Source organism: Paenibacillus sp. FSL K6-1122, assembly GCF_037977015.1.
GTDB lineage: Bacteria > Bacillota > Bacilli > Paenibacillales > Paenibacillaceae > Paenibacillus > Paenibacillus amylolyticus.
In genome coordinates, this window is sequence record NZ_CP150272.1 from 3,220,966 (window position 1) to 3,278,636 (window position 57,671).

The 57,671-nt window shown below is 45.1% G+C and carries 41 protein-coding genes and 1 other annotated feature (1 of these 42 running past the window's edge); of the genes, 32 read left to right on the plus strand and 9 right to left on the minus strand.

Annotated elements, in window-relative coordinates; genetic code table 11:
* The 9 genes from NSQ20_RS14830 to NSQ20_RS14870 form a co-directional block, all read left to right on the plus strand.
* Positions 1-2,286, plus strand: partial view of a DUF5107 domain-containing protein gene (locus NSQ20_RS14830; protein ID WP_340032858.1) — the 3' portion only. 1,053 nt of this gene lie to the left of the window's left edge; only the last 2,286 of its 3,339 coding nucleotides appear in the window; its start codon lies off the left edge, out of view; the stop codon is at positions 2,284-2,286.
* 51 nt (positions 2,287-2,337) lie between these two features.
* Entirely contained in the window at positions 2,338-4,677 is a 2,340-nt protein-coding gene (locus tag NSQ20_RS14835; RefSeq protein ID WP_340032859.1) for a beta-galactosidase, read from the plus strand.
* Positions 4,678-5,038: 361 nt separating this feature from the next.
* Positions 5,039-6,019, plus strand: a complete 981-nt coding sequence (locus tag NSQ20_RS14840) for a glycoside hydrolase family 5 protein (RefSeq protein ID WP_340032860.1) — start codon at positions 5,039-5,041, stop codon at positions 6,017-6,019.
* Positions 6,020-6,199: 180 nt separating this feature from the next.
* The gene (locus tag NSQ20_RS14845) at positions 6,200-8,269 is read left to right on the plus strand and encodes a bifunctional aldolase/short-chain dehydrogenase (protein ID WP_340032861.1); all 2,070 of its coding nucleotides are present in this window, start codon (positions 6,200-6,202) and stop codon (positions 8,267-8,269) included.
* Between the two features lie 19 nt (positions 8,270-8,288).
* Positions 8,289-9,560, plus strand: coding sequence for an L-rhamnose isomerase (gene rhaA, locus NSQ20_RS14850; RefSeq protein ID WP_340032862.1), 1,272 nt, complete (start codon positions 8,289-8,291; stop codon positions 9,558-9,560).
* Positions 9,561-9,717: 157 nt separating this feature from the next.
* Entirely contained in the window at positions 9,718-11,391 is a 1,674-nt protein-coding gene (locus NSQ20_RS14855; RefSeq protein WP_036608472.1) for a ribonuclease J, read from the plus strand.
* A gap of 245 nt (positions 11,392-11,636) precedes the next feature.
* Positions 11,637-12,620 (plus strand): LacI family DNA-binding transcriptional regulator, encoded by a 984-nt coding sequence (locus NSQ20_RS14860; protein WP_036608469.1) that lies wholly within the window; start codon positions 11,637-11,639, stop codon positions 12,618-12,620.
* Positions 12,621-12,965: 345 nt separating this feature from the next.
* Positions 12,966-14,441 (plus strand): sucrose-6-phosphate hydrolase, encoded by a 1,476-nt coding sequence (locus NSQ20_RS14865; protein ID WP_036608466.1) that lies wholly within the window; start codon positions 12,966-12,968, stop codon positions 14,439-14,441.
* Positions 14,442-14,467: 26 nt separating this feature from the next.
* Positions 14,468-16,450 carry a sucrose-specific PTS transporter subunit IIBC gene (locus tag NSQ20_RS14870; protein ID WP_340032863.1) on the plus strand — a complete coding sequence of 661 codons (1,983 nt, stop codon included), beginning with the start codon at positions 14,468-14,470 and terminating at the stop codon, positions 16,448-16,450.
* Positions 16,451-16,635: 185 nt separating this feature from the next.
* Here the strand turns inward: NSQ20_RS14870 and NSQ20_RS14875 are convergent, their stop codons facing one another.
* Both NSQ20_RS14875 and NSQ20_RS14880 read right to left on the minus strand, forming a co-directional pair.
* A complete protein-coding gene (locus NSQ20_RS14875; protein ID WP_339187735.1) occupies positions 16,636-17,535 on the minus strand; it encodes a manganese catalase family protein in 900 nt (299 codons plus the stop codon).
* Between the two features lie 131 nt (positions 17,536-17,666).
* Positions 17,667-19,394, minus strand: coding sequence for a cellulase family glycosylhydrolase (locus NSQ20_RS14880; RefSeq protein ID WP_340032864.1), 1,728 nt, complete (start codon positions 19,392-19,394; stop codon positions 17,667-17,669).
* A 322-nt stretch (positions 19,395-19,716) separates the two neighbouring features.
* On the opposite strand from NSQ20_RS14880, the gene NSQ20_RS14885 reads away from it, so the two are divergent.
* From NSQ20_RS14885 to abc-f, 5 genes are all read left to right on the plus strand, one after another.
* On the plus strand, positions 19,717-20,547 hold the full coding sequence (locus NSQ20_RS14885; protein WP_340032865.1) for an amidohydrolase family protein: 831 nt from the start codon (positions 19,717-19,719) through the stop codon (positions 20,545-20,547).
* Between the two features lie 240 nt (positions 20,548-20,787).
* Positions 20,788-22,230, plus strand: coding sequence for a 6-phospho-beta-glucosidase (locus tag NSQ20_RS14890; protein ID WP_340033030.1), 1,443 nt, complete (start codon positions 20,788-20,790; stop codon positions 22,228-22,230).
* Between the two features lie 424 nt (positions 22,231-22,654).
* Entirely contained in the window at positions 22,655-23,485 is an 831-nt protein-coding gene (locus NSQ20_RS14895; protein ID WP_074094875.1) for a PRD domain-containing protein, read from the plus strand.
* A gap of 212 nt (positions 23,486-23,697) precedes the next feature.
* On the plus strand, positions 23,698-25,587 hold the full coding sequence (locus tag NSQ20_RS14900) for a beta-glucoside-specific PTS transporter subunit IIABC (RefSeq protein WP_340032866.1): 1,890 nt from the start codon (positions 23,698-23,700) through the stop codon (positions 25,585-25,587).
* A 488-nt stretch (positions 25,588-26,075) separates the two neighbouring features.
* A complete protein-coding gene (gene abc-f / locus NSQ20_RS14905; protein ID WP_340032867.1) occupies positions 26,076-27,545 on the plus strand; it encodes an ABC-F type ribosomal protection protein in 1,470 nt (489 codons plus the stop codon).
* 142 nt (positions 27,546-27,687) lie between these two features.
* Here the strand turns inward: abc-f and NSQ20_RS14910 are convergent, their stop codons facing one another.
* Positions 27,688-28,278: a biotin transporter BioY gene (locus NSQ20_RS14910; RefSeq protein ID WP_340032868.1), complete on the minus strand. Its 591-nt coding sequence runs from the start codon at positions 28,276-28,278 to the stop codon at positions 27,688-27,690.
* A 112-nt stretch (positions 28,279-28,390) separates the two neighbouring features.
* On the opposite strand from NSQ20_RS14910, the gene NSQ20_RS14915 reads away from it, so the two are divergent.
* The 5 genes from NSQ20_RS14915 (at position 28,391) to NSQ20_RS14935 (ending at position 32,806) form a co-directional block, all read left to right on the plus strand.
* A complete protein-coding gene (locus NSQ20_RS14915) occupies positions 28,391-29,245 on the plus strand; it encodes an ATP-binding cassette domain-containing protein (protein WP_340032869.1) in 855 nt (284 codons plus the stop codon).
* The gene (locus tag NSQ20_RS14920; RefSeq protein ID WP_340032870.1) at positions 29,230-30,993 is read left to right on the plus strand and encodes an ATP-binding cassette domain-containing protein; all 1,764 of its coding nucleotides are present in this window, start codon (positions 29,230-29,232) and stop codon (positions 30,991-30,993) included. The genes NSQ20_RS14915 and NSQ20_RS14920 overlap by 16 nt, the downstream gene beginning before the upstream one ends.
* 146 nt (positions 30,994-31,139) lie before the next feature.
* Positions 31,140-31,439, plus strand: coding sequence for a hypothetical protein (locus NSQ20_RS14925; protein WP_340032871.1), 300 nt, complete (start codon positions 31,140-31,142; stop codon positions 31,437-31,439).
* Positions 31,440-31,604: 165 nt separating this feature from the next.
* Positions 31,605-32,180: a GNAT family protein gene (locus NSQ20_RS14930; RefSeq protein ID WP_340032872.1), complete on the plus strand. Its 576-nt coding sequence runs from the start codon at positions 31,605-31,607 to the stop codon at positions 32,178-32,180.
* A gap of 44 nt (positions 32,181-32,224) precedes the next feature.
* Entirely contained in the window at positions 32,225-32,806 is a 582-nt protein-coding gene (locus tag NSQ20_RS14935; RefSeq protein WP_340032873.1) for a GNAT family N-acetyltransferase, read from the plus strand.
* Between the two features lie 180 nt (positions 32,807-32,986).
* On the opposite strand, the gene NSQ20_RS14940 is transcribed toward NSQ20_RS14935, so the two are convergent.
* A complete protein-coding gene (locus tag NSQ20_RS14940; protein ID WP_091031062.1) occupies positions 32,987-33,346 on the minus strand; it encodes a MerR family transcriptional regulator in 360 nt (119 codons plus the stop codon).
* A gap of 102 nt (positions 33,347-33,448) precedes the next feature.
* Between NSQ20_RS14940 and NSQ20_RS14945 the strand changes: the two genes are divergently transcribed.
* On the plus strand, positions 33,449-34,159 hold the full coding sequence (locus NSQ20_RS14945; RefSeq protein ID WP_340032874.1) for an SDR family NAD(P)-dependent oxidoreductase: 711 nt from the start codon (positions 33,449-33,451) through the stop codon (positions 34,157-34,159).
* Between the two features lie 622 nt (positions 34,160-34,781).
* Here NSQ20_RS14945 and NSQ20_RS14950 read toward each other — a convergent pair.
* Both NSQ20_RS14950 and NSQ20_RS14955 read right to left on the minus strand, forming a co-directional pair.
* On the minus strand, positions 34,782-36,299 hold the full coding sequence (locus tag NSQ20_RS14950; RefSeq protein WP_340032875.1) for an ATP-binding protein: 1,518 nt from the start codon (positions 36,297-36,299) through the stop codon (positions 34,782-34,784).
* Entirely contained in the window at positions 36,299-36,982 is a 684-nt protein-coding gene (locus tag NSQ20_RS14955) for a response regulator transcription factor (RefSeq protein ID WP_340032876.1), read from the minus strand. Before NSQ20_RS14955 ends, NSQ20_RS14950 begins: the two co-directional genes overlap by 1 nt.
* A 204-nt stretch (positions 36,983-37,186) precedes the next feature.
* Here NSQ20_RS14955 and NSQ20_RS14960 point away from each other — a divergent pair, with 204 nt between their 5' ends.
* From NSQ20_RS14960 to asd, 6 genes are all read left to right on the plus strand, one after another.
* Positions 37,187-39,349 carry a glycosyltransferase family 39 protein gene (locus tag NSQ20_RS14960; RefSeq protein WP_340032877.1) on the plus strand — a complete coding sequence of 721 codons (2,163 nt, stop codon included), beginning with the start codon at positions 37,187-37,189 and terminating at the stop codon, positions 39,347-39,349.
* A gap of 54 nt (positions 39,350-39,403) precedes the next feature.
* Positions 39,404-40,390 carry a glycosyltransferase family 2 protein gene (locus NSQ20_RS14965; RefSeq protein ID WP_076327735.1) on the plus strand — a complete coding sequence of 329 codons (987 nt, stop codon included), beginning with the start codon at positions 39,404-39,406 and terminating at the stop codon, positions 40,388-40,390.
* Positions 40,383-40,775 carry a GtrA family protein gene (locus NSQ20_RS14970; RefSeq protein ID WP_315373367.1) on the plus strand — a complete coding sequence of 131 codons (393 nt, stop codon included), beginning with the start codon at positions 40,383-40,385 and terminating at the stop codon, positions 40,773-40,775. The genes NSQ20_RS14965 and NSQ20_RS14970 overlap by 8 nt, the downstream gene beginning before the upstream one ends.
* A gap of 57 nt (positions 40,776-40,832) precedes the next feature.
* Entirely contained in the window at positions 40,833-41,705 is an 873-nt protein-coding gene (gene galU, locus NSQ20_RS14975; protein WP_340032878.1) for a UTP--glucose-1-phosphate uridylyltransferase GalU, read from the plus strand.
* 149 nt (positions 41,706-41,854) lie between these two features.
* The gene (locus NSQ20_RS14980) at positions 41,855-42,700 is read left to right on the plus strand and encodes a class I SAM-dependent methyltransferase (RefSeq protein ID WP_340032879.1); all 846 of its coding nucleotides are present in this window, start codon (positions 41,855-41,857) and stop codon (positions 42,698-42,700) included.
* A 191-nt stretch (positions 42,701-42,891) separates the two neighbouring features.
* Positions 42,892-43,169 (plus strand) — a binding site (T-box leader).
* Between the two features lie 169 nt (positions 43,170-43,338).
* Positions 43,339-44,424, plus strand: coding sequence for an aspartate-semialdehyde dehydrogenase (asd, locus tag NSQ20_RS14985; RefSeq protein ID WP_340020250.1), 1,086 nt, complete (start codon positions 43,339-43,341; stop codon positions 44,422-44,424).
* 259 nt (positions 44,425-44,683) lie between these two features.
* On the opposite strand, the gene NSQ20_RS14990 is transcribed toward asd, so the two are convergent.
* A complete protein-coding gene (locus NSQ20_RS14990; protein ID WP_340032880.1) occupies positions 44,684-45,205 on the minus strand; it encodes a MerR family transcriptional regulator in 522 nt (173 codons plus the stop codon).
* 172 nt (positions 45,206-45,377) lie between these two features.
* Here NSQ20_RS14990 and NSQ20_RS14995 point away from each other — a divergent pair, with 172 nt between their 5' ends.
* Positions 45,378-46,229, plus strand: a complete 852-nt coding sequence (locus NSQ20_RS14995; protein ID WP_340032881.1) for an aldo/keto reductase — start codon at positions 45,378-45,380, stop codon at positions 46,227-46,229.
* Positions 46,230-46,349: 120 nt separating this feature from the next.
* Here the strand turns inward: NSQ20_RS14995 and NSQ20_RS15000 are convergent, their stop codons facing one another.
* Positions 46,350-47,318 (minus strand): bile acid:sodium symporter family protein, encoded by a 969-nt coding sequence (locus NSQ20_RS15000; RefSeq protein ID WP_047842786.1) that lies wholly within the window; start codon positions 47,316-47,318, stop codon positions 46,350-46,352.
* Between the two features lie 141 nt (positions 47,319-47,459).
* On the opposite strand from NSQ20_RS15000, the gene NSQ20_RS15005 reads away from it, so the two are divergent.
* The 5 genes from NSQ20_RS15005 to NSQ20_RS15025 all read left to right on the plus strand — a co-directional run bounded on the left by NSQ20_RS15005 (position 47,460) and on the right by NSQ20_RS15025 (position 55,762).
* Positions 47,460-47,930 (plus strand): DUF6376 family protein, encoded by a 471-nt coding sequence (locus NSQ20_RS15005; RefSeq protein WP_340032882.1) that lies wholly within the window; start codon positions 47,460-47,462, stop codon positions 47,928-47,930.
* 325 nt (positions 47,931-48,255) lie between these two features.
* Positions 48,256-49,011, plus strand: coding sequence for an SDR family NAD(P)-dependent oxidoreductase (locus NSQ20_RS15010; RefSeq protein ID WP_047842788.1), 756 nt, complete (start codon positions 48,256-48,258; stop codon positions 49,009-49,011).
* A gap of 488 nt (positions 49,012-49,499) precedes the next feature.
* Positions 49,500-50,297, plus strand: a complete 798-nt coding sequence (locus NSQ20_RS15015) for a sulfite exporter TauE/SafE family protein (RefSeq protein ID WP_340032883.1) — start codon at positions 49,500-49,502, stop codon at positions 50,295-50,297.
* A 187-nt stretch (positions 50,298-50,484) separates the two neighbouring features.
* Positions 50,485-52,866 carry a polyprenyl synthetase family protein gene (locus NSQ20_RS15020; RefSeq protein WP_340032884.1) on the plus strand — a complete coding sequence of 794 codons (2,382 nt, stop codon included), beginning with the start codon at positions 50,485-50,487 and terminating at the stop codon, positions 52,864-52,866.
* A 268-nt stretch (positions 52,867-53,134) separates the two neighbouring features.
* Positions 53,135-55,762 carry a PAS domain S-box protein gene (locus NSQ20_RS15025; RefSeq protein WP_340032885.1) on the plus strand — a complete coding sequence of 876 codons (2,628 nt, stop codon included), beginning with the start codon at positions 53,135-53,137 and terminating at the stop codon, positions 55,760-55,762.
* Between the two features lie 135 nt (positions 55,763-55,897).
* Here NSQ20_RS15025 and NSQ20_RS15030 read toward each other — a convergent pair whose 3' ends face one another.
* Positions 55,898-57,664, minus strand: a complete 1,767-nt coding sequence (locus NSQ20_RS15030; RefSeq protein ID WP_036608386.1) for an ABC transporter substrate-binding protein — start codon at positions 57,662-57,664, stop codon at positions 55,898-55,900.
* Between the last annotated feature and the right edge of the window lie 7 nt (positions 57,665-57,671).

A 57,671-nucleotide genomic window follows, 5' to 3' on the forward strand; every position in this document is an offset into this window, starting at 1 on the left:
GGAATTGGTATGGTCAAAAATGCAACGATTGATGCAGCGGTTAATCTGGAAATGGACGAAACGACCGGAATGGTAACCGTGATGGTATATGCGACGTCGGTTTTTGAACAAGTGACCGTTGAAGTGATAGGACCAACCATGGTATATCTCCACGAGAGATGTAATATCTCACCTACGGAACTATATAAATCTTCATTCCCGTGGAGCGGACAAGATGAATGGCATCAGGTGAAGTTAAGTGTTCGAACTGTGGAAGGAAAAGAACTTGTGGCCTATCAGCCTGAACGTACTGAGATCCAGGAAGTTCCAGATCCGGCCACACCACTCCCGCTACCATCCGAGATTCGTACGAATGAACAACTATATCTGGCGGGTCTTCATTTGGAACAATATCGGCATGCCACGTATGAACCGGAACCTTATTATCTGGAAGGTTTGAAGCGTGATGCAACGGATATTCGTCTAAACATAGCGTATGGCACATTGCTGCTGCGTAGAGGGTTGTTTCAAGATGCAGAGAAGCATTTCAGACAGGCCGTTCAATCGCTGACATGGAAAAATACGAATCCATATGATAGTGAAGCTTTTTACCAACTCGGTCTAAGTTTGAAATTACAGGGGAAACAGGAAGAAGCCTACGCAGCCCTGTATAAAGCCGTATGGTCTGCACAGTATCAGGATACAGGTTATTACATGCTTGCTCAGATCGATACGGGGCAACATCGGTACATCGAAGCTTTGGATCACATCGAACGTTCGCTGATTCGTAACACCAGAAATTATAAGGCTCGCCATCTGAAGGTGGCTCTGTTACGTAGATTGGGTCAAAATAAACAGGCCATTCAATATGCGCGTGAGACATTGGAACTGGACCCGGTTGAATTTGGAGCTGCACATGAATTAGTCCTGATCTACAGCGGAGCAACTGCACCTTCAGAGAGAGAACAAGCGGGGCAAACACGTGAGCATTTCCATCGTCTGATGCGAGGAGACGTTTATAATTATCTGAATCTAGCCGCAGACTACGCGGATTGTGGATTGTGGGAAGAAGCACTGACGGTACTCTCTTATGTTGAATCCGAAATTGCACAGCCGTATCCTATGGTTGGTTATGTTCAGGCTTACTTGTATCGTCAGCTGGGGGATGTGGAGCAGGCCAGGGAATGTCAAAAGCAGGGGAAAGCCGCTCTAACGGATTATTGTTTTCCTAATACGTTATTTGAATTCATGGTGCTTCAGGATGCATTGGCAGTGGATTCGAATGATGCGCGTGCTCACTATTACCTGGGAAATTGGTTATATGATCATAAACGCTACGAGGAAGCAATTACCCATTGGGAAACTTCACGCGAGGTGGATGCTGCATATTCGACTGTACATCGGAATCTGGGACTGGCTTATTATAACAAGCTGAATCGCCCCGATCTTGCATTGGCATCATTAAAGGAAGCTTTCCGGTTGGATTCACAGGATGCCCGAATCTTCTACGAGTTGGATCAATTGCACAAGAAGATAGGGTATTCCTGCGAGAATCGAGTCAAATTGCTGGAACAACATATGGAGTTGGTTCACCACCGTGATGATCTGTATATCGAGTGGGTGACTTTATTGAATATGCAAGGTAGTCATCAAGAAGCATGGAATGCCCTTCAGACCCGGCGGTTTCATCCATGGGAGGGTGGAGAAGGCAAGGTAACAGGACAATATGTTACGGCACTGACAGAACTGGCAAAGCAAAATCTGGAGAAACAACAACCTGAACTAGCATTGGAGCTGTTGCAGAAGGCATTAGTTTACCCGGAGAACTTAGGTGAAGGTAAATTGGAGGGAGCCGGAGACAATCCAGTTTACTTTTATCTTGGCTGTGCCTACCAGCAACTGAAGAAGAATCAGGTGGCAGAGGAGAATTTCCACAGAGCATCCATCGGTTTGAATGAACCGGCAAGCGCGATGTTTTATAATGATCAACCGCCGGAATCCATCTATTATCAGGGTCTGGCTTGGCAGAAGCTTGGCAATGTGAAGGAAGCAAACCGACGGTTTAACAAACTCATTGACTATGCGGAAAGACATATGCATGATCATATCCGAATGGATTATTTTGCGGTATCTCTGCCCGATTTTCTGGTATTCGACGACGATTTAGATCAGCGAAATGAAGAACATTGCCGGTATATACGGGCATTGGGTCTTCTGGGGTTGGGGCGGATAAGTGAAGCTGAACTTGAGTTGGAGCGGGTACTGGAGAAAAACCCGAATCATCAAGGGGCAATCATACATCGATAATTGATAATCGTTTCAACACATCCCATTTATATCGAAGGAGTTATATAATCCATGAATGATAATATAGCAGGTAGCCATATTCGCTTTATATTGGATGCGGAAGATAAAGAGATTCGTGTGGGTCGCATGACTGGCAGTGGCGGCAAAAGCCCACGAGGGGAATCGTATGATTTTACCAACTATTATATGACTCGTAATGCTAAACCCCATATTCCCGTGGTAGGTGAGTTTCATTTCTCCAGATTCGCTTACTTGCAGTGGGAAGAAGAATTACTGAAGATGAAGGCAGGCGGGGTGAGCATTGTCGCTTCCTATGTTTTCTGGAATTTTCACGAGGAGCAGGAAGGCGAATTCAATTGGTCAGGAAATCTGAATTTACGGCACTTTGTGGATCTGTGTGGCAAACATGAGCTGCCTCTGATCGTGCGAATTGGTCCATTCTGTCATGGGGAAGTGCGTAATGGTGGAATGCCGGATTGGTTATTCAGTTATCCATTTGAAGTGAGATCGAATGATGAAGGGTATTTGTATTATGCCAAGCGATTATATCGTGAGATTGCCCGTCAGCTCAACGGCTGTTTTTATCAGGAGGGTGGCCCTGTTATCGGGGTACAGTTGGAAAATGAGTATATGCACGCTGGCGCACCCATGGATGCCTGGGGGTATACCCGCGAAAAATACGTTACCTCCGGCCGGGATGGACGAGAACATCTGCAGATGCTTCGCCATATTGCCGAAGAAGTCGGTATGAAGCCGATGTTCTATACTGCCACGGCCTGGGGGAATGCTGCGGTGCCTGAAGAAGGAACATTACCGATGCTAGCGGGGTATGCGTACACACCATGGATTCCCAATCAGCCTCCAAGCCGGGAGTATCTGTTCCGGGATCTGCATATGAATCCTGTGGAAGAAGTGGATTATGACAGTCTGGAGTATCCTGCTGCGTATTGCGAGCTTGCTGGTGGCATGCAGGTCAGTTATCACGCTCGTCCGGTTGTTGATGCAGACAGTGTTGAGGCGATGACCATTGTGAAACTTGCGAACGGCAGCAATCTGGTTGGGTATTATATGTATCACGGGGGGACCAATCCAATAGGCAAAAATTCATATATGAACGAGCAGGCATTGCCGAAAATGACGTATGATTACCAATCGCCACTCGGGGAATTTGGGCGTGTTGGTGAATCGTATGACCGCATTCGTACCTTGTCCATGTTCCTGGAAGGATACGGTGAGTTACTTGCACCAATGGGCTGTGTTGTACCGGATGGTCAACATGCGATAACACCGGAGAACACGATGGATATGCGTTGGTCTGTTCGCCAACAAGATGGCTCGGGATTCCTGTTCATGAATAATTATCAGGATCATGTGGCGATGCCTGATCGTGATATACAATTGGAGCTGCATACCAGCAAAGGGACTGTTTTATATCCAAGAGAAGGAACGATGCAACTGAAATCCGGCATGGCAGCCATTCTGCCTTTCCATATGAATCTGAGTGGAATGAAGATCATTAGTGCTACCGTTCAGCCACTGACCCGATTTATGGTAAATCAGGAGCTTACGGCTGTCTTTTATGCCCATGAAGGCATGGCGCCTGAGTATGTTATTGATGCATCATCTGTTACAAATGTGGATATGCCCGAAGGCACTGTTTCAGAGCAGGGGAATGAAGTTGTGATACATCCGATTGCCGGCAAGGACCATCATCTGGGGATTACAACATCGGACGGTATAGCCATACGTATCATTACATTAACCCGTGAAGAGGCATTACATGCCTACCGTTTCCGTGTGGGCGGAGAAGAAAGGCTTGTAATTAGCAGCAGTCATCTGTATGTACAGAATGAGATGCTCCTATGTACATCTGTGGAGCAACCAGAGATGGAGGTATCCTTTTATCCGGCTCCAGAGCATGTTTCAGCTTCGAAATATGCTGTGTCATCCCAGTCGAAGCAGGGAATATTCGGTACGTATACATTCCAAGTTTCGCCTTACGAGCCTGCTGTAGAGGTTGATTATCCGAAAGAGTATGCAGCAACACTGAGATTGGACACAGCGTGGCCGGAACAATTAGATGACGTGTGGATTGAGATTGATTATGAAGGAGACGTTGCAGCAGCACATATTCATCATCAGATGTTAACGGATCATATTCACTATGGACACAGCTGGATGCTTGGTTTGAAGCAATCCCGTCATTTGTTGGCTGATCAGACGCTTCGTCTGTCTATAACCCCAATTCGAAAAGGGACGACTGAGAGTTATGTGAATCAGGCTTATGTGGAGCGGTTTGAGGGCGTGGAGATTGGAAAGTTTAATGAGATTCGTGTGAGACCACAGTATCGGGTTGGGTTGGTACTGACGGGTGTTAGGAAAGATGCTTAGTCAAATCAGGAGTTAAACAACAGATAAACAAGACTTAAACAAGAGTTAACTTTCGTTAATAATACAGAGGGTTCTTTCTCCGAACGATTGTGAGGGGAGGGAGCCTTTTTTGCTGTGTTATGTAAAAACAAATGATTCCTAATCATGGTAAAAATATCTTGACTGGTAAGCGTTTTCAATTTATTATAACTTCATAACCTTAACGATAAAGTTTATTTAAACTAAAAAAGTAACTATAATAAAGTTATTAGTTGTTTATTTTATAACCAAAAAACTTCTATTACCAACGATTTTAGTTAACTTCTTGCCTAGAGCAGGGTTAATTGAAATAAAAAAAACAAATACAGGAGGTTCCAAACGAATGGTTAATCTGAAAAAGTGTACAATCTTCACGGTTATTGCTGCTCTCATGTTCATGGTATTAGGGAGTGCAGCCTCCAAAGCATCTGCTGCTACAGGATTTTATGTAAGCGGTAACAAGCTATACGATTCCACAGGCAAGGCTTTTGTCATGAGAGGTGTTAATCACGGACATTCCTGGTTCAAAAATGATTTGAATACCGCTATCCCTGCAATCGCCAAAACAGGTGCCAATACGGTACGTATTGTTCTTTCGAATGGTAGCCTGTACACCAAAGATGATCTGAACGCTGTTAAAAATATTATTAATGTGGTTAACCAAAATAAAATGATAGCTGTACTTGAAGTACATGACGCCACAGGGAAAGATGACTATAATTCGTTGGATGCGGCAGTAAACTACTGGATTAGCATTAAGGAAGCTTTGATTGGCAAAGAAGATCGGGTCATCGTCAACATCGCCAATGAATGGTATGGAACGTGGAATGGAAGTGCGTGGGCTGATGGTTACAAAAAAGCCATTCCGAAACTTAGAAATGCGGGAATTAAAAATACGCTAATTGTGGATGCAGCCGGATGGGGACAGTTCCCTCAATCCATCGTGGATTATGGACAAAGTGTATTTGCAGCCGATTCTCAAAAAAATACCGTCTTCTCCATTCATATGTATGAGTATGCTGGCAAAGATGCTGCAACGGTCAAAGCCAATATGGAGAATGTGCTGAACAAAGGATTGGCTCTGATCATTGGTGAATTCGGGGGATATCACACAAACGGTGATGTGGACGAGTATGCCATCATGAGATATGGTCAGGAAAAAGGGGTAGGTTGGCTTGCCTGGTCTTGGTACGGAAACAGCTCCGGTCTAAACTATCTGGACATGGCCACAGGTCCGAACGGAAGCTTAACGAGCTTTGGCAACACCGTAGTTAATGATACCTATGGTATTAAAAACACTTCTCAAAAAGCGGGGATTTTCTAATCCGCCGTTGAAACAGGAACACTCTGACGGTTACGTCAGGGTGTTTTTTTTAATAAAATAGTTCAATCTATAATGACTTTTGAATATTTCCGTTTGGTTTTAAAATATTTTGTTTTCAAAATAAAACAAAGATGTTAAACTCGGATTAGGAATAAAACAAACATTATCGGAGGGAAACAAATGGTACAGAGTTTATGGAATGCATCGCAGGCATCTGAGAAAACAACAGGACTTGAGCAGTTGGTTTACCGATCCAATCTGATTGGAACTGATCGCAGTGTATGTAACATCTACGGTGGCAATACGTCTACCAAAACGACAGTGAAGGATTTTCGTGGTCGTGATGTAGAAGTAATGTATGTGAAGGGAAGCGGCTCTGATCTGGGTTCCATGGAAGCGAAACATTTTACCGGACTTGGGCTCGAAGACATTCGACCATTAATTGAACGTGAATCCATGTCGGATGAAGAGATGGTTGAATATCTGGGACATTGCATGATTGATGCCAAGCACCCGCGCGCCTCTATCGAGACTCTGCTGCATGCATTTCTTCCATATAAACATGTGGATCATACGCACCCGGATGCGATTATCAGCCTGTGTTGTGCGCATAACGGCAAGGAATTGGCGAAAGAGATCTACGGTGATCGATTTGTATGGGTGCCTTATGTACGTCCAGGGTTTACGTTATCTAAAATGATTGCTGAAAGCGTATTCTCGAATCCCAATGCGGAACTCGTACTGATGGAAAAACACGGACTTGTCACTTGGGGAGAAACATCCGAGGAATGTTACGCTCAGACTATCAAGATTATCAATGAAGCAGAAGCTTTCATCGAAGCACGAGTGAACGAAGAAAGTTTGTTTGGTGGTGTGAAACACCAGGCACTTGCCGCTGATGTTCGTCGTCAGATCGTATCACGTGTAATGCCAACGATTCGTGGAGCGGTATCGGATAGCAAAAAAATGATTTTGTCCTTTGACGATCAAGAGGACGTACTTGCTTTTATTGGCGGGGCGGATTCTCCGCAATTGTCACAGGTGGGTGCGGCTTGCCCGGATCATCTGGTACATACCAAAGTGGTACCTCTGTTCATTGATTGGGCGCCGGATGCGAATGATATCGAAGGCTTAAAAGCGAAACTGGTGGAAGGCGTGGCAGCCTACAAAGAGCAATATCAGCAGTATTTTGAGAGCAACAAAAACGAAGGTGACGTCATGTTCGAAGCGGCACCACGCGTTATCCTCATTCCAGGTGTGGGCATGATCAACACAGGTAAGAGCTGGGCGCTTTCCCAAGTAAGCGGAGCGTTGTATCACAGAGCCATTGCCGTTATGCGTGGAGCTACTAGCTTGGGCCAATTCGTATCACTCAGTGCAAATGAATCTTACAATGTGGAGTACTGGCCGCTGGAATTGTACAAATTGTCTTTGGCACCGGCAGAAACCGAGTTCTCCCGTAAAGTGGCGTTTATTACAGGCGGCGCAGGCGGGATCGGAAGTGAAACGGCACGCAGATTGGTATCTGAAGGCGCACATGTAGTGCTTGCTGATCTCAACCTGGAGGGCGCACAGAAAGTAGCACAGGAAATCAATGATCAGTACGGTACGAACCGTGCTTATGCGTTGAAAATGGACGTCACCGATGAGGAAGCCGTTCAATCTGCGTATGCTGATGTTGCGGTGCAGTATGGCGGAGTGGATATCATCGTGAACAATGCCGGATTGGCGACATCCAGCCCATTTGACGAAACATCCCTGAAAGAATGGAACCTGAATATGAATGTTCTGGGTACAGGGTATTTCCTCGTGGCTCGTGAAGCGTTCAAGCTGATGAAACAGCAGGGTATTGGTGGAAGCATGGTATTTATCGGGTCCAAGAACTCGGTGTATGCAGGTAAAAGTGCTTCGGCTTACAGCTCAGCGAAAGCGCTGGAAGCACATCTGGCACGTTGTATTGCAGCAGAAGGTGGAGAGTATGGCATCCGTGTCAACACGATTCTTCCTGATGCCATTCTACAGGGTTCAGCGATCTGGAACGGTTCCTGGAGAAACGAACGAGCAGCGGCATATGGAATTGAACCGGATCAATTGGAAGAGTATTATCGCAAACGGACGACATTGCTCGTGAATATCTATCCAAGAGATATTGCGGAAGGAATTGCATTCTTTGCTTCTTCGAAATCCGAAAAAACAACCGGTTGCATGATGACCATTGATGGCGGTGTACCGGCAGCATTTACACGTTAAATTAGGAGGGTTCTTGCGGATGGATAACCAAGTCAAGCAAGCGTATGTAGCGGCCAAGGCATTGTATGCCCAGCACGGAATTGATACGGACGAGGTACTGAACAAACTCGCGGAGATCAAAGTATCCGTACACTGCTGGCAAGGCGACGACGTCAAAGGATTTCTGAATAAAGATGGGGAGTTAACAGGTGGTATTTCCGTCACAGGTCAATATCCGGGCGCTGCGACCACACCAGCAGAACTTCGTAAAGATCTGGAGCAAGCCTTTGCTCTGATTCCCGGCAAACATAAGGTCAATCTGCACGCGATTTACACGGATACAGACGAGCAGGTTGAACTGGATCAGATTGAGCCAAAGCATTATGAGAACTGGGTGAAATGGGCGAAAGAACAAGGACTCGGTCTGGACTTCAACCCAACATGTTTTTCCCATGAAAAATCAAGTGACGGGTTCACGCTCAGTCATCCAGATCCTGAAATTCGCAAGTTCTGGATTGATCACTGCAAGGCATCCCGCCGGATTGGTGCTTATTTCGGGGAACAGCTTGGTCAGACTTGTGTAACCAATGTATGGGTACCGGACGGATTCAAAGATAATCCGGTTGATCGGTTGACACCACGCAAACGTCTCAAAGAATCGCTGGATGAAGTATTCGGCGAACCACTTAACCCGGAGCACAACCTGGACGCGGTAGAGAGTAAGCTGTTTGGTCTGGGTTCGGAAGCATATGTGGTGGGTTCTCATGAATTCTATATGGGTTACGGTTTGCAAAATGATACGTTAATCTGCCTGGATGCGGGTCATTTCCATCCTACAGAGGTTATTTCCAATAAACTGTCGTCATTGTCTTTGTTTACAAGCGGCATCCTGCTTCACGTAAGCCGCCCGATGCGTTGGGATAGTGACCATGTGGTAATCATGGACGATGAGCTGCTGGAAATTGCCCGTGAACTGGTTCGACATGATCTGCTTGCGACCACACATATTGGACTGGATTTCTTTGATGCAAGTATTAACCGTGTAGCTGCATGGGTTGTGGGTACTCGTAACACGATCAAAGCTCTTCTGCGTGCGATGCTCGAACCAGTGGATTCCTTGAAACAAGCCGAGTTGGAAGGGGATTACACGTTGCGCCTTGCCTTAACGGAAGAGTTCAAATCCTATCCGTTTGGCGCGATCTGGGACTACTATTGTGCTCAGCAAGGCGTTCCAGTTCGTGAGAAGTGGATCACCGATATCAAATCCTATGAACAAGACGTATTACTACAGCGTGATAAATCATTGGTGTAACTGTATTTACGTTTCGTCTAAACCACTATGGAATGAAAATTCCATGGTGGTTTTTTGGCATAATCACGCTGAAATGCATAACTGAGGCGATTGCTTCCATACTAGGAATATAGATCCGTATCGTATACGATTGCCACGCAGAGGAGGAATAATAGAGTTGAATCTAGCCCACAACAAACTGTATATCGCTGCACTTGGCGGCGTGAATGAAATAGGAAAGAATATGTATTTCATCCAGTACCATCAGGACATCATCGTGATTGACTGTGGTTCGAAGTTTCCTGATGAGACATTGCCTGGTATTGATCTGATCATTCCGGATGTAACGTATCTGCTGGAGAATCTGGATAAAGTAAGGGGTCTTGTAGTTACCCATGGACATGAAGATCACATCGGTGGCATTCCCTATTTGTTAAAACAAATGAACATTCCGGTGTATGCATCCAGGCTCACTCGTGGGCTGATCGAACTTAAACTGAAAGAGCATGGGTTGCTGCGCAAAGCCGACTTGCATACGATCGATGCTCATTCCAGCATTACGCTGGGAGGGATCGAGGTTTCTTTTTTTGCAACCAGCCATAGTATACCGGATTGTCTTGGTATCTTTTTTCAGACCCCAGCAGGCAATGTTGTGCATACCGGAGATTTCAAATTTGATATGTCGCCTGTACATGGACCCTTCCCAGATCTGCACCGTATGGCCGAGATTGGCAAACAGGGTGTCCATATTTTGCTCTCCGAAAGTACCAATGCAGAAAGACCGGGATTTACACCTTCCGAGCGTGTTGTGGGAGACCACATTCTGGATGCCTTTATCCGTGCAAAACAAAAAGTATTTATCTCTACCTTTGCGTCGAATGTCAGCAGGGTACAGCAGATTGTGAATGCAGCATTCGAGACGGGGCGCAAACTGGCACTGTTGGGCAGAAGTATGGTGAATGTGGTATCGGTGGCCAGTGAATTGGGGTATTTGCAAGTTCCTGATGGATTGTTGATTGAAGCTATCGATTCGGATCAGTTTCCACCAGAACAAGTTGTTGTATTATGCACCGGTAGCCAGGGAGAAGCGATGGCAGCATTGTCACGTTTGGCATCCGGTAAACATCCTCACGTAAGAATTAACGCCGGGGACACGGTCATTATTGCTGCCGGAGCCATTCCGGGCAATGAACGAAATCTTGCACATGTAATTGATAACCTGTATGTTCTCGGAGCACGTGTGATATATGGTTCAAGTGGTGCTGCTGGGATGCATGTGTCCGGACACGGCAGTCAGGAAGAACTCAAATTGATGCTTACCCTGATGAAACCGGATTATCTGATTCCGATCCACGGTGAGTTTCGCATGTTGTATCAACACAGACTGCTTGCTGAATCCGTAGGTATAGAGCGTGATCATGTGTTTATCGTGAATAATGGGGATATGGTCCAGTACAAAGACGGCATTGCTTCGCTGGGTCCCAAAATTGCATCAGGAAATAGTCTCGTAGACGGTCTGATCATGGGGGATGTCGGCAATATTGTACTTCGCGACCGCAGGCAACTGTCCTCCGATGGCATGCTGGTGATTGTGACTACACTGAGCAAAACGGAAAAACAGATGGTCACGTCACCCGAAATTATCTCCCGAGGGTTTGTATTTGTTAAGGATTCGGAAGAATTCATGCATGAGATCCATGAGCTTGTTCTATACCGGATGGGTGAGTTGACCGGGGCTGGGGTGAATCAGTGGAATGTGATCAAAAGAAAGCTGAAAGACGAGATCGGTCACTATATTTACGCTCAAACGAAGCGAAGACCTATGATCTTGCCAATTATTATTGAGGTCTGAGTCAGCAGGGATAGGGATTATCCTTGCCCTAATGGTCTGTGCAAACATGTATATGGAAGCTTAACAGCCTGATGAATGTCGGATCATACTTCGGTATGGACGTCACATTGCCATCGGGCTTTTGTTGTTTATTCGGAGTTGTACAACGTGATGTGTATTAAATGGAGTTGAATCAAATTCGCCATAGGTTCGCGATTCGAAGTATAATAAAAGGTAAACTAGTTAAAGAAACAAGAGGAGTCTTTATGAATAAAACGATTTCTGATATCGCTCAGATGGCAGGTGTGGCAAAAAGCACGGTCTCTCGCTTCCTGAATGGCGGATCGGTTAGTGAGGATACACGCCAGAAGATTGAGCGTATTATCAAACAATACAACTATGTTCCCAATACATTTGCACAGAGTCTGAAGGCTAAGAAGACCAGTATCATCGGTACGGTTGTGCCACGTCTTGATTCGTTTGCAACATCACAGACATTGATCGGAATTGATGAAGAACTGCGGAGTAATCAGTATCAGATGCTTATCGCAAATACGAGTCAGGACATGCAACGGGAGATTGATGCCATCTATGATTTTGCACGACAGAAGGTATCGGGTATTATTCTGCTGGCTGCTGAAGTGACCGAAGCACATCTGAAGGCCGTTGAGGATATACGGATTCCGGTGTTATTGGTAGGGCAGCAGCATGAGCAACTGCACAGTCTGGTTCACAATGATGATCAGGCAGGTTATGAGATGGGCAGATATGTCGTCGAACAGGGTCACCGCAAGATCGTGTATATGGGGGTTAGCGAGAAGGATCGGGCGGTAGGAATCTATCGTAAACAAGGGTTCCAGCGAGCAATCGCCGAGTGTGGTGGATGTGAAGTGAAGTATTATGAGACAAGCTTTAAGATGTCTGAAGCCATCGTTACCGCTGAAGCCATACTGAAAGAGACCACACCAACGATCATCGTGGGGGCCACGGATAATATCGCACTGGGTGTGATGAAGATTGCATTCTCCAATAAAATCCGCATACCGCAAGATTTGTCTGTTACGGGATTTGGCGGATATGATATTACGGAGATGATTCATCCCACGCTGACGACTGTGAAATATCATTATTTGCAGGCGGGCAAAGTAGCGGCGAATCACATTATTCGTCTGGTCAAAGGCGAGTCGGTGGAGGAACGAACAACACTGGACGTAGAACTAATTCCTCGAGAAAGCGTTGACAAATTATAAAAACATCCTTTATGATAATTCCATCGAACCGGTTCCATTGTGAATATCCAATGCGGATATGCGAACACGGGCAGGCACTAATGCCATATGGAATTATTTTTTTGTGTCCTTTGGAACCGGTTCCTATATTTGATTTTCGTATAAGTTAAATAAGAAATAAACATTTACGGAGAGGGCAGAAAAAATCTGAAGAAATGTAGTGTTCGCCTTTAGCACCGGATTTCACCCTTTAGAAAAGGGATCAGGAAATCTGGGGATAACAGCGATCGGAGGATTGTTCTGCCATCGTAGTCCCAGTGTGAAATTTCTTGGTCTAACTTATATAAGCAAGAATGGAGAACAGCTATGAAAATGACTAGAGAGCAACGCTACAGACGAATTGAGCAAGCAGAGCCTGGAGAGATTGCGAAGCTTGAAGCACAGATATCCGTATGTCCTTGGAGACAAAGTTATCACATTCAGCCGATAACAGGTCTACTTAATGATCCTAACGGCTTTGCATATTATCAAGGCTATTATCATCTGTTCTATCAGTGGTTTCCACTTGGGACAGAACATGGCATGAAATACTGGTATCATACCCGCTCGAAGAATCTGGTGAACTGGGAAAATGTCGGGATTGGAATCGAACCGGGTGGCAGGTATGACTCACACGGAGCTTATTCCGGTAGCGCAATTGAAAAAGACGGCAAGCTGCACTTGCTATACACGGGCAATACCAGAGATGAGGATTGGGTCAGACATCCGTATCAATGCCTGGCAGTTATGGATGAAAGCGGTTCAGTAACCAAACTGAATGATCCCGTGATCTCGTCTGTGCCAGCCGGATACACGGAACACTTCAGAGATCCCAAGGTGTGGAAACAAGGAGACACGTATTATTGTGTAATTGGTGCGCAGAGAACAGACGAGACGGGATGTACAGTGCTGTATCGCTCCATTGATCTGAACAACTGGGAGTTCCTTGGTGAAATTCGTACGCAATTAACCTCCTTTGGTTACATGTGGGAGTGCCCGGATTATATGGAGATGGACGGGAAAGGTGTACTTGTCTTTTCCCCGCAAGGCTTAGATGCAGCGGGAGATCATTATCAGAATATTTTTCAATCCGGTTATCTGATCGGTGAGCCGCTCAATCTCCAGACGAGAGAGTTCAATCATGGTGAATTTCAGGAACTGGATCGTGGATTCGACTTCTATGCGCCGCAGACGATGCAGGGCCCGGACGGAAGACGTATTCTGGTTGGATGGATGGGACTTCCCGATCTGGAATATCCGACAGACGGTAGTGGCTGGGCTCATTGCCTGACCATTCCTCGGCAATTGTCACTCCGTGACGGCAAGTTAATTCAACAACCGGTTGCAGAGATGGTCCAATTACGTCAGCAGGAGGAAGGGACACATATTCGCGCAACGATTGATAATGAGAGTCGATCTTTCACTGGTTTTAATGGGATTGCCTATGAGCTGATATGTGAGATAAGCCATGTAGAAGCAGAGGTTGTAGGCATCGAATTCCGGGCAAATGGAACTGAAAAAACGGTTCTTCTGTATGATCGGATTCAGCTGAAAGTTGTCTTGGATCGGACGATGTCTGGTACCGAGCTGGCAGAGCAGAATGGTGTTGTACGAAAGTGCACACTTACTTCGGAAGTGATCAAGTTCCATCTGTTCGTAGATTCGTCTTCCGTCGAGATCTTTGTGAACGATGGGGAAGAGGTCTTTACCAGCCGCATTTTCCCAAGCCGGGACAGCGTGGACATTCATTTCTTTACACACGGAGGCAAAGCTGATTTTGAAGCAACTCAATGGAATTATTAAGTATTACGTGAGAGGAATGAGATAACATGTCGGAGAATCAACGAATTGCCCAGGAAGTCATTCATGCCATCGGGGGCAAAGAGAATATCGCATCATTTGCACATTGTGCAACACGTCTTCGTATCATGGTGAAAGATAAAGAAAAGATTGATCAGAAAACGGTCGAGAATATCGAGAAGGTGAAAGGTGCTTTTTTCAACTCAGGTCAATATCAGATTATCTTTGGTACGGGAACAGTGAATCGAATCTTTGAAGAGGTTGAGAAGCTGGGCATCGAAGGAACGTCCAAGGAAGATGTGAAGAGTCAGGGGAAAAAAGAAGGAAATGCTTTTCAACGGGCTATCCGCACGTTTGGTGACGTATTTGTACCCATCATTCCCGTACTGGTAGCTACAGGACTGTTCATGGGATTGCGCGGATTACTTACCCAGAATGAAATTCTGGCGTTATTCGGTGCAACACCGGATGATATCTCGGCCAATTTCCTGTTGTTCACTCAAATCCTGACGGATACGGCATTTGCATTTCTACCTGCACTTGTAGCGTGGTCCGCATTCCGCGTATTTGGCGGAAGTCCAGTACTTGGTATCGTACTGGGGCTAATGCTGGTCAATCCTGCATTACCCAATGCTTACGCGGTGGCAGATGGATCAGCACAGCCGCTGCATATGTTCGGTTTTATACCTGTCGTGGGTTATCAAGGTTCGGTTCTGCCTGCGTTCTTTGTAGGTTTGATTGGAGCCAAGTTTGAGAAGGTACTAAGAAGACGGGTGCCTGAGGCATTGGACTTAATTCTGACTCCTTTTATTACGTTGACAGTCATGATTACGCTTGGACTTTTCGCCATTGGTCCCGTATTCCATTCCCTAGAAGAGTGGGTGCTGCATGGAACAACTGCCGTATTGGATCTGCCGTTTGGAATCGCTGGTATTATCATTGGATTCTTCCATCAGATTATTGTCGTTACCGGTGTACATCACATCTTTAATTTCCTGGAGATTCAGCTACTGGAGAAAACGGGATTCAATCCGTTCAACGCCATCATTACCTGTGCCATGGCAGCTCAAGGAGCGGCTTGTCTCGCAGTCGGTCTGAAGACCAAAAATATGAAACTCAAAGCACTCGCATTACCTTCTTCCTTGTCCGCATTTCTGGGCATTACGGAGCCAGCGATCTTCGGAGTTAACTTGCGTTATATGAAACCATTTATTATGGGACTTGTTGGTGGTGGTGTGGGTGGTTTCATCGCTTCCTTGTTCCATCTGCAGGGTACAGGCATGGCTGTAACGGTTATTCCCGGTACACTGCTCTATCTGAACAGCCAACTGCCGTTGTATATCTTGTCCAACGTAGTTGCCATGGCGATTGCATTTGCACTTACCTGGTTCTTCGGATATAAGGATCAACCGGTCGCAGAAGAATCGGTGAGCCATGAGAACAGTGGAGTAACATCAACTGAAGTTAAAGCAGAGGACTCTAATCCGCGTATTAATTCAGTTACCGATGCCGTTACAAGCAATCGTCCTAAGGTAGATTTTCTCGAAATCGCTTCGCCAATGAACGGTACCGTCGTTTCTCTGGAGCAGGTTCCTGACCCGGCGTTCTCGGAAAAACACATGGGTGAAGGCATTGCCATTGAGCCATCAGAAGGAAAAGTGTACGCACCGTTTGATGGAGTCATCGCACATGTCATGAACAAGAGTAAACATGCGGTGATTCTGGAGCATGAGACAGGTGTACAGATGTTGGTTCATATCGGAATTAATACGGTTGGACTGAAAGGAAACGGTTTTACCGCACATGTGAATAGCGGAGATCGTGTAACTGCAGGTCAATTGTTGATCGAATTTGACATGGATGTCATTCAGGCTGCGGGTCTACCTTTGATTACACCTGTGTTGATCCCAAGTGGAAACGAAGCGATAGCAACTGTTACAGCAGCCTCAACCGGTCGTGTGCAAGCCAATGGGGAAACGGTGCTGGTAGTGAAATTTACTGAGCCACAATAGAGGCGTGTAAAGTGGGAAGCGGGGAGAGATGTATCTCCCCCGTTTCCCTTTTTTGTGTGCGCCATAAGAAATCAAAGAAACAGATCATCAATAATCTAATTAAACAAAGAGTTCCAGCACACAAGGTAGCACCAGTTTACGGTTATCCAATCGACGCCCATGAAAAACAAACGTTGATCGTGATCCTACAGACCAGCGTGACGTTTCAGTCGCTCGGCAATCTGCATTAGATCTTCCGCGGATATCCCTGGCGCAAATTCTTCCGGCAGATCAGGTAGCTCAGGCACTGGCCCTCCATACCCCGGCAAGCCTGCAAAAGCCTCCAGTTTACCACCATCGGTTGGGTGTGTCCCTTTCCAGATCTGGGCAATGCCCTGATAATCCTTGTCGCTGAACGTGTACAACCTGCGGTGCTCACCCTTCGCTTCCCACTTACGTGTCGTTTCAAAAGCTTTATTATCCAGTCGCGGAATAGGGAACATCTTTGTTACATCAACGCCCGTTGCAATTTCCAGTGCCTTGGCATACGCCAGAACGTGCACACCGCCGCGAACAAGCAGATAACCTGTCATTTCTCGGGCTGTTTTGTTGTCCGTCATTTCGTAGACTCTCATTTTGTGAGTCCTGGCTCCGCATTCAAGAAAGAAATTATGCAGCAGATCAAAGATCAGATTGCCACTGCTCACAACATATGAACCATTCCAGGGTCTTCCCATGGAGTCATACGGGAGCGCTGTCTGGGCCGATTCGATAAAGTGTGACGTCATCCGTGCGTCTTTACCAACACGCAGTGGTGTGGAGTCTGGGTCACCTGGTGATGTTGAACCTTCAAGCATGAGGTTAATCGTATTGGCGACAAGTTCGACATGGCCGAATTCCTCCGCAGTAATACTTGCAACAATGTCATAAAATGGACGCAGCTTGGATCTACCTCTGAAATTAAATGACTGAAACATATAGTTATTTAATGTTGACATTTCCCCGAACTTTCCACCAAGCAACTCCTGAACTGCACTAGCTCCATTAGGGTCCGGATTATTGGATATGGGTAGTTCGATGGCAAGACGGTCTACACGTTTAAACATGACATTTCCCCCTCAATCCTAGTTAGTGTAAAGGTATGAAGGGCCACTTGTACGTTATTCAATCAATTGTGAAACAAAAACAAAACGTTCTGCCAGAGCTTAAAGCTCTGTACAGAACGTTAGATGAGTTCTTATTTGGAAGTTACACCAACAACGCTGGTTCCATTTTTCGTGATTTTGTACGTCAGCACATCTCCGTTCCAGAAATGGAACTTAAGCGTGACTTCGCCATCATTGGTTTCATTGAAGAAGTTAGGTTTCAGCTCAATCACATTACGTTCGTAATCTGGGCTAAATGTGTAGGAGAATTCTTTGAACGAAGTCCAGTTCTGTGGACCGGCGTTTTCTCCGTTTGCATATGTTGCTTCCATCGTTGCCAGTTGGCTCCCGTTAAACGTAGTCGGAATGGCAAATGCACTGGTTGTACCTGTTGCATCGTTCAACTTAGGTGTGTCATATTTAATGATATTGAAGTTCCAGTCAGCACCTTCATTGAATCCAGCCGTGAGTGTGGCATTTACGCCCAAATCACCAGAGGTTGTCAATTTGGTTAACAGATTGGATTTTAACGTAAGCACATCTTTTTTGATCGTATAGTCTTTACCTCTTACAAGAGGGGTAGTGCCATTTTTCAACGAATTGAATTTGTTCCCATTCAGATTGAGTTTTACCTTCTTATCTTGAATGGCTTCATTTTGTTTAAGATATACGAGATCCGTTTCGGCTGTGGATGAGCGACCTGTCCAGCTGGCTTTCATGGTATCAAACAATTCCTGATCAGACCAAGTAAAACTTGTGCGACCGAAGTGTTGTCCGTTATCCCACAACATCGTTGTCATCTGTTTTTGACGCAGATATTGTCCAACAAATTCGAAGAATTTCAGTTTTTCGCCTTGCTCAATGACACCTGTGTGTTGATCAAAACCAAGCAAGCCATACTCACCAACGATAACCGGAATGCCTTTCGCTGTAAAAGCATTGTATACCCGATCAAAAGTGTCGGTAACGTCCTTCTGTACTTCCTCGTTATACTTGGTGTAACCTGCGATGTTCACACTGAATGGCCAGAACCCGTAGTAGTGAACGGTTGCAATAATATTGGTGTCATTCAATTTTTGAATGGTCTTATTCAGTTCATCCAGATCAGGTTGAGCGGAAGAGGTATGCATCGTTGGAAGTACAAGAGGACGTGTCTCGTTGTTTCCACCCGAAGTTCTTACGATTTTGTGAAAAGAAGTATTCAATTCGTCCAGCATGCGATATCCAATCGCTGCATCTGTTGTGCCGCCTTCGGAGAAACGTGGTTCGTTAACACTTTCGAACATGAGTTTATCGGATGCATCTTTGAATTTGTCTGCGATCTGAGTCCAAGCAGCGTTGTAACGTGCAAGCACATTGTCATGGTCTTTCTCCATGTAACTGATCCAGCGCCAGGAATCATGGTGAAGATTGATCATGACGTAGAGATCCGCATCAAGCGCCCAGTCTACTACTTCCTGAACCCGATTCATGTAAGCGGAATCAATTGTGTAGTCGGGTGCGTCACCGATGTGGGCTTCCCAGGTCACAGGGATACGGATACTGTTGTAGCCCTCAGCTGCGATCGATTGAATTAGTTCCTTCGTAATGCGTGGGTTACCCCAGGCTGTTTCATCTTCACCAACGGCGTCTAGAGAGTTACCCAGATTCCAGCCAGGCTCCATGGCGTTTACATAGGTCTGCATTTTGCTTGGAGCGGGTGATGCACTGGCTTGTTCGCTGTTGTCAGTTGCAGCTGAAGCCATAGCCGAGGAGAATAGAGATAGAATCAGGGCAGTCACAAGCGTAAGAGAAAGGACTGATTTGCGGTTTTTTTTCATTAATATAGTCTCCTTCGAATAGAGAATGGTTGAACGTGAATAGCGGTTAAGCAGGGTGAAAATAGAGCTCAACGCAAACCCAAATTCACTTGTTTAATACTGGAATCACCACCGATTTATGCACTGAAAGCGTTTTCGTAATTTACTATATCATGATTTAATATTGGACAATACCTGCACAATTGGAATAAAAATCATGTGAAAATCAGTGATTTTGTCATATGAATAGATTGTGTAGTGAGCGTTTATTTCATTGGAAATGAAAATCATATGGTTGCTTTTTAATGATAATTAGATTTAAATACCCTGGGAGGGATCCAATATGAAGCTGGATGCACATCAACATTTTTGGGAATACAACGTCGCCGAGTACGGATGGATTGGAGAAGAGATGAAAGTCATTCGTCAATCTTTTCTTCCAAAAGATCTTGAACCTTTATTGATCCAATCCGGACTGGAGGGATGTATTGCGGTACAAGCCAGACAATCACTGACAGAAACCGAGTGGCTTCTGCAGTTGGCAGATCGGCATGAATGTATCAAAGGTGTTGTCGGATGGGTGGACCTTTGTTCGGATGAAGTTCGGAATCAGCTTGAACTGTTCGCGTCCAATCCGTATCTGAAGGGCGTACGTCATGTCATACAGGATGAACCTGATCTGAAGTATGTATTGAGAGAAGACTTTCAGCGCGGAATTTCATTGCTAAAAGAGTATGATTTGGCCTATGATCTGTTGGTATCCAAGGAGCAACTGCCTTATGCCGTTGAACTGGTTAAGACGTTTCCTGAACAGCGATTTGTACTTGATCATCTAGCCAAACCCGACATAAAATCAGGTATACTCTCACCGTGGAAAGAAGCGCTTGAGTCATTGGCCGCACAACCTAATGCGTACTGTAAACTTTCAGGGATGGTGACGGAAGCAGACTGGGCAAATTGGACTCCAAAGGATTTTACAGCCTATCTGAATATCGCCATAGAAGCCTTTGGTGCGCAAAGGTTAATGTTCGGGTCCGACTGGCCCGTGAGCAACGTTTCAGCTACGTATTCTGAAGTATATGGTCTTATTAATTCTCACATTAATGCCTTACATATACTAGATCAACAGATGATTCTTGGCGGCACATGTGCTGCGTTCTATCAAATATCGTAGTGGGCAATCCGAAGCTAAACCGGTTTCAAGAAGTTGACAACTGTTCTGATTCTTGCTAAAGTTTTATCCAATCCGCATAATCATGATCTGGGAATGTTACCGATATGGGCATAACCTGAGCTGGCTTGTTTACACGTAATCGTGTACCCAGGCTGGTTCGGGTTTTTTCTATTTTGTCTTTTTAATATTTTTCAGGATTTGAGCGGGTAGCTGAATTACATATTTGGAAGGAGAATGATGATGACGAATTTTAAGTTTCCTAAAGACTTTTTGTGGGGTGGAGCCATTGCTGCCAATCAGGCGGAGGGCGCGTATCTGGAAGATGGCAAAGGGCTGAGTATTGTTGACTTGCTGCCAACAGGAGAGAACCGCAGAAGCATTATGAAAGGCAATGTTCCAGCTTTTACGCCGCTTGCTACCGAGTTCTATCCTTCGCATGAAGCAATCGATTTTTATCACCGATACCCTGAAGACATTGCTTTATTTGCCGAAATGGGATTCAAAGCACTGCGTGTCTCCATTGCTTGGGCACGGATTTTCCCGACAGGAGAAGATTCACAGCCAAATGAAGCCGGATTACAATTTTACGATAACCTATTTGATGAATTGTTGAAAAACGGCATTGAACCTGTGGTTACATTAGCTCACTTCGATGTGCCTGTGCATCTGATCGAGAAGTATGGCAGCTGGAGAAGTCATGAACTGGTAACTCTTTTCGAGACTTACGCTACAACGGTATTCACTCGGTACAAAGACAAGGTGAAATACTGGATGACATTTAATGAGATCAACATGCTGTTACATCTTCCGTTCCTTGGGGCGGGGCTGGCGTTTAATGAAGGGGATAACATCAAGGAAATTCAATATCAGGCTGCTCACCACCAACTGGTTGCAAGTGCACTGGCAGTCAAGGCATGTCATGAGATTATTCCTGGTGCCATGATTGGGTGTATGCTCGCCGCAGGAAGCTTCTATCCGTATACTTGTAATCCGGAAGATGTGTTCCAGGGCATGGAAAAAGATAGAGAGTCCTATTTCTTCATCGATGTGCAGTCACGTGGGGAATATCCGGGTTATGCCAAACGTTTCTTCAAAGATCACGAGTTGAACATTGTTATGCAGCCGGGTGATGCGGAAATCTTGAAGAATCATACCGTAGATTATATCGGATTCAGTTATTATTCAAGTCGTACAACTAGTACCGATCCGGAAGTTATCAAAAATATGACCAGTGGTAATGTATTTGGCTCGGTAGCCAATCCATATCTGGCGAAGTCCGAGTGGGGCTGGACGATTGATCCCAAAGGATTCCGTATTACCGCCAATCAACTACATGATCGTTATCAGAAGCCGCTGTTTGTTGTTGAGAATGGATTTGGTGCCAATGACGAGGTTACACCGGAAGGTGAAGTGGATGATGCGTACCGGATTGACTACTTGAAACGACATGTAGCTGAAATGGGTGAGGCCATTCAGGATGGAGTGAACATCATCGGTTACACCAGCTGGGGACCTATTGATATTGTAAGTGCCTCCTCAGGTGAGATGAGAAAACGTTATGGCTACATTTACGTGGATCGTAATAATGAAGGTCAAGGTGAGCTGACACGACTGAAGAAGAAGAGTTTTGAGTGGTACAAAAATGTGATCGAATCCAACGGAACAAACTTGGGTGACGCGTAATTTATATTTTTCTGAATTAAAATGGTCTTGTACGGCAATAAAACATCGGAAGTTTCATCTATATAAATTGAACTAAACTTCTACACAAAACGGAGAGGACAGAAAAAAGCTGGGGATAACAGCGATCGGAAGGTTGTTCTGTCATCGGAGTAGCTAGTGTAAATATTATCTAATTCAATTTATATAACCATGGGACTTCCGTTTGTCCCCGCATTGAAAGCGTTGACATATAGTCAGGTTCGCGCTATACTTGACGCAATTATATCGTTTCTGGGATTGTTACTACTCGAAGTAGGCAAAACCTAAGCACCAAAAAAAGCAGACCACCATGTCTTGTTTATTTTGTGATGCTTCAGGTTTTTTTTGTATGCCCAAAAGACGATGTATAACTGCCAAGAGAGTGGAACGTGACGGGGGGATTGAATTGAAAATAGCAAAGGTTATCAACAATAACGTCATTAGCATCTATCAGGCGGATGGAGCAGAGCTTGTGGTGATGGGACGTGGGATTGCCTTTAAGAAAAAGCCGGGGGATAAAGTAGACGAGACCCGCATCCAGAAAGTATTTGCATTGAAAAACAAACAAACATCCGATAATTTCAAAATGCTGCTGCGGGAAGTTCCGATGGAACTGATTGAAATTGTGGAAGAGATTATCACGTATGCGCGTGAGAATCTGGGTCGAAAGCTGAATGAGAACATCTATGTATCTCTTACAGACCATATTAACTTCGCCATCGAACGTTATCGGGAAGGCGTGGAGATCAAGAACGCATTAATGTGGGAGATCAAACAGTTGTACAAGTCCGAATTCGAACTGGGCCTGAGGACGCTGGAACAGATCAACACTCGTATGAATATTGAGCTTCCACCCGATGAAGCCGCTTTTATTGCCCTGCATATTGTTAACGCAGAGATGAACGAAGAAGTTATAACAACGATGAATATTACGAAGTTTATCCAGCAGATTATTAATATAGCGAAATATCATTTCAAAATGGAATTTGATGAGGACTCTCTCAGTTATTTTCGCTTTATCACACATCTGAAGTTCTTCTCCCAGCGTGTGCTCAGTGGTACGCATTACGACAACAACTATGATCATTTCTATGACATGATTAAGGAGAAACATCCGGATGCCGCAGCGTGCATGGAGAAAATTGAGTTGTTTGTCAAAAAAGAGTACAACCATGAGCTGACCAATGAAGAAAAGTTGTATCTGACGGTTCATATCGAACGAGTGGTTAATCGATAATATTTAAATGTTGACAAAAATGGTTTAATTATAATAATATGTGATTAACAGGAATTGAATACGATTTAACTGGGATTGTTACTGGTTATGCAGGCAAAACCTAAGTCATGAGAAGGTCAGGACCATTGTGTCCCCTTGCTCAAGGCTTAGGTTTTTTGCGTGCAAAAAAAATCGGTAAGAGGCCTGTTTGAGAAAAAGTGGGGGTGCAGATCATGAGTCAAGAGAAACTGGCCAAAGAGATTGTAGAACTGGTCGGCGGTGAGAAAAATGTGGAATCGCTGGTTCATTGTGCAACACGGTTACGGTTTGTATTGAAGGACGATGCCAAGGCAGACAAAGCCAAACTGGAGAAAACAGAAGGCATCATCGCAGTCAAAGAAAACGGAGGACAGTTTCAGGTGGTTGTTGGTAACAAGGTGCCTGAAGTCTATAGTGCCATTGGACAGATCAGTAACATTCTGGACGATTCGACTGATAAAGAAAAACCTCGCAAAGCAGCCAAAGGGCTCGGGGGGATTATCGATATCATATCCAGCATCTTTGCACCACTTCTGGGTGTTATGGCGGGAGCCGGTATTCTAAAAGGGTTATTGTTGATTGCAAGCAATATTGGATGGCTGGAAACGACAGAAACAACATATACAATCCTGTATGCAGCAGCAGATAGTCTCTTCTATTTCCTGCCTCTGTTGTTAGCGGTTACAACAGCACGTAAATTCCAGGGAAATATGTTTGTAGCGATGACGATTGCAGGAGCACTGATCTATCCGTCCATCGTCGCGTTGAAATCAGAGGGAACACCAACGGATTTCTTCGGTATCCCTGTCATCTTGATGAACTATTCATCTACAGTTATTCCTATCATTTTAGCTGTCATTGTCATGAGCAAGTTGGAAAAGTTCTTTAATAAAACACTTCACGATAGTGTGAAAAACTTTGTTACACCATTATTTTTGCTAGTGATTATGGTACCTCTGACACTGTTGGTATTCGGACCATTTGGTGTCTACGTTGGTAATGGAATTGCAGCTGGACTGGTTGCCGCATTTGGATTCAGTCCATTGCTCGCAGGAGCCGTTATGGGTGCAAGCTGGCAGCTTCTCGTTATCTTCGGAATACACTGGGGGCTGATTCCGGTATTTATCAACAACGTTGCAGTGTATGGACAGGATGGTGTTAAACCAGCTGCCACAGCTTCAATCTTTGCTCAAACGGGCGCTACTTTTGGGGTTATGTTGAAAACCAAGAACAAAAAACTGAAAACGCTGGCGGGATCATCCACGTTGACCGCATTATTCGGTATTACTGAACCGGCCATCTATGGGGTAACATTACCACTGAAACGTCCATTCATTGCAGGCGTAATCGGTGGTGCAGTTGGTGGAGCTATCATTGGTCAAGCGGGCACATTGGCATTTGCATCCGGCGCACCAGGGTTGCTGACCTTACCAATCTTCTACGGACCAGGCGGACAAGGTTTCCCAGGATTGATTCTGGGTATCGTAGTATCGTTTGTTGTTTCGGCTGTACTGACGTACATCATGGGCTTCAAAGATCCGGTTGAAGAAGAAACAAAAACCGAACCTACGACATCCGCTCAGCAATCTGTTCGTGCAACGAATGCTTCGGACGAAAATGTATTTAGCCCAATCGAAGGAACGATTGTTGAATTGTCTGAAGTTCCAGACCCGGCTTTTGCATCGGGAGCAATGGGTAAAGGGATCGCGATTGAGCCAACTGTGGGCAGAGTCGTAGCGCCTTTTGATGGTACAGTTACCGTTGCATTCAAGAAAAAACATGCCTTGGCTGTAGTATCAGACACCGGTGCTGAGATATTAGTTCACGTGGGAGTTGATACCGTTAAATTGGACGGACAGCATTTTGTGTCCCATATCAAGGAAGGCGATCGGGTCCAAGCGGGAGATCTGTTGCTTGAGTTCGATATTGCACAGATTAAGGCTGCTGGTTATCACACGGTAACGCCGATTATCGTAACGAATTCCGCCAACTACGAGGAAGTAATTCCACAGGCTACAGGTCAGGTTCATAGCCAGGAACTTCTATTGAAATTAAGTAGCGGTAATGACCAGGAACAAAAGTAGTTTGATGTACTAATCTGATGGTGTAGTGTTTTCATCGTTCCGTTGACATGGTGGAATTGGAAAATTATAATTAGAATTGTACATCTATACATGATAATGAAAGGTGGATTATTGAATATGACACATGCAATGAGACTGCGCTTCCTTCCTTTGAATCGGTAATTGAATACGTTCAAAGGTTCTGACTATTGGTTCAGAGTAAACGGGATCAGTCTGTCATTTTCAATCATCCTGACCTTAAGATAAGTGTTATACTCGCTTACCCGTTTACGTTGAATCACAGGCCGTGGCCTGTGATTCTTTGTTTTTTCTTCTGATTATCTTAATCAGGTAAATAATTAGGTACAGGCGCTCAATACAGACTACTGGGGGGAACCGCTATGATGACGTTACTGTTCTATTGATACGAGCTGGCACGATAAGCTCGTATCGATAGAAGCGTGCTTCGCTATCGATACGAAATAAATCTTATTTCGGAGGTAGCGAATATGGAAAAGATATGTTTTGAATTAGAACAGGTTGAGATGACCTATATGGATAAAGTAATACTGAACATTGAGCGACTGGCTGTGCATCAACTGGATCGCATTGGTGTAGTGGGTGGTAATGGTCAGGGTAAAAGTACATTGTTGAAACTCATTGCGGGACAGATCCAGCCAACAGCCGGAAAGGTAAAACGTTTTGCAGAGTTTGGTTATTTGGAACAAGTGGAACCGCCCCAGTCTAACGAAAGTATCGAAGTTGACGGGGCTTTACTCAGTAAATTAGCGATACCTCAACACGATCAGCCATGGAGTGGTGGAGAACAGACCCGTCTAAAACTGGCTCAAATGTTCACTCATTATCATGAAGTACTGTTACTGGATGAACCAACGACACACCTGGATCAAGCGGGCATTACATTTTTGCTGGATGAATTGCGTTATTATTATGGGGCGCTTGTGCTGATCAGTCATGATCGTGCGGTTCTGGATGAACTGGTGACCACGATCTGGGAAATCCATCAAGGTGAGGTTCGCGTATATTCCGGCAACTATAGTGATTATCAGGCACAGAAGAGGCTGGAGCGTGAACAACAAAACCAGGCCCATGAGCAGTTTTCCAAGGAGAAAAGACGATTGGAGCTGGCCGCTCGGGAAAAGATGAAGAAAGCCGAGAAAATAACGCAGGCCGGAAGCATGTCCAAAAAAGAATCCAAGGCAAAAACAAACCGTATGGTTGAAACCAAATCCAAAGGCACCAGTCAAAAAGCGGTGCACCGCGCAGCCAAAGCGATTGAACAGCGGATGCAACAACTTCACGAGGTAAAAGCGGTGCAAGAGGATCGGCCTATGATCTTCCGTCAGCCAAAGACACTGGAGCTGCACAATCGATTTCCGATTATGGCAGATCGCCTTACACTTGAGGTGGATGGAAACATATTGTTGGAGGATGTAAGTTTTCAAATTCCATTAAAACAAAAAATAGCGATAACCGGAGCCAATGGCAGTGGGAAAAGCACATTGCTTAACCATGTTTTCCATGTGGGAGATCAGATCACAATGTCTCCAAAAGCAAAGCTCGGTTATTTTCAGCAAATGAGCTATCGTTTCACGACAAAAGAGACCGTATTACAATTCCTGAAAAATCGTTCGGAATATGAGGAATCAGAGCTCAGAAGTGCGTTGCATGCGATGCAGTTTACAGGTAATGACTTGCTGAAGAATGTTGGGACATTAAGCGGAGGAGAAGCGATTCGTCTTCAATTATGTCATTTGTTTCTTGGACAATATAACATTCTATTGTTGGATGAGCCGACGAACTTTCTTGATATGCATGCATTGGAAGCGTTGGAGCGTTTTATTAAGGCGTATGAAGGAACGATTCTGTATGTATCTCATGATCAGAGGTTTATTGAAAATACAGCGGATCAACAATTTCATATTACAGAGCGTCAATTAATTCAGGTGAATATATAAGTTGAACTAAAGAAGATTTACACGTATCACTCCGATGACAGAACAATCTTAGAGGAAGAGAAGTAACGAAAACCGCCAAAGTGATTTTGGCGGTTTCGTCGTTTTCAAAGATAGGCAGATTAGTTACCTTATGTAGCTTCTATTAAGAATCCGCCTTTAAAACCGTGGAATGCATGTTACCTGTGAGACGTTGAGGTGGGAAAACCATGCGCACTGGCGCAATGATGATGGCAGCAAATACAGCTTTGATCAGATCCCCAATAATGTAAGGATAAAACCCTTGAATCATGGCCTCAGGTATGTCCATTTTGTAAGCATAGGCAAGCCAAGGGACCCCCGAGACATACACGAGCAGTGAACCAAATAGTTCAAATACAACAAAAGCGAGTATGAATCCTGTTACACCTTTGATGTTGATTCGTGCAAGCAACAATCCAATCAATAATGCGGAGAACGGCCACATCATCACATATCCTCCGGTAGGTCCAAGAAGTACCGCAAGTCCTCCGGTCCCGTGTAGCAAGGGGAAACCAAGAGCGGTGAGCAGAACAACCATGGTAACGCTCAGAAAACCATATAGTGGACCAAGTAATCCTCCGGCCAGCATGACAGCCAAAGTTTGTAATGTTATCGGTACTGGGGAGAAGCCAATGGGAATGCTTATGTAACCAAAAAGTACTAAAATTGCGGCCATAAGTGCGCTGAATACAATGCCTCGCAAAGATAATTTCATGTTTGAACAATCCTCTCCATTTTGGTAATATGATTGTTAACCGATTATATAAAAGTGGTTAACGATTAGGATCGTACCACATAACAATAGAAAGGGAAAGGACTAATTTACGATGCAAGGCAACCTGCCTATAATTACATTAGAAGATGTTCGAGTGCATTATTCTTCCGAAGGTAGTCAGGTGAGGAAAGCACTGGATGGGGTCTCACTTACGCTACACCAAGGAGAATGGATTAGTATTGTAGGAGCGAATGGCAGTGGGAAAAGCACACTTGCTGGACTACTGATTGGATTCATTCCACTATCTGGAGGGGTACGGGATATCTCGGATGAACTTACCGTTCGGGGTGTATTGCAGCAACCGGATGCACAGGTACTTGGCGATACGATTGAAGAGGAGTTTCATTTTGCGCTGTCACCATTGATGGATTCTGTAGGAGAGCAATTGGAGCGCCGGCAGGATGCATTACATACCGTAGGACTTCAATATCCCCCGGAGAAGGCTGTCTCACAATTATCCGGTGGACAGAAACAACTGCTTAATATTGCTGTAGCGCTCGCTGCCAAACCGGATATATTGATTCTGGATGAGCCAACAGCCATGCTTGATCCGGGAGCAAGAGACCGTATCGAGGCCATCGTTCAGAAGATTACCCAGCGGGGGACAACGGTGATCTGGATTACACACCATCTGGAGGAAGCAACCCTGTGTGATCGAATCATTGCTATGGAGAGGGGACGTTGTGTTTACAACGGGGCGCCGGAGTCCTTTTTCTATGAAACAGAGTTGAATGAGAAGGCTACTTGGGAAAATGTACAGCTATCTCCCTGTGAACGGTTAGGGTTGGACCCTCCTTTTACTGTAAAAACTGCGTTATTGCTCAAGCAAAAAGGTATGATGCCAGAAGCCATGCCACTGCGACCTGAGCAACTGGCCAAGGAGGTCGCACGTTGGAGATCAAGCTAACCAATATACGTATAGAAGCATCGGAATCGGGCAAACGTGCACTGCTTGAAGATGTGAGTGTACAGTTGAACAGTGGGGAAATCACCTTGCTGCTGGGCTGCACCGGTTCAGGAAAAACGACTTTATTACAGACGTTGGCTGGTCTGAGACCGCCCGATGCAGGAAGTATCACATTGGATGGCACACCTTTCTGGAAAGAAGGAAAAGTGCCGCAGTCGATTTTATTGCAAATGGGACTATTGTTTCAATTTCCGGAACAACAACTGTTTGCCCGAAGTATTCAGCGTGAATTCTCATATTCTCTGCGTCCCTATCGACTTTCAGAGAAACAGCAACAAGAGCAGATCACAAAAGCACTGAACCAATGGGACCCGCTAGTGTCCTCGGAGTTGGACCGACGTTTTCATCTGGACAGGTCGCCATTTGCTCTAAGTGGGGGAGAGAAGCGCAGGTTAGGTCTTGCTCTCGGAAGTGTGACCAATCCACACTGGCTTCTGCTGGATGAGCCAAGCGCCGGGTTGGAAGCGCAAAGTGTCGGGCTTTTGCTGGATGTATTGGAGCAACATCGTCTGGCAGGTGGTGGGGGCGTGGTAGCAACCCATGATCTGGATACATTCTTGCCTTGTGCGGATCGAGTATTGTTGTTGCAGGAAGGCCGTCTAATCGCTGATCTTACGCCGAGAGAACTTCACAAAAGGCCTGAACTGCTGGAGCAGACAGGGATTGGACTGCCACCATCGATGAGACTGGTACAGCAGTTTAGAGCAGCGGGTCTTGAGCTGCCTTTGACCGGGATGACGCCAGAGGAGATGGCTGAAAGTATTGTTCATTCCACGTCTGTTAAGGTGGGGATTCAGAACGAATTGAAAGAAGCATCAGCGACGGTAACGATGGAAGTCAAGAGCGATGTAATGAAATATGAAAAAGAAGCACTGATGCTATCGTCCATTAAAACGGAAGATGATCCAAAGCTTCTTCCGAACACCTTGACTCATTCAGGCGGATTATATGGCGTTATGGACCCGCGTCTGAAATGGATTTTGTATATTTTGCTGGTCACCGCAGCTATGCTTCAACAGCGATGGCTGGGATTGACGTTAACACTGGTGCCGGTAGTAGCAGCACTTGCCGTGCTCCCGCGTCAGACTTTGGCTGGATGTATGAAGTTAATGAAGCCATTATTATTCTTTTTCATCATATCATCGGCGTTATCTGGGACAACTCTTTCAACAGAGGGAGGAGGTCTGCACTTTGGCTTTTCCCTGATGCAGGCGGAGGGCACTTTGCTGAACGTGTATCGTTTGTTTATCGTTACATTGGCAAGCCTTTGGTTTTCGTTGACGACGCCTTATGGGCGAATGGTAGAAGGGCTTAACTGGGTACTCGGTATCGGTAAAAAGATCAGGTTGCCCGTAGCTTCGTTTGCTCTTGCTGTATCGTTAATCTTTCGGTTTATCCCGATGATCTGGAGTGAGTGGCAGCGATTCTCACTGATCGTGCGGGCACGTGGAAAGGCAGCTTTAAGACCAAATACCGTTCGAATTCGTGACCTGGGTCCGATGGTGATTCCCTTGTTGATGGCACTGTTCCAACGTGCAGAGGATATGACCATTGCGATGGAAATGCGTAAAGTTAGAGAGCACTCTACGCTCGGAGGACGTTCATCGTTATTGGTATGGTCCAAACGCGATACCTGGATTAGCATGGCTGGCCTCATTGCTTTTGTACTTTTAATATGGATTCGCTAACTGTGATGGCGATAATGATCGTGATGGATCCGGTAATGGATCAAAACCTAAACGCAGTGTTTTCCAAAGGTCATGCATAAATGCGTTTGTCCTCGCTCACAATAAGTGGACGTTGGTCATCTGAAGTGGATCAGGAGGGATAAACGATGAAAGATAAGTTTTTGCGTGAAGATCGGCAAGAATATACCGATGTGTCTACGGTGGAGTCGCAGCGAAACGATATCACACTCGAAGAATTCCCGGAGGGTCCTTACGGTTCATCTCTGTTATCCGAGTCTCTTGGGAAAAGTTCTCCGTGGCGGGTGGACCAGCGGTCTGCACATCGTTTTGATTATGAAAATCATGAGCTTCACGAGGGAGACGTACGGGATTATCCAGGTCAGGATGTTTTTGACGAAACGGTTCCGGACAACTTATCCAAGCCTCAATATACGGAAGAAACGTAATGAGATTTTGATATAAAATAGAGCGTAGCCTCCAACAGGTTTTTCCTGTTCGGGGGTTATTTTCGTTGTGTTTAATGAAAACAAATCTCCTCCAATTCCACAATATGGGTTATTATATTTGTAACTCGAAGTAAAAATTTGGTTGAATATGCGGGGGGACTTGGAATGAGAGAGATCGATTATAGTCAGTATTTCTGGCAGGATGATAAGATCAGACTACGTGCTTTGCGTGAAGAAGATTGGGAGGATCATTATTATAACCGCTTTGATACACCTGCCCGTCGGTTATTGGAGTGTGCAGTAGAGTTGCCGCCAACCTATGTTGAAGCGAAGAGTTTCACGGAAAACTTCTCTGATTTTTCTTTAGGCAAAGGACGGATCATGTTTACAATTGTAAATATGGATGGTGAGAATGTCGGAGGTGTGAATCTGAACAGTATTGATGAGAGGAACGGTACCTTTAGCATTGGCATTCAAATTGACAGGGATCATCGAGGAAAAGGATACGGAACCAGAGCCGTTCGAATCTTGCTGAACTATGCCTTCTTCGAGCGCAGGCTCAACAAATTTAATGATTATGTACTCCAAGGAAATGAACCTTCCGCAGCAATGATGAGAAAACTTGGATGTGTTCAGGAAGGTGTGCGTCGCCAGGTGATCTATATGGATGGAAAATACCAAGATCTGATCCTCTTTGGATTGACCAAAGATGAGTTTATGGAAAAAGAGGGGCTTGTTTGAAGTAAAGCTAATAAGCTGAAATTAAGTGTGTAGTAGGAGGAACTATGAACCAACCCATACTAACCGATGAATTAATCATCAATTGCAAGGATATTTATTTACGTGAGTATCGACTCGAGGATTTGAAGAAACTGCAAGAAATTACGTGGCAACCTGAGGTGTATGAATTCCTACCTGGATGGAACGCTACGATTGAAGATAGGACCCTGTGGCTCACCGAATATGAAATCCCTGAGAATCAGCGTTTTAAACAAGCTGTAGTGGCGGGAGGGGATATCGGAGAGTTATGTTTACGTATGGCTATCGTACTCAAAGAAAATGATGAGTTTATCGGATGGTGCTGCTCAGGGATCAAGGACGAACTGCCAGCACCCAATCGGGAGATTATGTACGGTATTTCGAAACACTTCAGAAATCGTGGTTACACCACGCAGGCGCTCAAAGGAATGACGGAGTATTTGTTTGAACATACAAACGTGGAAGTGTTAAATGCCATCGCTTTGACTACCAATCAAGCATCCAATAAGGTGATACAGAAATGTAATTTTGAACGGTTAAATTTGATCGAGATCGAGAATGAATCCTATAACCATTATCAACTGTGTAAGGGCAAAGGTCATTTTTGATTGAACGTTTATCCTCATTGAAAATAGCTATAATATGAAAATTTCGGATCAGGTTAGACAGTTATTGCTGGCTGCCTGATTTTTTTGTATTTATTTTAAGAAGCTACTGAGGAAACCTTGTTAGGGTACGTGTTCTCTTACATAAAACGCAAAAAATTGGCCTATTGGACAAGGCTTATGTTAATAATTTTCTCCGCGATAATAGCGCTCCAGTTTGTTATCCAAATGAACAAGCTGCGCTTTTTTCTCCTCGATATCATTCAGCAACTTTTGCTTTTGATCCTCAATCAGTTTGGTTCTTTCCTTCAGCGTGGAGGTTCCTTCATTGACCTGATCATAATACTTTTTGATGTCTTCCACACTCATCCCGGTTTCACGAAGACATTTGATAAAAACCAGCCAGTTCAGATCCTCCTCCAAATAAAGACGGTTATTCTGCTCATTTCGTGCAGCAGGTTTCAGCAGTCCTTTTCTTTCATAAAAGCGGATCGCTCCAATGGAGATCTCAACTTTTTTCGCTACTTCTCCAATCGTTAACATGATAATTCCCCCTTTTATAAAAATAATTTGACCTACACTAAGTGTAGCATAGTAACTTAAACATTGTTAAATATAAATCAAATTATGGAAAGAAGGATTCGCATGAAAAAAACTGTTTTTGTAACCGGAGCAAATAAAGGAATTGGATATGAAATCGTCAAGCAGTTGGGTGAAGCGGGCTGGAAAGTTATTCTTGGCGCTCGTAGTGTCGAACGGGGGGAAGTAGCTGTTTCCGAGTTAACTTCCAGAGGATTAGACGTAGAATTTGTACAGATCGACATGAACGACTTGAAGAGCATCGAGCAGGCAGCCGAAACAATTCATAAGACTTATCCCGAGATAAACCTTCTGATCAATAACGCGGGTATGCCTGGTGCTTTCTCTCATTCCTTCACGGATACAAAAGAGGAAGATCTGCGGAATGCCTTCGAAGTGAACTTTTTCGGCACCTTCCGTTTGAATCAGCGATTGTTCCCGTTAATCAAAGATAATGAAGGCACAATCATTAATGTATCAACCGACATGGCTTCTCTGGACCATATGCAAAATGCGGAATTTACTTTAAACGCCTTCGACTATAATTCATCCAAAACGGCCAACAGTGCAATGACACTTTCGATGGCTTATGAAGTGAAAAACAGCAGGGCACAAGTCTTTGCAGTAACGCCCGGATTTACATCAACAGATCTTAATGGCAATGCCGAAGGCGGTAAATCAAAAGAAGCCGGCGCTGCGATTATCGTGCGCTATGCGACGGATGGCAAACGCCATAACGGAGAATTCCTAGATGAGAATGGCGTGTACCCTTGGTAATCCACCGTTGCCAAAAGCACCAATAGATGGGGATGAATTTTAGAGTGTGTCTTCAAGCTCAGACTGAGGGTAAGCTATACGATGATGGGTACCAAGGTCTCAAAAGTCTTGAGGTCCAAGATAGCTGATCCTGGCTAATTTTAGTGAATGCCTAGACGATTTTCTAACGAACTCAGAACGTCTTATTCGGCCTCTAGGTACGCTTCTTAAATTGTAAGGAACATCAGACACGCTATTTTCCGAAATCCCCTGAGAAAAACGCAGTAAACGGTTGTTTATTCTAATATAACGTGGCTCAGGTTCATTAGATCTCTGTGGACGCTCCAAATGCTTGAATAAGACGTCTCAGATTCGTTAGCCTGAAAGTGCGAAAGCCTGAGACCAATTGAGCTACTACTTACTCTGCACTCTATCAATCGGATAAAAAAGAATCCCCCTTTCATTTCTAAACCGAAATGAGTGGGGGATTTGTCATGCAATAAAAAGCCGGAATTAAAATGAAAGTAAAGCAGCGTTTGGAGAACTTGCCTAGAGCTTGTGTAATGATCAAGTAGATCTTACGTAAAGCTGCGTATAGCCAACGTATAGCCAACTTATAGCCTACTTGGAGGCTATGCTCAGCCTAGACATCAGCCTTATACAACGGCATTAATATCATAAATTCAGTTCCCAAGCCTACCTGACTTTGTACGGTAATTTTCCCACCATACGACTCCACAATCGAGCGGGTAATGGCTAGACCGAGACCCGCGCCACCTTGTTTGCGCGAACGAGAACTGCTTGTGCGGTAAAATCGTTCAAAGATATGGGGTAGATGTTCAGGTTCAATGCCTGTGCCGTTATCTTTCACTGATAATTCAGCCTTATGATACGTGGCATATGACGTTATGGAGATGGCTCCATGCTCAGGATCGGTATGCTGCACCGCGTTATGGAACAGATTCAGCACAACCTGTTTCAGCTTGTAAGGGTCAGCCAGTACATATACTTCAGCCGTCAAATCGAGATGAATGGATCTTTGTTGAGCCATCATGGCAAGTTGTGGTTGCATTTCGAGCAGCAGACTATCCAGCTGAATGACCTCCCGCTCCTGCTTTGGGGCATGATCCAGCTTGGTTAGTAACAGCAAATCTTCAACCAGCTTGTTAATTCGCACCGATTCGCCGTGCATGCTGTCCAGTGCTTTATACAATTGATCTTGATTGGTCGCTGCACCCCGCTGTAGAACTTCAATGAAACCGTGAATGGAGGTGAGCGGGGTACGAAGCTCATGAGAAGCATCAGACAAGAAACGTTGCATCTGCTCTTTCGATTCCCGCTCCGCTTCAAACGAATTCTCCAGTCTTTCAAGCATGCCATTAAATGAAACTGCGAGCTGATCCACTTCTTCTTGTCCCTGAATGACGGGAAGCCGTTCTGCGAGGCTGCCTGCATCTATCTGCTGTACTTTATTCACCATGTTGGACAGGGGAACCAGCGTCCGGCGTAATACCTTAGTGTATAGAACAAGACCGGCTACCATGGCCAACAGCGATAACATGATGAAGATCAGAAGCTGTTTAATAATCAAGTCTCTCAGTGGCTTTGTAGCCGTGCCCATCTGCACCATTGGTAAACCACGATTGCGTGGACCGGGTGAAGCGAATACAATCAATTGCTCATTCCCTTGGCTATCCGTGACGATCTCGTAGGGAATGTGTTTTTGTTCTTTCAACTCATCTGTAATGTCCTGATATTCAGCGGATGATAGTTGAGGGGCTTTCAGACCGTCTTCCCCAAAAACATCCTCGAACGTACCTTCGTTATCAAACAGGGCTAGTGAACGGTCAGGAATAAACAACACCCGATTACCAGACCCGTTTCCTACCTGTCCACCAAAAGGATTGTTGGAAGAGCCGTTACGTGACTGGATACCGAGCCAAACCGGGGGCATGGACATGAGCTGTTCTTCCATGGTTTTTGCCTGATTCCGGTAGAGAAAGCTTTCCATAATCCAGAATTGCAGGATACCGATTAACAATAGTAGCCCAGCCAGCACAAACAGAGAACGTGAGAGCAATTGAGAACGCAGTGAACGAGGCCAGATCCATTGGTGAAGACGTCTTAAACGAAGTTTATTTTTCTTAGGCAGCAAGTTCATCAGAGATCCACCCTGTATCCGACACCCCGAAGCGTACGAATGAGTTTATGCTCTTTATCCCCGAGTTTGTCGCGCAAGGAGCGAACGTATACCTCCACAATATTTTCTTCTCCGCCAAAATCATACCCCCACACCCGGCTCAGAATGGTCGCTTTGCTAAGTACAATCCCATGATTAAGCACAATAAATTTTAACAGTTCGTATTCGGTAGGAGATAATTCCAGGACCTGATTCTGATAGGTGATTTCTTTGCGCTGATCATCAATTCGGAAGGGACCGTGGGTGACGGCTCCTATTAATAAAGGAAATTGATTACGCAGTCTGGCCTGAATTCGGGCGAGCAGCTCGTCGAAGGCAAAGGGTTTGATCATGTAATCGTCAGCACCTAACCAAAGGCCCTTAACCCGATTCTCGACCTCGTCCTTCGCTGTTAGCATTATAACGCCAACCTGAGCTCCGGTCTTACGCAGACGCTCGACCACTTCGAATCCATCCATCTCAGGCATCATGACATCCAGAATAGCCATATGTGGCTTGAATTCAAGCGCCAACTCAAGCGCAGCCGCTCCATCCGGTGCGGTGCGCACATCAAAGCCCTCATTGCTTAATCCAAGCTCTAGAAATTGTAAAATATGTGGTTCATCATCAGTCAATAGTATTTTAATTCCGCTGCTAAGCTTCATAATGTGCCTTCTCTCCTTGCCTGAGCCATTTAGATTTCTCCCTCAATTGCGAGGGACTGTATGTTGTATTATCGCTTGCCAAACTGAAATTTAGCTGAAAGGATTGTGAATTATCCTCAGACAACATTCAGCGGGCACTCATCCCAGTTTTATTTTGGCATGTCACAATACTAGACATGAAGAACTTTGAAGGAGTGATCAACATTGAATAACACCAAAAGAAGGATGGATTTTGTCCTTCTTCCGATTGTATTACTGGCGGCATTTCTCAATGGGTACGGTATCTGGAACGATCAATATGCCAATTCCTATTATACGACTGCCGTTGGGAGTATGCTCAGCAACTTCCATAACTTTTTCTATGCGTCACTAGACTCAGCAGGCTCGGTCACTGTAGATAAACCACCCGTTGTCTTCTGGATTCAGACGGCCTTTGCCTATGTCTTCGGACTGCACGGTTGGAGCGTTATTTTGCCGCAGGTATTAGCGGGAATCGGTTCGGTGCTCCTGATCTATTTCATGGTGAAACCTACATATGGTCTTGCAGCAGCACGAATCTCGGCACTTGTGCTGGCGACTGTGCCTGTCGTGGCGGCAGTCAGCCGGACCAACAATATTGACAGCATGTTGGTGTTTACACTACTGCTGGGTTCATGGTTTTTGTTCAAAGGTAGCAAACAAGGCAGTACTTGGCGCATTCTGGTTGCTTTTGGGTTAATAGGCGTAGCATTTAATATGAAAATGCTTCAAGCCTACATGATTCTCCCGGCTTTTTACTTGTTTTATCTGATTGCATTTCAGGCGAAATGGAGAAGGAAGATCATCCTGCTGATCGGCAGCACAGCGGTTCTGGCGGTGGTTTCCTTATCCTGGGCGGTCACTGTGGATTCTATACCCGAAGACGAGCGGCCTTATATCGGCAGCAGTGAAACAAACTCGGTCATGGAACTCGCCTTTGGATACAATGGTCTGGCTCGCCTAACGGGTCAGCAGAATACTGCAGGTAACGCAGGTATGCCAAATGGTATGGGACAGGGAGATAATCGTGGCAATCGAGGAGACTCGTCTTCAGGTCCTAAGCAGACAGGCAGTGATGTTCCTGGCGTTGGGCAAGATGTCAATGCACCGGATAACGATAACATGAATGGTTCGAATGGCAATTTCCCGAACAGGCAGATGCCAAATGATATGGAAATGCCAAACGGAAGAGATTTCGGCGGAGGCATGGGCGGAATGTTTGGTACGGGGGAGAAAGGTCCTCTGCGTCTGTTCCAGACTGAACTGTCAGGCCAAGCTAGCTGGCTTCTGCCAGTTGTGCTGCTTGGATGCATTGCCATATTTGCAGGATTAAGACGGAGAAATATAACCAACAAGCACAAGGAAGCCTTGTTCTGGCTGACCTGGCTGCTTCCCGTTGCTGCCTTTTTCAGTGTGGCAGGTTTCTTCCATCAGTATTATCTGATTATGCTTGCACCTCCAATTGCGGCGCTGACTGGCGCAGGATTTGTAGCGATGTGGAAGTCATATCGTGATCGCAATGGCTGGCAGGCATGGTTGCTTCCGGTGTCCGTGTTGCTGACGACTCTGTTCGGCTGGTATATCATGCAGGTGTATAACGGTACGATTGGTGCAGGCTGGTCCATTAGTGAATTGATCGCAGGCATTCTGGTCACGGTCATCCTAATCGTTATGCTTCATCGCACACATCAATGGAAACAGGGCTTCATTATCGCGGGATTCATAGTGATGCTGATCGGTCCAATCTACTGGGCATTCACCCCAATAACTTATGGTGGCAACAGCATGATTCCGGCAGCAGGACCTACTGGTTCCAATGGTATGTTTGGTGGAGCAGGAATGGGCATGCCGATGGGTAACGGTGCAGGAGACACAGAAATGCCTACAATGGGTGGCCGTGGCGGAATGGGCAACCGTAACGAAGAAGTGGATACAGTCACACTGAATTATCTGAAAGAGCACAATACAGGCGAAACGTATCTCTTTGCCACTACGGACTATAATCAGGCAGCACCTTATATCATCGATGAAAGAGCAGCGGTCATTACACTTGGAGGGTTCTCCGGCTCAGACCCGGTGTACACAACAGATGAACTTGAGCAACTCGTCAAGAGCGGGCAAGTGAAATACTTCATGGTTGGTGGCATGGGTGGCCGCGGAGGAAACTCGGATATTAGCGATTGGATCAAAGAGCACGGAACCGAGATTCCAACGTCAGAATGGAAGACAGGCACGGACAGCGGATCCATGGATAACGGTGATACGGAGAGTGAAGCTGGACTTGGATTTGGATTCGGATTCGGATTCGGATTTGGCGGACAGACCACCTTGTACGAAGTGAAATTATAACTGTAATGAAAATCTCGAACGAACGAAGTCCATTGGAAAAGGGAGGGGACAAACATGGCTCACGCGTACCGATACAGCATTATTATTCCCATGTATAACGAGGAAGCGGTGATCGAGGAGACTTATCGGCGTCTGAAGAAGGTCATGGGCAGCACAGGAGAGAGTTATGAACTGTTGTTTGTTAATGATGGTAGCGTGGATCGAAGTGCACAGATGATCCGTGATTACGCCCGTTGGGACGAGAGTGTGAAGCTGATAGATTTTGCCCGTAACTTCGGACATCAGATTGCGATAACAGCTGGTATGGATTATGCAGTGGGGGATGCGGTGGTTATTATTGATGCGGATCTGCAGGACCCTCCCGAACTGATACTGGATATGATCGCCAAATGGAAAGAGGGCTATGAAGTCGTATATGCCCGTCGCACCAGACGAAGTGGGGAAACTCGCTTTAAGAAATGGTCGGCGAGTCTGTTCTATCGTGTACTTCGTGCTTCAACGGATACGGATATCCCGGTAGACACCGGAGATTTTCGCCTGATTGACCGCAAAGTATGTGATGAGATGAAACGTCTTCCGGAGAAAAACCGATTTGTGCGGGGGTTGGTCAGTTGGGTCGGATTTCGTCAGACTGCGATTGAATATGAACGTGATGAACGTCTGGCAGGTGAAACAAAATATCCGCTGAAACGCATGTTGAAACTAAGCCTGGACGGCATTACTTCATTTTCGTATAAACCGCTCAAGCTCGCAGGTTATGTAGGTGCGATCCTGTCGGTTGGCGGATTCATCTATATGTTAACGGTTATTGTTTCGGCCATCTTTACGGATTCAACGATTAAGGGATGGCCATCCATTGTAAGTATCATGCTGATCTTTAACGGATTCATCCTGATCATGCTGGGCATTCTGGGCGAGTACGTGGGCCGCATCTATGATGAGACCAAGGCGCGTCCGCTATACATTGTGAGAGATGTGGTGCAGGCCGAGGGCCAGCAAGCAAAATCCCAATTGACAGTTCGAGTTGCTCATCATGACTAAGCGTCTGGTGACACTCTTCAAGTTCGGTATTGTGGGTGTTGCGAATACGGCAGTAGATGCGGTGGTGTTTGCTTTGCTTGCAGTGGGCGGTGTACCGGTTCTGATGGCTCAAGTAATCTCGTACAGCTGCGGTGTTGCGAACAGTTATTGGCTGAACGGCAGGTGGACTTTTCGAGATACGGCACGAGGGGGCGGCGATAGAGCGAAACTTGTTCGTTTTCTAATCACCAATCTCATCGTTCTTGCGTTATCCGCTCTCATTCTGATGACTTTGCAAGACATGCTGGGTTGGAGTCTCGTGATGAGTAAAATCCTGGCGACCTTGATGGGGATGGTTCTGAACTATATAGCCAGCAGATATTGGGTGTTTCGTATCGCTACTTAGCTGCCCACAGCGTGCATTATTGGTTATAAGAAGCAAATGAAAGGAGTCTATGATGATATGCGAATTAAAAAAGCAGTTATTCCGGCAGCGGGTCTCGGAACCCGTTTCCTGCCAGCGACCAAAGCACAGCCCAAAGAGATGTTACCGATTGTAGACAAACCGGCCATCCAATACATTGTTGAAGAAGCAGTGCAATCAGGAATTGAGAATATCCTCATTGTGACTGGACGCAACAAAAAATCCATAGAGGACCATTTTGATAAATCGGTTGAACTTGAACACTCTTTATATGCCAAGGGCAAACAGTCTTTACTGGAAGAGGTGCAGGCCATCAGCGAGATGGCAAATATTCATTTTATTCGTCAAAAGGAACCACTGGGTCTGGGGCATGCCATTGGGTGTGCACGGCAATTTGTAGGGGATGATGCCTTCGCTGTACTGCTGGGAGATGACATAATGGTGTCTGATCCGCCTGCACTTGCACAGATGGTTCATCTCTACGAAAAGACAGGCAACCAGATCATTGGTGTTCGTAAGGTAGACGCGGCAAATGTGAGCAAATATGGCATTATTGATTCGAATGGTGCAGAGGACCGGGTTCACCGGGTCACCAATCTGGTCGAAAAACCTTCTCTTGCAGAAGCGCCATCCCGAACAGCTGTAATGGGACGATACATTCTGAAACCTTCCATCTTTCCAATCCTGGATCAGATCGAGAGAGGTGCTGGAGGGGAATATCAGTTAACGGATGCCTTGAAAGAAGTAAGTCAGGTGGAGGAACTGTTGGCCCTTGAACTGGAGGGGCGTCGCTACGATATAGGCGATCAATTCGGATATATTCAGGCGATCTTGGAGATCGGACTGTTGCGTAAGGAATTACAGCCCATGCTGACACCCTATCTTCAGAAGCTTGCAACTCAGTGGGCATAGGAATTGATATGTAGCAGAGGTTTAGATCTGCTATAGGACGAGTTCTCCTCCGTGCCATGGTTCTGTCATAGACTCTAGTGTTGTACAATTATTCCAGTAACGCTACAATTAGCAAGAAGTTTAGGTTGCTCTTTGAGGAGTGAGGAATCATGAATGAATCTATCATCAGGGACCTTATTAAGTATATGGACGTGGAGGACAACGCCGCCATTCAGTACATTCAGACCGAGCATCGGATGAAACTGGGACTCTTTTGGGGGATACAGGAAGGCAGCCGGGTTCTGGAAATCGGGTGTGGTCAGGGAGATACAACGGCCGTGCTTGCACATCTGGTGGGGGAGCACGGGTACGTTTATGGTGTAGATATTGCACCGGAGGATTATGGTACACCGCTGACCGTAGGCGAAGCGGCAGCCAAGCTGCGGAGATCTCCACTGGGTGATCGAATTCGAATGGATTATGATTTTGACATTTTAAGTGATCAGGTTCAATTCACCGAGAATGAGTTTGATGTTATTGTACTTTCCCATTGTTCTTGGTACTTGAAATCGTTTGACGAACTCGCTGAGATTCTTAGCAAGGTTAGGACGTGGGGACATCAGTTATGTTTTGGAGAATGGGATGCCCGAGTTACAGATGTGAGCCAGCTCTCACATTGGTTATCCGTTCTGATTCAGTCCCAGGTCGAATGTTACAAGGAGAACAGCTTCTCCAATGTGCGCACGCTCTTTACACCGGAGGATATCCAAGAGCTTGTCTCTGCGGCAGGCTGGACGATTAAGGAAGAGACTTCGATCCATTCTCCCGAGCTGCAGGACGGTCGCTGGGAAACCGAAATGACACTGGCAGAAGCGCCTGTGGAACTGAAACTGCTTCCGATCCCGGACAAAGTAAAGACACTTCTTCTTTCCGAACTGAAATTACTTAAGACACATCATGTCTCGGGGCCCGGGAGCCCACTGGGAACGTATGCGATGGTTGCCAAAAAGCAGTAAGGAAATAACCATTTGTAGTATGTTATAATAAAGATGTCTATCGACGTGCTATCACAGAAGATTGACCGCATGTAGCTGAAATTTTTCTTGCGGTAATTGAATGGTTCAGCTCCGCTGGAAACATATAAATTCCATGATCTAAAAAAATGTGTTTACTTCATCACAGTAATTTTGATATTATAATCGCAATATCAAATGCGACGAAGAGACGAGTAGATAAAAATCATTCTTTCAAAGAGAGCTCCGGTAGCTGAAAAGGAGTAAAGAACTTTTTATTGAATAAAGACTCAGAGCAGCACATCGGAACTTAGCATTTAAGGGATGGTGTGACAGGAGCTCCTGTTACAGAGCTAGAGTATGAACGGTCTACAGCTTTCAACATGGTTGTAAACCTTTACTTGAAGAGGCTGATACGGTGACATATTGGCGAATCTGGGTGGTACCACGAGAGTTCAATCTCGTCCCTGAGACTATTGTCTTGGGGATGGGATTTTTTGGTTTTTCCGGGGTGTGACTACACGCTTTGGAATTGCCTGAATAGTGTTAATTAGGAAGTCAAACTCATAATACGTTTTTAGTGAGTTATGAAATTGATTTGAAGAGAAGAATCACTTAAACCGAAAGGAAATGATGATTGAATGTCAGCAAAATTGAAAGTTGGTATCGTCGGAGGAACGGGAATGGTGGGTCAGCGTTTTGTGGACCTGCTTGATCAACATCCATGGTTTGAAGTAACAGCTATTTCTGCAAGCGCCAATTCGGCAGGTAAAACATATGAAGAATCCGTACAAGGCAGATGGAAACTCGCAGTTCCTATTCCGGAAGCTGTGAAAAAAATCGTTGTTCAGGATGCTTCCCAGGTTGAGGCTTTTGCCAGCCAGGTTGATTTTATTTTCTGCGCGGTTGATATGAAAAAGAATGAAATTCAAGCACTCGAAGAAGCTTACGCTAGAACAGGCACACCTGTCGTGTCCAACAACTCGGCTCACCGCTGGACAGCAGATGTACCAATGGTAATCCCTGAGATTAACCCGGGACATCTGGACGTGATTGAAGCTCAACGCAAACGTCTGGGCACAAAAACCGGATTCATTGCTGTAAAGCCAAACTGCTCGATTCAGAGCTATGTGCCTGCACTGCACGCCTTGCGTGAGTTCAACCCGACTCAGGTCGTGGCTTCCACGTATCAAGCAATCTCCGGAGCAGGTAAAAACTTTACGGACTGGCCAGATATGCTCGATAATGTTATTCCATACATCGGTGGCGAAGAAGAGAAGAGTGAGCAGGAACCACTCCGGATCTGGGGCAGCATCGAAAATAATGAGATCGTCAAAGCATCGGCTCCATTAATTACAACACAATGTATTCGTGTGCCGGTAACTGATGGACATCTGGCTACCGTGTTTGTAAACTTCGAGAAAAAACCAAGTAAAGACGAAATTTTGGAGCGTTGGTTGCAGTTCAAAGGTCGTCCGCAGGAACTGGCTCTGCCAAGTGCACCAAAACAATTCATTACGTATTTTGAAGAAGAAAACAGACCTCAGACAAAACTGGATCGTGACATCGAACGCGGAATGGGTGTCTCCACAGGCCGACTGCGCGAAGACTCACTCTACGATTACAAATTCGTGGGATTGTCCCACAATACGCTCCGTGGAGCGGCAGGTGGTGCGGTTCTGATCGCAGAACTGCTAAAAGCTGAAGGATATATTCAAACGAAATAAGCATACGGCATCATGAGCAGCAACAGATTTCTGAACAGGATATTTCATGAAAAACCATCACTTGTTGATGGTTTTTTTGTATTGTGAACAGGGACCAGAAAATGGGCAGGAATAGATTAAAGAGATCCCAGCAGAGGGTTGTAGTGGCGAAAAACGCCGACAATGTTGTCGGCGTTTTTTACTCAGGCTCATTTAGATATACATAATGTAAGAAATAGCCTATATGTTTAGAACATACGTGAGCTATATCATGTGAAGTTTAAGATACTATGCTAGTTTGCTGCTGCTTCATAGCAGCTGCTGGGCACTGAGCCGAAACCTCGGTTTCAGGAAGACTGCGACTTTTTAAACGGGATGCAGGACAACTCCCTTCTTCGTCACGCTTGGTTTCCCAATTGACCGGGTTGGTCATATCCGGGATGCGCTGCTCCAAAATGGCCTGATATTGACGTGCTTTCTCTTCCAAATGGGCTACGCGGCTTTTGGCCTCTTCAAGCTGAATCAGCGCCGCTTCCTTATACTCCATCATAAGTGCGAATCGCTGCGAAACGGTTGAATCACCTTCGAGGCAGAGATCGACGTATGTTTTAATATTTTCAATCGGTAAACCTGTCTGCTTGAGGCATTTGACGCCATGTAGCCAATTGATGGATTCTTCATCAAACACCCGAATATTATTTTTATTGCGTTGAATGCTCGGAACCAAGCCTTTATCCGTGTAAAAGCGAACAGCGTGCTCTGTGAGTCCCGTAAGCTGGGCAGCATCCTGGACAGTATACATATGTACTCCTCTTTCTAAAAAAATATTGGAGACCGCTTGACTTCGTGTAAGACGAAGGAGCTAGGGTTATTGTAACGCAAGTCGGCCGGAAGTGGAATCCTCGCTTTGTTGCTGAATTTCAGGAATACGTGACCACTTGCGATTCACAATTGAATCATAGGAGGAATTGAATATGCAAACTGTAACCTTGAACAATGGAGTGAAAATGCCGATTATTGGCTTTGGTGTCTACCAAGTTCCCGATGCTGATGAATGTGAGAACACGGTATATGAGGCGCTGAAGGCCGGTTACCGCCTAATTGATACCGCTGCCGGTTACCTAAACGAAGAAGCGGTTGGACGTGCAATTAAACGCAGTGGCATAGCGCGGGAAGAACTTTTCATCACGACAGTGCTTTGGATTCAGGATGCAGGATACGAAAGTGCCAAGCGGGCGTTTGCCAAATCGTTAAGTAAGCTGCAGCTCGATTATCTGGATATGTACCTTATTCACATGCCGTTTGGTGATTACTACGGCGCATGGCGTGCGATGGAAGAACTATACCGTGAGGGCAAGATCAGGGCTATCGGTGTCAGTAACTTCCTACCTGACCGCCTGATGGACCTCATCGTCCACAACGAAGTTGTGCCTGTCATCAATCAGATCGAAACGCATCCGTTTCAACAGCAGGTCGACAGCGCTGTTTTCATGAAAGAACAGGGGATACAGCACCAGTCATGGTCCCCGTTCGCCGAAGGTCGAAACAATTTATTCAGCAACGAAGTCTTGGTTTCCATTGCCGAGCAACATAACAAATCCGTCGCCCAGGTTGTACTGCGCTGGCTTGTGCAGCGGGATGTTGTTGTTATTCCAAAATCAGTACGCAAAGAGCGGCTTATCGAGAACTTCGATATTTTCGACTTTGTACTAAGCCCGGAAGAGATTGCAACCATTTCCACACTGGATACCAAGGAAAGTCTATTCATGAAGATTGATAATCCTGAAGTTGCCAAGATGCTGGGCAATATGAAAGTGGATTTGTAGCCAAGAACTGATTGCTAGGTTTACGAAACGTAGCATTATCGTAGCACTTGAAGTAATAAAAGCAATCCAATGCAAAACGCCGACAATCATGTCGGCGTTTTTTAATCATCCAGTATTTTGTTAGGCCGCAGATGTCTTATCCGACTTATGCAGAAGCTGAGAGCGACGACCGAGCAGATAACCTGTCAGGGAAGCGAGCATCTGCTGGAATACCATGCCAAGCACGACCGGGACAGCAACTGGTGGTGGAAAATACGAAACAGCGAGTACTGCACCTGCGCTGATATTACGCATGCCTCCATTGAACACCAGAGCGACCTGATCAGCCTCGTTCCAGCCCAGCAATCGGGCGATGAAGTAACTTAGTGCATAACCGAATGATGCCAAGAAAATAATGATGACCGCAAGACCAGCCAACTTCCAGTTGAAATCAGCCAAGTAGGGCGCAACGACAGATCCGTTAATCGCAACAACTGATGCCATGAACAATTTGGACAACGGATTCAATCTCGGTCCCCAGACCGGGACAATGGCGCCTTTGGTCCACTCATTCAGCAGCATACCGAGCAGGGATGGTACAACAATCATCCAGAACAGACTGCTCATCATGGCTGCTGTGTCCAGTGTGACACTGGTTCCGATTAACAGGGATAACACCCCGGGCACTACAAAAGGAGCAAGCATGGTATCAATCAGGATGATGGATAGCGTAAGTGCGATATTGCCCCGATAGATACTGACCCAGATGAAGCTGCTTATTCCTGTCGGAATCACGGCTGCCAGAACAAGGCCCGTTATGGTGTACGCATCTGTAGGGAAAACCAGATGACCCATACCAAGAGCAATTAGAGGCATCGCCAAATGCAAAATAAACAGACATACAAACAGGGGGAACGGCTTTTTCAGCACGTTCACAAAATCCCGTATCCCAAGACTGATACTTCCAGCGAACGTCATGAACGCAAAAAGCCAAGGGGATAAAAAGGTATAAGAAGAAAGAAAACTCCCGCATAACACGCCAATAATAATGCTGATTGGGGTAATCAGTGGCATGATGCGGTTCAAGCGTTGGTTCAAGGCTTGAAGCATAATCATGACATCCCTTTACCGTGTGATTTTACTATTATACATCTTAATAACGTTGGCTGCAGACTCATTTGCAAAGAAGCAGTCTGAACAGGTATCATGGACTTGGAACAAGGATTCCGATTAGGAGAAGGGGAGATGATCATGTTCATAAGAAAAAGAAAGCACACATTAATGATGACAGGCCTTATTGCATCAAGTATTCTGCTGATTTCAGCCTGTTCTGTCGTGGAACAAGCTAATCAAAGTTTAAATTATGTGAGTGGGGCTACTGATTATATAGAACAGGTATCAAACGCCGGGGCTGATCTGCAAGAGCTTGCATCGGGTGCGGTGAATAATCCGGAGATTACAACGCAGATTCAGGAGAAAATCGATCTGATCCAAACAGAAGCAAGTGAATTTTCTCAACTGACCGCTCCTGCAATAGGAGAGAGCATTCATGAGAATCTGGTCAGTTATAATACGCAATTAACAGAAGTTGTGGACAATTTCGAGAATACAATTGCAGAGCAAGGTTTTACGGCAGAAAATTGGGAGAAGACAGGCATTCCTGAACTGATCACGAACATCAATAATTTGAAAGATCCGCTAAGCGGACTTCAGGGTGAATAAGTTGAATTAGTTTTCAATATGGAAGACAACACAGTTTGAAATTCTCATATTTATAAGGGCGAGATATCGGAATGATCGAATTACCGTTATGCTCGCTTTTTTTATTTTCCGAAACCGGATGCATATTTAATATCACAGGAGCTAGACTATATCATGTAAATAGGAGATGTATATGACATTTATCTCATATTTATGTGAAGATGATCTATGGTTTGACAAGGTTGGGACAGAGGCGTATGATAAGTATATAAGTTAATAAAATATAGTTACTTACTATAAGTTTAGAACTGCCCTTAAATATATTTTGCCAAAGGAGAGCTGAGTCATGACTCAACACAATGGAAAAGTAATCATTATTACAGGTGGAGCAAGTGGTATTGGTAAAGAGACAGCACTTCAACTTTCGGATCAAGGTGCGACTATTGTTGTCGCTGACTATAATGAAGACGGAGCGAAGAAGCTTGCGGCAGAGATTGAAGCAGCAGGCGGAACAGCGGGCGCGTACAAAGTGGATGTATCCAAAGGGGACGAGATCAAAGCCCTGATCGACTGGACCGTAGAGCAATATGGTACGTTAAGCGGTATTTTCAATAACGCAGGCATTGGACTTGTGAAGCCATTTCTGGAGATGGACCCGGAATCCTATCACAGAGTCATTGATGTAGATCAGCACAGTGTATACTACGGTATGTATTATGGCGCGAAAAAAATGGTTGAATTGAACGTACAGGGTACCATTGTAAATACAGCTTCGATCTATGGAAGTGTTGCTGCAGTAGGTAGCTTCAACTACAACGCAGCCAAGGCTGCTGTTGTTATGATGTCCAAATCCGGTGCATTGGAACTTGCTGAGCATGGAATTCGTGTAGTTGGTGTAGCACCTGGCTTTATCGAAACACCGATTCTGGGTGATGACCAAGCCATGAAGGATGCGCTTGCTACTCAACATATGCGTGGAGAGCTCATTCAACCGGAGAAAGTAGCCAGTGTGGTTACATTCCTGTTCAGTGATGCAGCCAGTGCAGTTAATGGTACAACTGTAGCCGTAGATGATGGATTCCTCAGCTTCAAAACAAAATAAATAACCTTATAAAATTAAGAGAACTCATCTCAAAAAAACAGAAAAAAAACGGTGCAGAACGATTAATTCGTTTTGCACCGTTTTTGTATTTTCATTATAAAGTAATCATGGCATATGAGATGGAAATAAGTTTGTCGAATCATCCCGAAATTTCATAGATCGTGATACAATTAGCAAGGTTGTATCTTTTTATCATTTTGTGGTGTCATATACAATTCGAACTCCGAGAGAGCCATAACTCTCTTCTTTGTAATGACATTGAGAACAGGTTTTGGTCGAGCATAACGCATCGTTATGAACTTGTAATTTTTCGTTGCACTGTGGACATTTATTTTCAAAAAGAGTCTTCAACACGTTAAACATGCTTAATCACTCATTTCGGATTAATTTACTTGGTTTTTATTATAACGGATAATATTCGCTGTGTATAGCACTTTTGAGTGATATCGAAATGAGATTTATATTGCACGAAAGGAAGCACATAACCGATGGATCTTCTGCTTTTTGTCATCATGTGTATACTGGGTCTGGTCGGTTCATTCTTCTCCGGTTTGTTGGGTATTGGTGGGGCCATTATCAATTATCCGCTACTGTTATATGTTCCATCCTGGGTGGGATTGGAGCCGTTCTCAGCACATCAGGTATCTTCGATTAGTATGTTTCAAGTGTTTTTCGCTTCACTTGCCGGTGTGATTGCATTCCGCAGAAAAGTAAAGACGGGTAGAAGTGGTGGAGCGATCGTCCACCGCGGTTTGGTGCTGTACATGGGCTCCAGCATTCTTGCTGGCAGTCTGATCGGCGGGTTCATATCCGGTCATCTGGACGGAAGGGTTATTAATCTGATCTATGGTATTCTGGCGATCATGGCGATTGTGCTAATGCTGATTCCCGGAAAGGGAACGCTTGATACCTCAGCTCCACTGGTGTTTAACAGATGGATTGCAGCAGGCACTGCTTTTGCAGTAGGAATTGTATCAGGAATTGTTGGTGCGGGTGGTGCCTTTATCCTTATTCCCATCATGCTGACGATTCTCAACATCCCTGTACGAACGACGATTGCTTCTTCACTGGCGATTGTATTTATCTCCGCAATCGGCGGCGTTATAGGGAAAATTACGGGTGGAGACATTCCGATGGAACCCATCATCTATACGGTGATCGGCAGTCTGCTTGGAGCATCCCTTGGTTCACGGGTTAGTTCAATGATCAATGTGAGGGTACTTCGATATGCATTAATCGTACTTATCGCCATCACAGCGGTCAAAGTCTGGTCTTCCATTCTGTAAAATCACGTATGTAGAAATGAACAATGACGATTTCGTAACCAAACGGTTGGATCGCCGTATAAAGGTTATGAACATGAGCTGAAGCGTTGGATACACGATCAAATGAGTTCAGTTTTCGTCCATGGAGCACCTCATCTCCTTTCATGGATACATGTTTAACATTAATAGAATTTGAGGTATCCACCCTATGAATAACGTACTTACAGAACAGGCTGATGCAGGATATCGGCTAGCTGAGCAGAAAGCATCTCAGTATTTTACTTCTCTTAGGCAGCAACTTATGGATAATACGTATACAACAGCACTTACCCAAGATATTCATGTGTGGCAAAAGAAACATATTCATCGTTTTGCCTGGCTTTCTCTTTTATCACCTAGCAAAAGAAAACCGGATCCTCGGGATGTTCATAGATATATCCACTGGCTGAATACGACAGGAAAGCTGGATGATTACCTGGATCGGAGTATCTCCTATATTTATATGCGAGATCTGGGGCAAGCCCTTGATTCTCCGGGTACGCAGGCCCGAATTCAGAACGTTGTCCAGAATACTAAAAAATACTTTATGGGCTCAGCTACTGGGCGAAAAGGACAGCCTGATTATATCAGTCTGGCTGCGTTGTACCGTTGGGGACAGAAGGAGCACATTGAAACAGCTGTCATCTGGGTGATGAACAAATTAAAGAATGTAGCATCCAACATCCCGAAGGAGCTGGATGCAGAGCAGGCGCAGCGGAAGCTCATCAAGATCATTCTTGGCGTGGTCCTTCATGTGGACGATGAGATGAATGAGCAGACACCACCTGAAGAACGTGCCCGGAGATTTGATGCGGCGATCCGACTTGGTTATTCGTACGGTTTGACGTATCCATTTGTGGATGATCTGCTGGATTCTCAAGCTTTGACTGTTCAAGAAAAAGAACAATATTCCCTGATGATACGCGATGCACTTCTTACCGGGGTCGTACCTGATCTGGGAGATTGGAAAGGCAGCAATCTTGAAGTAATTGAATATGTACATTCCGAGCTTCGGGAAGCATTTGAGTACATCAAGAACTACCAGCATCCAGAGAAACAGCGCACGTTTTTAGAGCAATCCTATGTGTTCTTTCAGTCTCAGGAGATCGATCGCAACAAGAAATTAGCCAATGCGAATTATAGCAATGAAGAACTGTACATTCCGATTATTATCAAATCTTCTTCTTCCCGATTAATCGTCCGGTCTGTTCTCAGTGCACCGGTGGATGAAGGATTTGATCTGCGAACGTTCTATTACGGGATATATAATCAGTTGGCTGATGATTTTGCCGATATGTTTGACGATATGGAAGAAGGGGCAGTAACTCCATATACGTACTATTTGAAGTATCGAGATTTGCGTCCCGATTTGATTAATCCATATGAATTGTATTGGGCAGTCATCTCTCATCTAATCCATGATGTTTACAACTCGGATGCCAAGACCCGTGAGGTCATACTGGATCGTGCCATTAACGGGCTGAAGCGTTGTAAAGAACGGTTGGGGCAGCAAAAATATGATGAAGTGATGACGATCTTTGCCTCTGGGCAGCCTGAATTCAATCAACTGGTTCAACAGATGGTGCGAAAAGCAGATGACGTTGATTTCCTTGATAAATTGTTACGGGATCAGGTTGTGCTTCAATTGAAAAATGACAAGCAGGAAAAAGAGGAGTTCAAACAGACCATTCGAACGGTTCGCGAACAGATTAATGTGGAGTTGCAGATTGCGAAGCCCGGTGGCCTTCATGAGATGAAAGAAACGCTGATCGATGCAGCCAATTACAGTTTGCAAGGCGACGGAAAAAGGTTACGTCCGATATTAACTTGGGTTATGGGCGTGCGCGAGTATGGTCTTCATGAATCATCCATCGTTCCGCTGCTAAGATCATTGGAGTACATGCATACTGCTTCCCTGATCTTTGATGATCTGCCTACGCAGGATAATGCTTCGACAAGACGTGGACGTTCAACGCTGCACCATGTGCACAATAGTGCCACAGCAGAGCTAACCGGTCTATTTCTTATCCAGAAGGCGATTGGAGAGCAATCCTCATTGGATCGTTTTGATGCGGCGACCGTGCTCAGACTCATCCAGTATTCGGCTGAAAAAGCAGAGGATATGTGTATGGGGCAGGCCATGGATCTGAATTCCAAAGGCAAGGCATTGACGCTGGAGCAGTTGAACATGATCTGTTTTTACAAAACTGGCATTGCCTTCGAAGCTGCCCTGGTCATGCCAGCGATACTTGCCCAAGTGAAGGAACAGGAGATGGCTGTGCTGAAAAAGTTCGCTTATCATGCGGGGATCGCCTTCCAGATCAAGGACGACTTGCTGGATTTCGAGGGAAATCACCTCATTCTTGGGAAACCTGCAGGTCAGGATGAGCGGAACAACAATTCAACCTTTGTGTCTATTCTGGGTGATGAAGGCGCGAAGAAAGCGATGTGGGAGCATTATTGTCTTGCTACAGATGCATTGAACGAGATGCCGAAACCTATTCCATTTTTGAGACATTTATTGGATTATCTTATTGGTCGCGAGCGCTAACCCATTTTTCTAATGATTCCGTGTTGCATATGACTCATAATGATATATAATGACAAAGTTCGGGATTCCATGTGGATGGATTCCGGGCCTTGTTTGGTTTAAAGACACAAATCTCTTAAAAAGATTTGTTTCAACGGTTGAAATTCTGGGTATTAAGCAGGTACTGTTGTTTTAAAACTGACTAATTTTTATAGAACATCTTATATCAGTAAAAACTTTAGATTTCGACAAACTTTATATGGAGTCTATGCCAAAAGGAGAACTTACAATGCAGGTTCAAAAGGTCGATCATCATGAATTGTTCGAGCAGATCTATAACCAAGCGCCTATTGGGATTGCACTCGTTGCTCCAACAGGGCAATGGATGAAAGTGAACCCTGCTTTTTGCTGTATGCTAGGTTATACAAGTGATGAATTAATGGATCTCACGTATCAGGATATTACACATCCGGATGATTTCTCACAAGATATAATCTGTAGTTATGAGCTATTTGAAGGTAAATCAAAAGAAAATCAATACGAAAAACGTTACATTAATAAAAATGGTGACATCTTATGGTGTTCAATACATGTTTCCTTGGTTCGAAGCGAAATTACGGATGAACCTCTTTATTCCGTTTGCCATATTGTTGATATTTCCAATCGTAAACTGTCTGAACAAAAACTTCTCCATCGTGAAGAAATGTTTAAACTTATCACGGATCATGCTCAGGAGATCATCTATATTGCCGATTCAGAGGGAGTTTGTCGGTTCTGCTCACCGTCAGTCCAACAAATATTAGGTTATTCCCCGGAAGAAGTCATTGGCCAAAACAATAATGCTTCCTTTCACCCACAAGATCTGGAACGGATCTCACAGATGGATTTGACTAAAGGTAATCTGTTGAATATTAGAGTCCGCCATAAAGACGGGCATTATCTTTGGTTTGAAACCACATACAAGGTCTTTGGTGATGCGGAGCATGAACAGCAGATTTTTACAATTGGACGAGATATATCAGAGCGAAAAAAACAAGAGGATATCAGTGCAGAGGCTGAACGTATCGCCTTGATTGGTAGTTGGGAATGGGATATGGTCTTAGACCATATTACATTTTCAGATCAGATCTTTGAGATTTTTGAACTTGAACGCACCTGCAAACCATATCGGATAAGTGATGTTTTTGATGTTATGGATGCTGAAGATGTAACCTCTTTACAAAAACATATTGCAGGGGTAAAACAGGGTGAACCGCTCGATTTTGAATACAAACACATCAGCTCAGATGGAAATGAGAAGTATCTTCACTTGCGTGGATTAATTACGCTTGATGAGCATGGTCAGCCAGTTCAGCTGAACGGAACACTACAGGATATCACTGAACGCAAACGCATCGAATTTAAATTGCAGGAATCTGTCGAGCGATACACTTCGCTTAAGAAATACAATCATGACGCCATTATTTCGTTTAACATGGATGGTAATATTATGAATGCAAATCCAGTAGCGGTGAAAATGACGGGTTGTCCCGTGGCTGAAATGATCGGTACAAGCATAAGCAGATTTATCGGAGCCAGTAATCTGGGTCTGATTCTGGGCAGTAACTATGAGATGGCTGAAAAGGAGATCAACGCTGTTCGGCACACGGATGGATCTGAGACAGAAGTCTTGGCTACGCTTGCTCCAATTATTATTAATACATCCAATGTCGGGTTTTACCTGATTGCGAAGGATATTACGGAGCAGAAAAAACTGCTGGTAGCCAAAGAGACAGCGGAGAGAATGAATAAGGCCAAAAGTGAATTTTTGGCGATGATGAGTCATGAAATCCGTACACCTATGAACGGTGTAATTGGGATGACGGATTTGCTTTTAGATACTCCTGGACTTAGCGGGGAACAAAAGGAATACATCGAAATCATCCAGAAGAGTGGAGATTCCTTGCTGGCCATCATTAATGATATTCTTGATTTTTCCAAAATCGAATCAGGCAAAACCGATCTGGTAGAAGATCCTTTTGATCTCGTAGAGATCGTGACCGAGACGGTGCAAATCGTAAAACCACTGGCTCGTGAAAAGAAGCTGGATGTTCGTATGTGCGTAGAAGATGTTATTCCAACTCCGGTGTATGGTGATGCTTATCGTCTTAAACAGGTACTTACCAATATCATCGGTAATGCGGTCAAATTCACTTCAGAAGGCGGCGTGGAAGTTAAAGTGGGAGTTAAGGAGCAGTGCGACAATAACGTGCAGCTTTATTTTCAGGTAAAAGATTCGGGCATTGGCATTCCGGCTGAGAGGAAACAACAATTATTTGAACCTTTCTACCAACTGGAGAATTTTATGACCCGCAAACCTCAAGGTACCGGTCTTGGCCTTGCCATTAGCAAGAAACTGGTGGAGCTTATGCAGGGCGAGATCTGGATCGAGGAATCGGATGAACCGGGTACAATATTTATATTTACCGCCCAATTTAAATTAAATAACGGTGAAGAGAGCAACAGGTTGGATCAACAGCAGAAGAAGAGCAGAACATCAGCCTTACGGATTTTAATTGCAGAAGACAATGAGGTGAATCAACTCGTCCTTAGCAGAATCGTTGAGAAAAAAGGGCACTTCGTGGATCATGTGGCGGACGGTGTTGAGGCAGTCGAGGCGGTCAAACACACTTCATATGATATTGTCTTCATGGATGTGCATATGCCAAGACTGAATGGCTTCGAAGCGACAAAAGTGATTAAAAATTCTTTGCACCCCGAGAGTTGTCCATACATTATTGCGGTAACTGCAAATGCGTTAAGAGGAGACATGGATAAATGTTTGAAGGCAGGCATGGATGCGTATGTCAGCAAACCGATTAAAATTGAGTCCATTATGCAAGTGTTGGAGACCTATTACATCAAAAATAATCTCTAAATATTAATCTCTGATTGCACTAAAAATGGATCGGCAATAGAGCCGCTAGCTTATCGTCAATAGGCTACCGGCTTTTTTGCTGTTCCATTACGTGGTCCACTCCTGTATGCCGCAGATGCGACTGTGCACAAATCCCTAAGGATTTTTGATCCATAATTTCGAGATGTCCATATATCCGAATTCCGCTGTCTGCATACCGAAGATGCTCTGATCCAGTTCAGCCTGCTTGTTCATGTGACAGCCATGCAAGATCCAGCAGTGATCACGTAGCAAGGCTTCAGCTTCATCCAGGAGCGCAGTACGTTCTGCCCGATGAAGCTTAGCGAAATGATCCAGTTTGTCATCCAGTAGAGACTGGAATGCAGGAGACATACACATATGAAAATGGTTGGACAGGTTTTTGAAAAAATGAATCATGCCGTACTGCCAATCTTCCTCCAGTATCTCTTCAGCGAGGATCAATTGTGCGTTCGTGGTTTCCTCTGAGTTGAAATAATCCACAACGGCTTGCATGCTGATGTTCAGACCGATGGACTCTGCCCGACACCGGAACCACTCGGCAACGTCAGCATCCTTATTATGCTTATACGATAAAGTTATGGTCTCCCCCTGGTACCCGCAGTTATGTAGCAATTTACGAGCCTGCTCAAGAGAGACAGCTGTCCAGTCCTGGGCTGCACTTCTCCAGGGCAGAAAGCTGCTGGCTGGTGTGATCCGATTCCCACCGAGATCTCGGACAAGCGCGACCGAATCATAGACGATACGCAGAGCATGTCGAAATAGGGGATGATGATGGATGCCTTCCTTGTGAAAATTGAACAGCATATACTGACAACCAAGCGCCGGGTAATTGATACTGTTCGTCTGATCACAGCCTGTTGTGACACTCAATCGATCTGTACCCGGTAGCTCATAATAGCGATCATTCGGACTCAGGTCAGGCACAAACCAGAAATGGACTTGATCCAGATGTGGCCTGATTCCGTAGTACGCATCAAAAGCGGTAAGCTCCAGCACATCTTCATTCAGCTCAGAGATCTGAAAAGGACCGGTACCAATTAAGGTATTGGCTACATTGTAATCGTAGGGCAGAATCGTCATCCGAATACAACTGAACAGATGCAAGAAGAACCGATTAGGACGATGTAGAACAAACTTGATGCAGTAATCACCAGCTACTTCCGCACGTTCAATATCCCGATACAACCAGATGGACGGACTATGCACATCAATCAATCGTTGTAACGTCGCTTGAACATCCCGGGACGTCATGACACGTCCGTTGTGGAAACGTACACCTTTTCGGAGATAGAAGGTCCATAGGCGATGATCCTCGCTGCACTCCCACATGTGAGCCAGTGCTGGCAGGAAAGATTCTGTCTTGGCATCATAAGTGATTAATGTATTACAGACCTGGCTCAGCAGATAGGTTTCAAATGCAGTATAAACAAAGGCTGGGTCCAGATCACCTAACTGGCGTGACCTCATGATGCGCAGGATATCCTGACCTGAGGAAGTTTCATCGTGGCTGTGAAATCCCATCTGTTGATGGAGGGAGAGCATGAGCTGTTCTCGCAGTGAATCATGCATCTGAACGTTTCCGATGAGTTCAATGGCGTCTTTCATTTTGCCTTTACCCAAAAGTTCGGTAAAACTCGCTTCCAGCGCCTCATTCATGCTGCGCAGCATCGTTAGCTTCGAATGATGTCCACGACCACGTCCCGGTTGCCAATGGATGAAGCCAAGTTCTTCCAATTTTCTGAGAATGAATTTCACATTACGAGGGGTGCAGCACAGGGCAGCGGACAAGCTATCAATGGTTACAGCTACAGGTTCATGGAGCTTGAATGAAAGTTGTTCGGCCCCGGCGAGCCTTATAAAGTGTGTATGTAGGGTATCCATGGTCATG

What these genes read in the sequence shown, in the direction of transcription:
- NSQ20_RS14980 (WP_340032879.1), top strand. Translation starts at nt 41,855, where the DNA reads ATGAATGAATCTATCATCAGGGACCTTATTAAGTATATGGACGTGGAG.
- NSQ20_RS14880 (WP_340032864.1), bottom strand. Translation starts at nt 19,394, where the DNA reads ATGAAAAAAAACCGCAAATCAGTCCTTTCTCTTACGCTTGTGACTGCC.
- abc-f (WP_340032867.1), top strand. Translation starts at nt 26,076, where the DNA reads ATGGAAAAGATATGTTTTGAATTAGAACAGGTTGAGATGACCTATATG.
- NSQ20_RS15000 (WP_047842786.1), bottom strand. Translation starts at nt 47,318, where the DNA reads ATGCTTCAAGCCTTGAACCAACGCTTGAACCGCATCATGCCACTGATT.
- NSQ20_RS14925 (WP_340032871.1), top strand. Translation starts at nt 31,140, where the DNA reads ATGAAAGATAAGTTTTTGCGTGAAGATCGGCAAGAATATACCGATGTG.
- NSQ20_RS14950 (WP_340032875.1), bottom strand. Translation starts at nt 36,299, where the DNA reads ATGAACTTGCTGCCTAAGAAAAATAAACTTCGTTTAAGACGTCTTCAC.
- NSQ20_RS14930 (WP_340032872.1), top strand. Translation starts at nt 31,605, where the DNA reads ATGAGAGAGATCGATTATAGTCAGTATTTCTGGCAGGATGATAAGATC.
- NSQ20_RS14915 (WP_340032869.1), top strand. Translation starts at nt 28,391, where the DNA reads ATGCAAGGCAACCTGCCTATAATTACATTAGAAGATGTTCGAGTGCAT.
- NSQ20_RS15005 (WP_340032882.1), top strand. Translation starts at nt 47,460, where the DNA reads ATGTTCATAAGAAAAAGAAAGCACACATTAATGATGACAGGCCTTATT.
- NSQ20_RS14910 (WP_340032868.1), bottom strand. Translation starts at nt 28,278, where the DNA reads ATGAAATTATCTTTGCGAGGCATTGTATTCAGCGCACTTATGGCCGCA.
- NSQ20_RS15025 (WP_340032885.1), top strand. Translation starts at nt 53,135, where the DNA reads ATGCAGGTTCAAAAGGTCGATCATCATGAATTGTTCGAGCAGATCTAT.
- NSQ20_RS14885 (WP_340032865.1), top strand. Translation starts at nt 19,717, where the DNA reads ATGAAGCTGGATGCACATCAACATTTTTGGGAATACAACGTCGCCGAG.
- NSQ20_RS15010 (WP_047842788.1), top strand. Translation starts at nt 48,256, where the DNA reads ATGACTCAACACAATGGAAAAGTAATCATTATTACAGGTGGAGCAAGT.
- NSQ20_RS14965 (WP_076327735.1), top strand. Translation starts at nt 39,404, where the DNA reads ATGGCTCACGCGTACCGATACAGCATTATTATTCCCATGTATAACGAG.
- NSQ20_RS14860 (WP_036608469.1), top strand. Translation starts at nt 11,637, where the DNA reads ATGAATAAAACGATTTCTGATATCGCTCAGATGGCAGGTGTGGCAAAA.
- rhaA (WP_340032862.1), top strand. Translation starts at nt 8,289, where the DNA reads ATGGATAACCAAGTCAAGCAAGCGTATGTAGCGGCCAAGGCATTGTAT.
- NSQ20_RS14840 (WP_340032860.1), top strand. Translation starts at nt 5,039, where the DNA reads ATGGTTAATCTGAAAAAGTGTACAATCTTCACGGTTATTGCTGCTCTC.
- NSQ20_RS14990 (WP_340032880.1), bottom strand. Translation starts at nt 45,205, where the DNA reads ATGTATACTGTCCAGGATGCTGCCCAGCTTACGGGACTCACAGAGCAC.
- NSQ20_RS14970 (WP_315373367.1), top strand. Translation starts at nt 40,383, where the DNA reads ATGACTAAGCGTCTGGTGACACTCTTCAAGTTCGGTATTGTGGGTGTT.
- NSQ20_RS14875 (WP_339187735.1), bottom strand. Translation starts at nt 17,535, where the DNA reads ATGTTTAAACGTGTAGACCGTCTTGCCATCGAACTACCCATATCCAAT.
- asd (WP_340020250.1), top strand. Translation starts at nt 43,339, where the DNA reads ATGTCAGCAAAATTGAAAGTTGGTATCGTCGGAGGAACGGGAATGGTG.
- NSQ20_RS14870 (WP_340032863.1), top strand. Translation starts at nt 14,468, where the DNA reads ATGTCGGAGAATCAACGAATTGCCCAGGAAGTCATTCATGCCATCGGG.
- NSQ20_RS14835 (WP_340032859.1), top strand. Translation starts at nt 2,338, where the DNA reads ATGAATGATAATATAGCAGGTAGCCATATTCGCTTTATATTGGATGCG.
- NSQ20_RS14945 (WP_340032874.1), top strand. Translation starts at nt 33,449, where the DNA reads ATGAAAAAAACTGTTTTTGTAACCGGAGCAAATAAAGGAATTGGATAT.
- NSQ20_RS14890 (WP_340033030.1), top strand. Translation starts at nt 20,788, where the DNA reads ATGACGAATTTTAAGTTTCCTAAAGACTTTTTGTGGGGTGGAGCCATT.
- NSQ20_RS14865 (WP_036608466.1), top strand. Translation starts at nt 12,966, where the DNA reads ATGAAAATGACTAGAGAGCAACGCTACAGACGAATTGAGCAAGCAGAG.
- NSQ20_RS15020 (WP_340032884.1), top strand. Translation starts at nt 50,485, where the DNA reads ATGAATAACGTACTTACAGAACAGGCTGATGCAGGATATCGGCTAGCT.
- NSQ20_RS14900 (WP_340032866.1), top strand. Translation starts at nt 23,698, where the DNA reads ATGAGTCAAGAGAAACTGGCCAAAGAGATTGTAGAACTGGTCGGCGGT.
- galU (WP_340032878.1), top strand. Translation starts at nt 40,833, where the DNA reads ATGCGAATTAAAAAAGCAGTTATTCCGGCAGCGGGTCTCGGAACCCGT.
- NSQ20_RS14940 (WP_091031062.1), bottom strand. Translation starts at nt 33,346, where the DNA reads ATGTTAACGATTGGAGAAGTAGCGAAAAAAGTTGAGATCTCCATTGGA.
- NSQ20_RS15030 (WP_036608386.1), bottom strand. Translation starts at nt 57,664, where the DNA reads ATGGATACCCTACATACACACTTTATAAGGCTCGCCGGGGCCGAACAA.
- NSQ20_RS14845 (WP_340032861.1), top strand. Translation starts at nt 6,200, where the DNA reads ATGGTACAGAGTTTATGGAATGCATCGCAGGCATCTGAGAAAACAACA.
- NSQ20_RS14995 (WP_340032881.1), top strand. Translation starts at nt 45,378, where the DNA reads ATGCAAACTGTAACCTTGAACAATGGAGTGAAAATGCCGATTATTGGC.
- NSQ20_RS14955 (WP_340032876.1), bottom strand. Translation starts at nt 36,982, where the DNA reads ATGAAGCTTAGCAGCGGAATTAAAATACTATTGACTGATGATGAACCA.
- NSQ20_RS15015 (WP_340032883.1), top strand. Translation starts at nt 49,500, where the DNA reads ATGGATCTTCTGCTTTTTGTCATCATGTGTATACTGGGTCTGGTCGGT.
- NSQ20_RS14935 (WP_340032873.1), top strand. Translation starts at nt 32,225, where the DNA reads ATGAACCAACCCATACTAACCGATGAATTAATCATCAATTGCAAGGAT.